The organism is Endothiovibrio diazotrophicus (assembly GCF_054657215.1).
This window is the reverse complement of sequence record NZ_BAAHXB010000009.1, coordinates 1-56,282: the sequence shown is the minus strand read 5'-3', so window position 1 is coordinate 56,282 and position 56,282 is coordinate 1. Positions and strand designations below refer to the sequence as shown.

56 protein-coding genes (1 of these 56 running past the window's edge) are annotated in these 56,282 nt (G+C 64.9%); 33 read left to right on the top strand and 23 right to left on the bottom strand.

What is annotated here, in order from left to right:
• The 10 genes from ACYQ2W_RS04330 to ACYQ2W_RS04285 form a co-directional block, all read right to left on the bottom strand.
• Positions 1-341, bottom strand: the 5' portion of a protein-coding gene (locus ACYQ2W_RS04330; RefSeq protein WP_459863598.1) for a PTS sugar transporter subunit IIA. 43 nt of this gene lie to the left of the window's left edge; 341 of the gene's 384 nt are visible here — the first part of the coding sequence; it begins with the start codon at positions 339-341; its stop codon lies off the left edge, out of view.
• Positions 338-1,195 carry an RNase adapter RapZ gene (gene rapZ / locus ACYQ2W_RS04325; protein WP_459863596.1) on the bottom strand — a complete coding sequence of 286 codons (858 nt, stop codon included), beginning with the start codon at positions 1,193-1,195 and terminating at the stop codon, positions 338-340. The genes ACYQ2W_RS04330 and rapZ overlap by 4 nt, the downstream gene beginning before the upstream one ends.
• Entirely contained in the window at positions 1,192-2,157 is a 966-nt protein-coding gene (gene hprK / locus ACYQ2W_RS04320) for an HPr(Ser) kinase/phosphatase (RefSeq protein ID WP_459863594.1), read from the bottom strand. Before hprK ends, rapZ begins: the two co-directional genes overlap by 4 nt.
• On the bottom strand, positions 2,154-2,627 hold the full coding sequence (gene ptsN / locus ACYQ2W_RS04315; protein WP_459863591.1) for a PTS IIA-like nitrogen regulatory protein PtsN: 474 nt from the start codon (positions 2,625-2,627) through the stop codon (positions 2,154-2,156). The genes hprK and ptsN overlap by 4 nt, the downstream gene beginning before the upstream one ends.
• Positions 2,628-2,685: 58 nt before the next feature.
• Positions 2,686-2,979, bottom strand: a complete 294-nt coding sequence (gene hpf / locus ACYQ2W_RS04310; protein WP_459863589.1) for a ribosome hibernation promoting factor — start codon at positions 2,977-2,979, stop codon at positions 2,686-2,688.
• An 80-nt stretch (positions 2,980-3,059) separates the two neighbouring features.
• Positions 3,060-4,559, bottom strand: a complete 1,500-nt coding sequence (locus ACYQ2W_RS04305) for an RNA polymerase factor sigma-54 (RefSeq protein WP_459863587.1) — start codon at positions 4,557-4,559, stop codon at positions 3,060-3,062.
• A gap of 158 nt (positions 4,560-4,717) precedes the next feature.
• Positions 4,718-5,077 carry a hypothetical protein gene (locus tag ACYQ2W_RS04300; RefSeq protein WP_459863585.1) on the bottom strand — a complete coding sequence of 120 codons (360 nt, stop codon included), beginning with the start codon at positions 5,075-5,077 and terminating at the stop codon, positions 4,718-4,720.
• Between the two features lie 334 nt (positions 5,078-5,411).
• The gene (locus ACYQ2W_RS04295) at positions 5,412-6,962 is read right to left on the bottom strand and encodes a GAF domain-containing protein (protein ID WP_459863583.1); all 1,551 of its coding nucleotides are present in this window, start codon (positions 6,960-6,962) and stop codon (positions 5,412-5,414) included.
• Positions 6,950-10,966, bottom strand: a complete 4,017-nt coding sequence (locus tag ACYQ2W_RS04290; protein ID WP_459863581.1) for a response regulator — start codon at positions 10,964-10,966, stop codon at positions 6,950-6,952. The genes ACYQ2W_RS04295 and ACYQ2W_RS04290 overlap by 13 nt, the downstream gene beginning before the upstream one ends.
• 228 nt (positions 10,967-11,194) lie before the next feature.
• Positions 11,195-14,233 (bottom strand): HD domain-containing phosphohydrolase, encoded by a 3,039-nt coding sequence (locus ACYQ2W_RS04285; RefSeq protein WP_459863579.1) that lies wholly within the window; start codon positions 14,231-14,233, stop codon positions 11,195-11,197.
• Positions 14,234-14,474: 241 nt separating this feature from the next.
• Between ACYQ2W_RS04285 and ACYQ2W_RS04280 the strand changes: the two genes are divergently transcribed.
• The 7 genes from ACYQ2W_RS04280 to ACYQ2W_RS04250 all read left to right on the top strand — a co-directional run bounded on the left by ACYQ2W_RS04280 (position 14,475) and on the right by ACYQ2W_RS04250 (position 21,521).
• On the top strand, positions 14,475-15,290 hold the full coding sequence (locus ACYQ2W_RS04280; protein ID WP_459863577.1) for a response regulator transcription factor: 816 nt from the start codon (positions 14,475-14,477) through the stop codon (positions 15,288-15,290).
• A gap of 14 nt (positions 15,291-15,304) precedes the next feature.
• Positions 15,305-16,318, top strand: coding sequence for a SpoIIE family protein phosphatase (locus tag ACYQ2W_RS04275; RefSeq protein ID WP_459863575.1), 1,014 nt, complete (start codon positions 15,305-15,307; stop codon positions 16,316-16,318).
• Between the two features lie 580 nt (positions 16,319-16,898).
• Entirely contained in the window at positions 16,899-17,771 is an 873-nt protein-coding gene (locus ACYQ2W_RS04270) for a substrate-binding periplasmic protein (protein ID WP_459863573.1), read from the top strand.
• Positions 17,772-17,800: 29 nt separating this feature from the next.
• Positions 17,801-18,646 carry an ABC transporter permease subunit gene (locus ACYQ2W_RS04265; protein WP_459863571.1) on the top strand — a complete coding sequence of 282 codons (846 nt, stop codon included), beginning with the start codon at positions 17,801-17,803 and terminating at the stop codon, positions 18,644-18,646.
• 4 nt (positions 18,647-18,650) lie between these two features.
• A complete protein-coding gene (locus ACYQ2W_RS04260) occupies positions 18,651-19,298 on the top strand; it encodes an ATP-binding cassette domain-containing protein (RefSeq protein WP_459863569.1) in 648 nt (215 codons plus the stop codon).
• Between the two features lie 174 nt (positions 19,299-19,472).
• Positions 19,473-20,768 (top strand): type 2 periplasmic-binding domain-containing protein, encoded by a 1,296-nt coding sequence (locus ACYQ2W_RS04255; RefSeq protein WP_459863567.1) that lies wholly within the window; start codon positions 19,473-19,475, stop codon positions 20,766-20,768.
• A gap of 147 nt (positions 20,769-20,915) precedes the next feature.
• Positions 20,916-21,521 (top strand): hypothetical protein, encoded by a 606-nt coding sequence (locus tag ACYQ2W_RS04250; protein ID WP_459863565.1) that lies wholly within the window; start codon positions 20,916-20,918, stop codon positions 21,519-21,521.
• Positions 21,522-22,214: 693 nt separating this feature from the next.
• On the opposite strand, the gene ACYQ2W_RS04245 is transcribed toward ACYQ2W_RS04250, so the two are convergent.
• The 3 genes from ACYQ2W_RS04245 to ACYQ2W_RS04235 form a co-directional block, all read right to left on the bottom strand.
• Positions 22,215-23,189: a transposase gene (locus ACYQ2W_RS04245; RefSeq protein ID WP_459863563.1), complete on the bottom strand. Its 975-nt coding sequence runs from the start codon at positions 23,187-23,189 to the stop codon at positions 22,215-22,217.
• A 137-nt stretch (positions 23,190-23,326) separates the two neighbouring features.
• A complete protein-coding gene (vapC, locus tag ACYQ2W_RS04240; protein ID WP_459863561.1) occupies positions 23,327-23,725 on the bottom strand; it encodes a type II toxin-antitoxin system tRNA(fMet)-specific endonuclease VapC in 399 nt (132 codons plus the stop codon).
• On the bottom strand, positions 23,725-23,955 hold the full coding sequence (locus tag ACYQ2W_RS04235) for an AbrB/MazE/SpoVT family DNA-binding domain-containing protein (RefSeq protein ID WP_459863559.1): 231 nt from the start codon (positions 23,953-23,955) through the stop codon (positions 23,725-23,727). Before ACYQ2W_RS04235 ends, vapC begins: the two co-directional genes overlap by 1 nt.
• A gap of 234 nt (positions 23,956-24,189) precedes the next feature.
• Between ACYQ2W_RS04235 and ACYQ2W_RS04230 the strand changes: the two genes are divergently transcribed.
• The 6 genes from ACYQ2W_RS04230 to ACYQ2W_RS04205 all read left to right on the top strand — a co-directional run bounded on the left by ACYQ2W_RS04230 (position 24,190) and on the right by ACYQ2W_RS04205 (position 27,075).
• Positions 24,190-24,426, top strand: a complete 237-nt coding sequence (locus tag ACYQ2W_RS04230) for a type II toxin-antitoxin system Phd/YefM family antitoxin (protein ID WP_459863557.1) — start codon at positions 24,190-24,192, stop codon at positions 24,424-24,426.
• On the top strand, positions 24,426-24,815 hold the full coding sequence (locus tag ACYQ2W_RS04225) for a type II toxin-antitoxin system VapC family toxin (protein ID WP_459863555.1): 390 nt from the start codon (positions 24,426-24,428) through the stop codon (positions 24,813-24,815). The genes ACYQ2W_RS04230 and ACYQ2W_RS04225 overlap by 1 nt, the downstream gene beginning before the upstream one ends.
• A 690-nt stretch (positions 24,816-25,505) precedes the next feature.
• Positions 25,506-25,733: a type II toxin-antitoxin system Phd/YefM family antitoxin gene (locus tag ACYQ2W_RS04220; RefSeq protein ID WP_459863553.1), complete on the top strand. Its 228-nt coding sequence runs from the start codon at positions 25,506-25,508 to the stop codon at positions 25,731-25,733.
• Positions 25,730-26,113 (top strand): type II toxin-antitoxin system VapC family toxin, encoded by a 384-nt coding sequence (locus ACYQ2W_RS04215; RefSeq protein WP_459863551.1) that lies wholly within the window; start codon positions 25,730-25,732, stop codon positions 26,111-26,113. Before ACYQ2W_RS04220 ends, ACYQ2W_RS04215 begins: the two co-directional genes overlap by 4 nt.
• Positions 26,114-26,317: 204 nt before the next feature.
• Positions 26,318-26,602: a type II toxin-antitoxin system TacA family antitoxin gene (locus tag ACYQ2W_RS04210; protein ID WP_459863549.1), complete on the top strand. Its 285-nt coding sequence runs from the start codon at positions 26,318-26,320 to the stop codon at positions 26,600-26,602.
• Entirely contained in the window at positions 26,590-27,075 is a 486-nt protein-coding gene (locus ACYQ2W_RS04205) for a GNAT family N-acetyltransferase (protein ID WP_459863547.1), read from the top strand. The genes ACYQ2W_RS04210 and ACYQ2W_RS04205 overlap by 13 nt, the downstream gene beginning before the upstream one ends.
• Positions 27,076-27,164: 89 nt before the next feature.
• Here ACYQ2W_RS04205 and ACYQ2W_RS04200 read toward each other — a convergent pair whose 3' ends face one another.
• Complete coding sequence (locus ACYQ2W_RS04200; RefSeq protein WP_459863545.1) at positions 27,165-27,356, bottom strand: hypothetical protein; 192 nt, start codon at positions 27,354-27,356, stop codon at positions 27,165-27,167.
• Between the two features lie 353 nt (positions 27,357-27,709).
• Positions 27,710-28,144 carry a helix-turn-helix domain-containing protein gene (locus ACYQ2W_RS04195; protein WP_459863543.1) on the bottom strand — a complete coding sequence of 145 codons (435 nt, stop codon included), beginning with the start codon at positions 28,142-28,144 and terminating at the stop codon, positions 27,710-27,712.
• A gap of 166 nt (positions 28,145-28,310) precedes the next feature.
• On the opposite strand from ACYQ2W_RS04195, the gene ACYQ2W_RS04190 reads away from it, so the two are divergent.
• The 3 genes from ACYQ2W_RS04190 (at position 28,311) to ACYQ2W_RS04180 (ending at position 30,569) form a co-directional block, all read left to right on the top strand.
• Positions 28,311-28,793 carry a hypothetical protein gene (locus ACYQ2W_RS04190; protein ID WP_459863541.1) on the top strand — a complete coding sequence of 161 codons (483 nt, stop codon included), beginning with the start codon at positions 28,311-28,313 and terminating at the stop codon, positions 28,791-28,793.
• Between the two features lie 717 nt (positions 28,794-29,510).
• Positions 29,511-30,053: an excalibur calcium-binding domain-containing protein gene (locus ACYQ2W_RS04185; protein WP_459863539.1), complete on the top strand. Its 543-nt coding sequence runs from the start codon at positions 29,511-29,513 to the stop codon at positions 30,051-30,053.
• Positions 30,054-30,332: 279 nt separating this feature from the next.
• A complete protein-coding gene (locus ACYQ2W_RS04180) occupies positions 30,333-30,569 on the top strand; it encodes a type II toxin-antitoxin system Phd/YefM family antitoxin (RefSeq protein ID WP_459863537.1) in 237 nt (78 codons plus the stop codon).
• An 847-nt stretch (positions 30,570-31,416) separates the two neighbouring features.
• On the opposite strand, the gene ACYQ2W_RS04175 is transcribed toward ACYQ2W_RS04180, so the two are convergent.
• The 8 genes from ACYQ2W_RS04175 to ACYQ2W_RS04140 all read right to left on the bottom strand — a co-directional run bounded on the left by ACYQ2W_RS04175 (position 31,417) and on the right by ACYQ2W_RS04140 (position 37,648).
• A complete protein-coding gene (locus ACYQ2W_RS04175) occupies positions 31,417-32,109 on the bottom strand; it encodes an ERCC4 domain-containing protein (protein WP_459863535.1) in 693 nt (230 codons plus the stop codon).
• Positions 32,110-32,315: 206 nt separating this feature from the next.
• Positions 32,316-32,660, bottom strand: coding sequence for a Mor transcription activator family protein (locus tag ACYQ2W_RS04170; protein WP_459863533.1), 345 nt, complete (start codon positions 32,658-32,660; stop codon positions 32,316-32,318).
• Between the two features lie 99 nt (positions 32,661-32,759).
• Entirely contained in the window at positions 32,760-32,978 is a 219-nt protein-coding gene (locus ACYQ2W_RS04165; protein ID WP_459863531.1) for a hypothetical protein, read from the bottom strand.
• Position 32,979: 1 nt separating this feature from the next.
• Positions 32,980-34,266: an ExeA family protein gene (locus ACYQ2W_RS04160; RefSeq protein ID WP_459863529.1), complete on the bottom strand. Its 1,287-nt coding sequence runs from the start codon at positions 34,264-34,266 to the stop codon at positions 32,980-32,982.
• A 31-nt stretch (positions 34,267-34,297) separates the two neighbouring features.
• Positions 34,298-36,073 carry a hypothetical protein gene (locus tag ACYQ2W_RS04155; RefSeq protein ID WP_459863525.1) on the bottom strand — a complete coding sequence of 592 codons (1,776 nt, stop codon included), beginning with the start codon at positions 36,071-36,073 and terminating at the stop codon, positions 34,298-34,300.
• A 3-nt stretch (positions 36,074-36,076) separates the two neighbouring features.
• The gene (locus ACYQ2W_RS04150) at positions 36,077-37,084 is read right to left on the bottom strand and encodes a hypothetical protein (RefSeq protein ID WP_459863523.1); all 1,008 of its coding nucleotides are present in this window, start codon (positions 37,082-37,084) and stop codon (positions 36,077-36,079) included.
• Positions 37,071-37,409, bottom strand: a complete 339-nt coding sequence (locus tag ACYQ2W_RS04145) for a helix-turn-helix domain-containing protein (protein WP_459863521.1) — start codon at positions 37,407-37,409, stop codon at positions 37,071-37,073. Before ACYQ2W_RS04145 ends, ACYQ2W_RS04150 begins: the two co-directional genes overlap by 14 nt.
• Positions 37,406-37,648, bottom strand: coding sequence for a helix-turn-helix domain-containing protein (locus tag ACYQ2W_RS04140; RefSeq protein ID WP_459863519.1), 243 nt, complete (start codon positions 37,646-37,648; stop codon positions 37,406-37,408). Before ACYQ2W_RS04140 ends, ACYQ2W_RS04145 begins: the two co-directional genes overlap by 4 nt.
• A gap of 122 nt (positions 37,649-37,770) precedes the next feature.
• Here ACYQ2W_RS04140 and ACYQ2W_RS04135 point away from each other — a divergent pair, with 122 nt between their 5' ends.
• The 17 genes from ACYQ2W_RS04135 to ACYQ2W_RS04055 form a co-directional block, all read left to right on the top strand.
• Positions 37,771-38,136: a helix-turn-helix domain-containing protein gene (locus ACYQ2W_RS04135; protein WP_459863517.1), complete on the top strand. Its 366-nt coding sequence runs from the start codon at positions 37,771-37,773 to the stop codon at positions 38,134-38,136.
• A 625-nt stretch (positions 38,137-38,761) separates the two neighbouring features.
• On the top strand, positions 38,762-39,253 hold the full coding sequence (locus tag ACYQ2W_RS04130) for an N-acetylmuramoyl-L-alanine amidase (RefSeq protein WP_459863514.1): 492 nt from the start codon (positions 38,762-38,764) through the stop codon (positions 39,251-39,253).
• A 179-nt stretch (positions 39,254-39,432) separates the two neighbouring features.
• On the top strand, positions 39,433-39,654 hold the full coding sequence (locus ACYQ2W_RS04125) for a hypothetical protein (protein WP_459863512.1): 222 nt from the start codon (positions 39,433-39,435) through the stop codon (positions 39,652-39,654).
• A 25-nt stretch (positions 39,655-39,679) separates the two neighbouring features.
• Entirely contained in the window at positions 39,680-39,919 is a 240-nt protein-coding gene (locus tag ACYQ2W_RS04120) for a hypothetical protein (RefSeq protein WP_459863510.1), read from the top strand.
• Positions 39,916-40,257 (top strand): DUF2730 family protein, encoded by a 342-nt coding sequence (locus ACYQ2W_RS04115; protein WP_459863508.1) that lies wholly within the window; start codon positions 39,916-39,918, stop codon positions 40,255-40,257. Before ACYQ2W_RS04120 ends, ACYQ2W_RS04115 begins: the two co-directional genes overlap by 4 nt.
• Positions 40,258-40,761: 504 nt before the next feature.
• Entirely contained in the window at positions 40,762-41,682 is a 921-nt protein-coding gene (locus ACYQ2W_RS04110) for a phage tail tube protein (protein ID WP_459863506.1), read from the top strand.
• A 32-nt stretch (positions 41,683-41,714) separates the two neighbouring features.
• The gene (locus ACYQ2W_RS04105; protein WP_459863504.1) at positions 41,715-42,257 is read left to right on the top strand and encodes a hypothetical protein; all 543 of its coding nucleotides are present in this window, start codon (positions 41,715-41,717) and stop codon (positions 42,255-42,257) included.
• Between the two features lie 77 nt (positions 42,258-42,334).
• Complete coding sequence (locus ACYQ2W_RS04100; protein ID WP_459863502.1) at positions 42,335-42,565, top strand: hypothetical protein; 231 nt, start codon at positions 42,335-42,337, stop codon at positions 42,563-42,565.
• On the top strand, positions 42,555-48,773 hold the full coding sequence (locus tag ACYQ2W_RS04095; RefSeq protein ID WP_459863501.1) for a tape measure protein: 6,219 nt from the start codon (positions 42,555-42,557) through the stop codon (positions 48,771-48,773). Before ACYQ2W_RS04100 ends, ACYQ2W_RS04095 begins: the two co-directional genes overlap by 11 nt.
• Positions 48,770-50,269: a hypothetical protein gene (locus tag ACYQ2W_RS04090; protein ID WP_459863499.1), complete on the top strand. Its 1,500-nt coding sequence runs from the start codon at positions 48,770-48,772 to the stop codon at positions 50,267-50,269. The genes ACYQ2W_RS04095 and ACYQ2W_RS04090 overlap by 4 nt, the downstream gene beginning before the upstream one ends.
• A gap of 92 nt (positions 50,270-50,361) precedes the next feature.
• Positions 50,362-51,207, top strand: coding sequence for a hypothetical protein (locus tag ACYQ2W_RS04085; RefSeq protein WP_459863497.1), 846 nt, complete (start codon positions 50,362-50,364; stop codon positions 51,205-51,207).
• Between the two features lie 8 nt (positions 51,208-51,215).
• A complete protein-coding gene (locus ACYQ2W_RS04080; protein WP_459863495.1) occupies positions 51,216-51,434 on the top strand; it encodes a hypothetical protein in 219 nt (72 codons plus the stop codon).
• Entirely contained in the window at positions 51,435-52,193 is a 759-nt protein-coding gene (locus ACYQ2W_RS04075) for a glycine-rich domain-containing protein (protein WP_459863493.1), read from the top strand. It abuts the gene before it with no gap.
• Between the two features lie 13 nt (positions 52,194-52,206).
• Positions 52,207-52,428, top strand: a complete 222-nt coding sequence (locus ACYQ2W_RS04070) for a hypothetical protein (RefSeq protein ID WP_459863491.1) — start codon at positions 52,207-52,209, stop codon at positions 52,426-52,428.
• Positions 52,429-52,464: 36 nt separating this feature from the next.
• Positions 52,465-54,483 carry a hypothetical protein gene (locus tag ACYQ2W_RS04065; protein WP_459863489.1) on the top strand — a complete coding sequence of 673 codons (2,019 nt, stop codon included), beginning with the start codon at positions 52,465-52,467 and terminating at the stop codon, positions 54,481-54,483.
• Position 54,484: 1 nt separating this feature from the next.
• A complete protein-coding gene (locus tag ACYQ2W_RS04060) occupies positions 54,485-55,276 on the top strand; it encodes a glycine-rich domain-containing protein (RefSeq protein ID WP_459863487.1) in 792 nt (263 codons plus the stop codon).
• A gap of 721 nt (positions 55,277-55,997) precedes the next feature.
• On the top strand, positions 55,998-56,282 hold a 285-nt coding region (locus ACYQ2W_RS04055), incomplete at its 3' end, for a hypothetical protein (protein ID WP_459863485.1).

Here is a 56,282-nt window from a genome sequence, read left to right as displayed (position 1 = left end):
TCGGCCAGGGCGTCGAGGTCGAGGGCGGCGTAGTTGAGCACCCGCACCAGCATCGGCAGGTTGATGCCGTAGACCACCCGCCGACGCTCGCCGGCGGCCAGCCGGTTGGCGATGTTGCTCGGCGTGGAACCGTACATGTCGGTGAGCAGCAGCACGCCGTCGCCCTCGTCGAGGCCGGAGACCAACGCCTCGGCCCGCGCCTGGACCTGCTCCGGCGGGTCGTTCCTGGCCACCGCCAGGGTGACCGCGGTCAGCGGCATGCGCAGAAACATCGCCCGGACGGTGTCGAGCAACTCGTCACCGAGCCGGTTATGGGTGATCAACAACAGACCTACGCTCACGACAGCTCCCTATGGCGGGCCAGCACCTGGCCGCGATCGCAGCGGAAGTGGGCGGCCAGACGCTCCACCAGATAGACCGAGCGGTGCTGACCGCCGGTGCAACCCACCGCGATGGTGATGTAACTGCGGTTCTCCCGCGCGAAGCGCGGCAGCATCGATTCGAGAAAGCCGACCAGGTCGGTGAACAGGCCGTCCACCTCCGGTTCACCGTCGAGGAAACGGCGGACCGGCTCGTCGCGGCCGGTCTGCCCGCGCAGCTCCGGCTGCCAATAGGGGTTGGGCAGACAGCGCGCGTCGAAGACGAAGTCGGCATCGGAGGGGATGCCGCGCTTGTAGCCGAAAGACTGGAACTGGAGGGTGGGACCGGCGCGCACCGTCCCCTCGGCCCAGCGGCTGACCAGTTCACGCAGCTCGTGCAGGGTGGTGTGGGAGGTGTCGATGCAGTGGTCGGCGGCGCAGGCGATGGGCGCCAGCAGCCGCTGCTCCCGCTCCAGCGCCTCGGCCAGCGGCAGCTCCGCGCCGCGGGTCAACGGGTGGCGGCGGCGGGTCTCGCTGAAGCGGCGGATCAGGGTCTTCGGATCGCTCTGCAGAAACAGCAGGCGCAGCTCCAGACCCATCCCCTTGAGTCGCTCCACGGTCTCCGGGAAACGGGCCAGCTCCTCGGCACGGTTGCGGGCGTCGATGCCCACTGCACTGAGTTCGAGTGCCCCTTCGCCGGCCGCCATCCGGCCGGCGAAGGCCTCCAGCAGGGCCACCGGCAGGTTGTCGACGCAGTGGTAGCCGAGATCCTCCAGGGTGTGCATGGCGATGTGCTTGCCCGCCCCCGAGAAGCCGCTGACGATGACCAGCTTCACGTCCGCTCCCTGCCGCCCTCCGCACCCCGCTCGATCTCGCGGCGCTGGCGCTCGATGAAGTCACCGGCGGCATCGTAGCCGTTGTGGGAGAGGATATGGTTGCGCACGGCGCTCTCCACCAGCACCGCCAGGTTGCGTCCGGCGGCCACCGGCAGGGTCACCTCGGGGATCGGCTGGTCGAGCACCCGGCGGGTGCGGTGACTGCCGCGCAGGCGGTCGATGGCGAGCAGCCGCTCCTCGTCCATCGCCTCCAGGCTGACCACCAGGCCGAGGCTCTTGGTGCGGCGGATGGCGCTGTCGCCGAACATCTCACGGACGTTGAGCACCCCCAGCCCGCGCACCTCCATGAAGTCCTGCAACAGCTCCGGGCAGGAGCCGGTGATCATCTCCGGATTGGTGCGGGTGAACTCGGCGACGTCGTCGGCGATCAGCCGATGGCCGCGGGTGATCAGCTCCAGGGCCAGCTCGCTCTTGCCGCTGCCGTTGTCGCCGGCGATCAGCACGCCGACCCCCAGCACCTCCATGAACACCCCGTGGAGGGTGACCCGGTCGGCCAGCTCGCGGGAGAGATAGAACTGGGTGAGCGCGATCACCTGATGACCGCGGGACTCGGCACACAGCAGCGGCGTGGCGGTGGACTCGGCGCGCCGGCGGAAGTCCTCCGGCACCTCGCAGCCGCCGGCGACGATCACCATCCCCACCCGCGAGGAGAAGACCATGTCGAGGCTGTCGTCGCGGGAGTTGTCGCCGAGGGAGTCGAGGTGCTGCAACTCCTGGCGGTCGAGGACCTGGATACGGCAGGGGTGGATCAGGTTGAGGTGGCCCACCAGACAGCGGCCGGTCTCCAGCTCGGTGCAGTCGCCGACGATGCACGCCTCCCGCTGCCCGCCCTCCTCCCAGGAGAGCCCCAGCCGCCCGCGGAGGGCACGGTAGAGCTGCTCGGCGGTGACGGTGCGTTTCATTGCAGGGCGCTGGAGGCGGGCTGCCAGTCGACGATCAGGCGATAGAGCGAGGCGTCGTCGGCCGCCGCCCGCAGGGTGGCGCAGAACGGCTCGTCGCTGAACATCTCGGCCAGGGTGGAGAGGATCTGCAGATGTTCGTCGGTGTAGTGCTCGGGCACCAGGAGGAAAAACAGCAGGTCCACCGGCTGGCGGTCGATGGCATCGAAGTCCACCGCCTGCTCCAGGCGGACGAAGGCGCCGATGGCCCGGGCGATGCCCTTGACGCGGCCGTGGGGGATGGCCACTCCGTGGCCCATGCCGGTGGAGCCGAGCCGCTCGCGGCCGATCAGGCTATCGAAGATCTCCGCCTGGGTGAGGGCGTCGAGGTGGTTGGCGATCATCTCGCTGACCAGTTCCAACGCCCGCTTCTTGCTCCCTGCCTGAAGGGTCCGGGTGCTGCACTCCCGGCAGAGTAGTTCGCTCAGTTGCATGGTCTATGGCCCCTGGGAAGGGGACCCCGAGGCACGCCGCCACGGGGCCGAACCGTGGTTACTTGCGATGGTCGGTGAGCTTCTCTTTGTGCTTCTTGATCTGCCGGTCCAGCTTGTCGGCGAGGGCATCGATGGCGGCGTACATGTCCTCGTGCTCGGCGTCGGCGAAGAGATCGGCGCCGTTGACGTGGATGGTCGCCTCGGCCTTGTTGCGCAGCTTCTCCACGCTGAGCACCACATGCACGTTGGTCATCTGGTCGAAGTGACGCTCCAGCCGCTCGGTCTTCTCGTTGACGTAGTTGCGCATGGCATCGGTGATGTCCACGTGGTGGCCGGTCAGGTTCAGTTGCATCGGTCGAGACTCCTCAAGAATCGTTTTCGTATCGGTTGCGCCGAAAGAGGCGGCGATCCGTCCCCCGGCGGGAGGGCCGGCTATTGTAGCCGTTTCCGCTCGTTGGAGGCGGGGATATTCATCGCCTCGCGGTATTTGGCCACGGTGCGCCGCGCCACGTTGATCCCCTCGCCCTCGAGCATCTTGGCCAATTTGTTGTCGCTCAACGGCTTACGCGGCTCCTCGGCGGCGATCAGCTTCCTGATCCGGGCACGGATGGCGGTCGAGGAGGCCTCCCCGCCGTCGGCGGTGCCGACGTGGCTGGAGAAGAAATACTTGAATTCGAAGATGCCGCGGGGGGTGTGCATGAACTTCTGGGTGGTGATCCGCGAGATGGTCGACTCGTGCATCTCGACCGTCTCGGCCACATCACGCAGCACCAGCGGGCGCATCGCCTCCTCACCCTGCTCGAGGAACGCCTGCTGACGCTCGACGATGGCGGTGGCCACCTTGAGCAGGGTCTCGCTGCGGCTCTGCAGGCTCTTGATCAGCCAGCGCGCCTCCTGCAACTGCCCCTTCAGCTCGCCGCCGCCGGCCCGCCCGAGGAGGCTGGCGTAGTAGCTGTTGACGCGGATCTTGGGGGCCGCCTCGGGGTTCAGCTCGACCACCCAGCGCCCCTTCAGCTTGCGCACGAAGACGTCGGGGACGATGTATTGGGGGGCGGCCTGCTCGATCGCCGAGCCGGGGCGCGGGTTGAGGGTGCGCACCAGGTCGAGCACCTCGGAGAGCTGCTCCTCGGCCAGCTTCATCCGCCGCATCAGGGTCTTGAAGTCGCGGTTGCCGAGCAGCTCGATGTGCTCGCCGACCAGCGCCATCGCCTCGGTCCGCCACGGGGTGTCGGCGGGCAGCTGGCGCAGTTGCAACACCAGGCACTCGCCGAGGTCGCGGGCGGCGACGCCGGCGGGGTCCATCGCCTGGATCCGGCGCAGCACCGCCGCCACCTCGTCAGGTTCCACCTCCAGCCCCTGGTCGGCGAGCCCCTCGTGGAGCTCGTCGAGGGACTGCTTGAGATAGCCGTCCTCGTCGATGGCGTCGATGATCGCCTCGGCGATCGCCTCGTCGGTCTCGCTGAAGCGCGACAGCTCCATCTGCCACACCAGGTGGTCGCGCAGCGAACGGCCGGAGGTGTCGGCGTACTCGAAGACCCGCTCCTCCCCCTCGTCGTTGCGCGAGTAGGCGGTGGCGCCGTCGTAGACGTCCTCCCACACACTGTCCACCGGCAGGTCGTCGGGCATCGTGGCGTCGGACTCGAAGTCGCGCTCGCGCTCCTCGGCCGCGACCGGCGCCTCGAAGTCGTCGCCCGAGGAGGAGGACTCCTCCGCCGGCGCCTCCCGCTCCTGGCGGTTGCTCTCCGCCTCCGCCCCGGCGTAGCCCTCGATCTCGTCGTCCTCCCCCGATTCCAGCATCGGATTGCTCTCCAATGCCTGCTGCACCTCCATCTGCAGTTCCAGGGTCGAGAGCTGCAGCAGACGGATCGCCTGCTGCAGTTGGGGAGTCATGGTCAGGTACTGACCGAGCCGGAGTTGAAGCGACTGCTTCATGATACGAACCGAATATGCGTCATCGCCGCGGGGCCACCCTTACAAGAATCGGGCCCATTGTATGCCAAATCGTCGGATTTGGTTACGGCTACGCTACGCGGGTGGCGATGCCCCCCCCCCCGGGCATGGCCACAAGGTGCCACCTCCTTCGCACTGGGTCAGAGCCAGCGCACCGGCACCGGCAGGGGGGCCAACCAGCGCTCCGGCTTGGCGCAGAACTCCATGCCGAGACGGGCGTCGCAGGCGCAGCCGCCGCCGTGGCAGGCGAACAGCTCGGCCTCCTCGCCGCGGGAATCGAGCATCAGGTGGAGCTGTCCCTCCTCCTCCAGCGTGAGGATGCAGTGGATGCGCCCCGGCTCCTCGACGTCCTCCTCCAGGCGCAGCTCCCACTCGCCGAAACGGTGGGTCTCGCCGAAGGTCAGCGCCCGCGGATCGGTCAGCGCGTCGGCCAGGTCGTAGCGGACGAATCCGGGCAGGGTGGCGAGCAGTTCGTTGGGCAGCAAGCGGGGCATCATCATGGTCCTGGTCCTCCATCGGGGCCCGCAATGGCTGCGGGAGTGGAGGCAAGATTACCGACGCGCAACGCCCCGTCGTTGGGCGCCGGACAACATCGATTGGGCGCGATCCAACGGTTGGCGGCGGCCGGTCACTGGGGCCCAATTGCCGTTTGTTTGCGCCAAACCGTGGCGCGCCGGGGGGCACTTCGCCGGCAGGCCGGCGGGCATCGTCGGGGACGGGGCTTCGGTCACCACGGCGCGCGCGGCGCGCCCTATAGGGCGGCCTGCGGCCGCCGTGGCGAACGAAGGCAGTTCGCCGGCGGGTTGGCGCCCACCGACAAGGACGGAACCGCAATCACGCTGCGCTGGAGGCGCGCAGCGCCGCCAGGCGCAGCTCCAGGCTCATCGCCAGCACCGGCAGCAGCTCCTCCACCGCCTGGCGCTCGCGGCCCAGCTCGTCGCTCAGGGAGGAGAGCTCCAGCACCCCGAGCAGTTCGTCGTTGCGCAGGATCGGCAGCAGCAGCAACACCCGCGGCGGGAACGTCCCGGCCCCGGTGGGGACCCGCCAGAACCCCTCCGGCGGGTGCTGGAAGATCAGCGGCCGGCGGTCCCGCGCGCACTGGCCGAGCAGCCCCTCGCCGAGGGCGACGCGCTCCGGCGCCCCCTCGGTGACGTAGCTGCCGGCCAGCTCCAGCCGCGTCTCGCCGCCCTCCCCCGCCACGGCGTAGTAGAGGCACCCCTGGTGCAGACGCACCCGCTCGGCGAGCCCGCCGAACAGCGCCGAGACGAAGGCGGGAAACCCCTTCGCGCGCTGCACCTGGAGGACGAAATCGGCCTGGCGGCTCTTCGCCTCCGCCTCGGCGGCGAGCAGTTCGGCCGCCGCCTGCGCCTCGGCCACCGCCTGGCGCCGCTGCTCCGCCTCCCGCCGCAGCCGCAGGAAGGTGACCAGCAGCACGAACAGCGCGCCGCCGACGCTACCGCCAACCCCCGCCCAGCGCCACCACGAGGCGGCCTCCTGCAGGTCGCCGAGGACGACCAGCGACCACACCCCGTTGGGGTCGTTCCACTCCACCGGGGCGCTCGCCGCGGCGAAACGGCGGCCGTCGATCTGCGCCTCCGCACCGCTCGGGTCGAAGGGCAGCGAGCCGCTCACCCGCCCCTCGGCGAACGCCTTGCCGAACTGGCGCAAACGGCCGATGTCGGCCACCCGCTCGGCGCTCACCGGTCCCACCAGGTGGAAGCGCCAGTCCGCATCGGTGGCGGCGAAGACCACCCCCTGGGGCGAGGCGAGCAGCGCCGGCCGGCCGACCGCGGCGAGCTGGCGGTCGAGCCCGTCGGCCAGACTCTTGACCAGCACCACGCCGATCACCGGATCATCGACCGAGTCGCCGGCGCGGATCGGCGCGGCGGTGTAGAGCCCGCGCTTGCCGGAGCGCGAACCGACCGCCGCGTAGACGTTGGCCTTGCCGGCGATCGCCTGGCGCCAGTAGGGGCGGAAGGTGACGTCGGTGCCGGTGCTGCGCTTGTGGTCGGTCTCGTGGGCGACGATGATCCCCTTGGCGTCGATGGCGTAGACGCCATCGGCATCGAGCAGCCGGCGCGCCGGGCGCAGCGCCGCCAGCACCTCGGGGTCGTCGGCGCTGCGCTCGCCGCGCACCAGCGCCTTGACCAGCGGCTCGCCGAGTCCCAGCAGCGAGGCCACCCCCATGATCCGCCCGCGGGCGGTCTCCAGCTCCAGGCTGGCGGCCTCGCGCTCCGCCCGCTCGGCCAGCGCCGTGCGGAAACCGCGCTCGGTAGTGATGCGGTCCACCTCGCCGGCGCCGACCCCGACCAGCAGAGCGAGCAGCGCCGCCATCAGCCGCGGCCGGCGCACCCGGGCGAACGACCAGCGGGTCACGCCGCCCACGGGGCTACCCCATGCGCCTCGGCCGCCGCTTCGAGCCGCGCCAGCGCCTCCTCGAAGTCGAAGCCGCGCAGGGCCTCCTCGATCCCCTGCCACTCGTCCGGGAAGGCGGCGCGGAAGAGCGCCGCCTGCCCCTGCCACAGGCCGCCCACCGCGGCGTTGTTCTGGCGCAGCCCGTCGGCCAGCCGGGCGACGGCGGGGAGCAGCACCTCGCGCGCCACCGCCACCGGCTCCGACGGCGCCTCATCCGCCTCGCCCGCCGCCGCCGCCAGCCACTCGTCCAGCGCCTCGACCAGGGCCTTCAGCCGCGCACCGCAGGCGGCGTTGTGCTCGGCGACGCGCTCGGCCGGCACCCCCTCCTTGATCGCCGCCTCCAGCCGCGCCGCCTCCGCCACCACCTCGCCGGCACCGATGTTGCCGGCGCTCCCCTTGAGGGTGTGGGCGAGCAGTTCGGCGGTGGCGCGGTCGCCGGCCGCCAGCGCCGCGTCGATCTGGGCCGGCGCCCCGCGCTGGCCGGCGACGAAGCGTTGCAGCAGCGAGCGGTACATGGCGTGCCGCCCGCCGAGCCGCTTGAGGCTCGCCGCCACCTCCAGTCCGGCGATGTGGCGGGGAAGGTCGTCCCCCCCCTCCTCCGCCGCCGGAGGAGAGGCCGGCGCCGGCAGTGGCGCCGCCGCCGGCGTCCGCGGCCGCACCCAGCGCAGCAGCGCGGCCCACATCTCGTCGGGATCGATCGGCTTGGCGACGTGGTCGTTCATCCCCGCCTTGGCGCACAGCTCGCGGTCCCGCGGCATGGCGTTGGCGGTCATCGCGATGATCGGCAGTTCGGCCAGCCCCGGCAGCCGGCGGATCTCGACGGTGGCGGTGACCCCGTCCATCACCGGCATCTGCATGTCCATCAGCACCGCGTCGTAGTCGTGTTCCTGCACCATGTCGACGGCGAGCTGCCCGTTCTCCGCCACCTCCACCTCCACCTCGGCGTCGGCGAGCAGGCCGATCGCCACCTCGCGGTTGAGGTCGTTGTCCTCCACCAGCAGCAGTCGCGCACCGGCCAGCGGGGCGAGGTCGAACGGCACCCCCTCGGGTCCCGCCTCCGAGCGCTCGCTGCCGCTGCCGCCGCTGCGAATCACGCTCTCGAACAGGGTCGAGGCGCTCACCGGCTTGATCAGGATGTCGTCGATCCCCGCCGCCTCGGCGGAGCGCAGCACCTCCTCGCGCCCGTAGGCGGTGACCATCAGCATGCGCGGGGTCGGTTGCAGGTGGAGGCGGCGGATCGCCTCGGCGGTCTCGCTGCCGTCCATCCCCGGCATCTGCCAGTCGAGGAACAGCATGTCGTAGGGGCGGTGGCGCTCGGCGGCGCGGCGCGTCTCGCGCACCGCCGCGCCGCCGTCCTCCACCGCGTCGACCACGAAGCCCATGGTGCCGAGCATGTCGGCGAGCACCGCGCGGGCGCTCTCGTTGTCGTCGACCACCAGCACCCGCTGACCGCGCAGCACCGAACCGGCCGGCAGCATGCGCCGCCGCTGCTCCGCCGCCACGCCGAGGCGGGCGGTGAACCAGAAGGTGGAGCCCTCCCCCGGCACCGACTCGACCCCCACCTCGCCGCCCATCAGCTCGGCGAGGTTCTTGGAGATGGCCAGCCCCAGGCCGGTGCCGCCGTACTTGCGGGTGGTCGAGGTGTCGGCCTGGTTGAAGCTCTGGAACAGCCGCTCGCGCTGCGCCTCGCTGAGGCCGGGGCCGGTGTCGCGCACGCCGAAGTGGAGCAGCACCTCGCCGTCGCACTCCTCGCGCACGCGCACGCGGATGGCGATCTCCCCCCGTTCGGTGAACTTGACCGCGTTGTTGGCGTAGTTGATCAGGATCTGGCCGAGGCGCAGGGGGTCGCCGAGCAGGGTGTGGGGCACCTCGGCGGCGACGTCGAAGAGCAGCTCCAGCCCCTTCGCCGCGACCTTCTCGCCGATCAGGTCGGCGACGTTGCCGAGCACCCGGTCGAGTTCGAAGGGGGTGCGCTCGATATCGAGCTTGCCCGCCTCGATCTTGGAGAAGTCGAGGATGTCGTTGATGATTCCCAGCAGGTGCTGGCCCGACTGGTGGATCTTGCGCAGGTAGTCGCGCTGATGGGGGGTCAGCTCGCTCTTCAACACCAGGTGGGCGAGACCGATGATGGCGTTCATCGGGGTGCGGATCTCGTGGCTCATGTTGGCCAGGAAGTCGCTCTTCACCCGTGCCGCGTCCTCGGCCAGCTCCTTCGCCCGGCGCATCGCCTCGGCGGCGGCGCGCTCGTCGCTGATGTCCTCGAGGGTCCAGACCACGCCGCGGGTGGTGTCGCGCACGTCGATCGCCCGCCCGCTCAGCCGCCCCCAGAAGGGCTCGCCGCCGCTGCGCACCATCGGCACCTCGACGCGCACCGTCTCGCCGGCGGCCAGCGCCTCGTCACAGCGCTCCACCTCGGCGTAGCTCGCCGCGTCGGGGTACCACTGGCGGGTCACCGAACCGGCGATCGCCCCGGCGGCCACGCCGAAGAGCGTCTCCAACTGGCGGTTGCCCTTCTGCACCACCCCGTCGAAAACCACCGCCACGCCGCTGGTGACCGCCTCGAAGATGGCGTTCTGCTCCTCCAGCAGGGCAGTGATGGAGCGTTTCTGGGCATCCAGTTCGTCGGTCTGCTGCGCCAGCTGGTGGGCCTGGTGCTCCATATGCTGGGCCTGCTCGCGGCTCTCCTCGAGCAGCCGCCGGGTGCGCGCATTGCGTTCGATGATCTCCAGGTTCATCGCCAGGAACGGCAGCAGACCGTCGAGCAGCGCCTGCTCGCGCTCGGTGAAGGGGCGGAACGAGGCCACCTCCACCACCCCGAGCAGCCGCCCGCCGTTGATCACCGGCAGGGCGAGGATCGCCACCGGCACGCCGTCGCCCAGCCCGCTGCCGATGCGCACGTAGTCCTCCGGCGGGCGGCTGATCAGGATCGGCTCGCGCTCCAGGGCGCACTGGCCGACCAGCCCCTCGCCGTGGGCGAAGCGGTTGGCCAGCTGCTTGCGCTGGTTGTAGGCGTAGTGGGCGGTGAGCTGGAGCCGGCGGGCCTCCTGGTCGTTGCTGAAGTAGACGCCGTGGCCCACCTCGATCAGCGGCGCCACCTCGGCGAGGAAGCGCCGGGCCAGCTCGGCGACGTCCTCGGCCCCCTGCAGCTCGCCGGCGATGCGCGCCTGGTGGGCCTTCACCCACTGCTCGTCGGCGGCCTGGCGGGCGGTCTGGCGGTAGACCGAGAAGGAGCGGGCCAGCTCGTCGATCTCGGTGGCCGCGCCGGAGAAGGAGACCGTGCAGTCGGCCGACTCGCGCCCGGCCAGCATGTCCTGCACCTGCTGGTTCATCCGTGCCAGCGGCGCGATCACCCGCCGGCGGTAGAGCACGCCGAGGATGCCGACGATCAGCAGCGCGTTGAGCAGCGCCAGGGCGAGGCCGATGTTCCAGCCCAGCTGGACCAGCCGCTCGGCCTCCGCCACCTCCCGCTCCATGCGCCGGTCGACGCGCTTGCGGAACTGGTCGATGGGGGTGTGGATGTCGCGCAGGGCCTTGCGGTAGGCGTCGCCGAAGACCAGCTCCACCGCCTTCTCCCGCTCCCTGGCGCGGCCCGCCTTGAAGGCCTGCTCCTCGATCCGGATCAGCTCGTCGGAGGCGCGCTTGGCGCGCTCGATCAGCTCCACCTCGCCGTCGTTCAGCCCCATCCCGCGCAGCGCCGACTCGGCCCGGTCGCGGCTGCGCAGCACCTCCACCTCGTCCCAGTAGGCCTTCTCGTAGGCGGGGTCGCCGGTGGCGGCAAAGGCGCGGACGCTGCCGGTGAGGCTCTTCGAGCCGGCGAGCAGCCGGTTGGCCTCGGCCATCGCCCGCTGGCGCCGCTCGGTGAGTTCGTACTGGCGGTCGCGCAGCAGATCGAACTGGATGAAGCCGGCGACGTTGAGGACGGTCAGCGCCAGGTAGACGGCGACGACGATGCGGTTGGTCTTTTCGATTTGCATAGGGTTACGCGGCGGCCTCGGCGCTCCGTGCGTGTTGATGATTCAGAAAGCCGTTCCGTAGGGTGGATAAGCGACAGCGCATCCACCAATACGGGGGCAACGGCCATCTCCGCCCAGTGATCAATCGGGGCACCGCTCCCGTAGGGTGGATAAGCGATAGCGCATCCACCAAAACGGGGGCTACGGTCAGCCGGCGGGGGTCACCCCATCCGGCGCCCGGTGGATGCGCTATCGCTTATCCACCCTACGGGGAGTCTGAGCGGCCGCTCCCTCGGGCCCTCCCAGGTAACGGCCGACATCCACCTCGTCGATCTGCTCTGGCGCCAGATAGCGCCGCGCGTATTCGAGATGGATGCCGCGGCGCAGGAAGAGTTCGAAGAGATCGGCGTCGAGATGCTGATCCTTGCACATGAAGCTGAGGATGCGCACCGCCTCGCTCAGGCTCTTCGGCTTCTTGTAGGGCCGGTCGGTGGCGGTGAGCGCCTCGAAGACGTCGGCGATGGCCATGATCCGCGCCCCCAGCGACATCTCCTCCTTGCGCAGCCGGCGCGGGTAGCCGGTGCCGATCATGGTCTCGTGGTGGGCGCCGGCGTACTCCGGGATGCGCACCATGTTCTTCGGCAACGGCAGATTCTCCAACATGTGGATGGTCTGTACCACATGGTCGTTGATCTTGAACCGCTCCTCGGCGGTGAGGGTGCCGCGGGGGATCAGCAGATTGTAGAGCTCGCCGTGGTTGTAGAGGTACTCGGGCACCGTCATCTTGAACTCGCCGCCGGGCGCGACCTGCCGCGGGTCGCGGCGGACGATCTGCTCGGGCTTGTCGTCGAGCAGCCGCTCCTCCGCCGGCAGGGCTGCCGCGGGACGCCCGTCGCGCCGCTCCAGCTCGCCGCGGGAGAGGCCCAGGGTGTCGTCGAAGTGGCGCAGCCAGCGCCGTTCGGCGATCTGCCGCAACCTCTCCTGGCGCCCCTCGTCCATGAACTCGCCGCCGATGTTGCACTCGGCGACGAAGGCGAACTCCTCCTGCAGACGAGCGAGGTCGGCGTCCCGTTCCGCCGCCAGCCGAGGGAGGTCCGCCCCCGGCGCGGCCAGCGCCTCCAGGTGGGCGATGAGCCGGTCGCGGTGGAGCACCTCGAAGCGGGTACGGATCTCGTGGATGCGATTGTAGATGGTCTCCAGCTTGGTCGCCTTGTCCACCACGTACTCGGGGGTGGTGATCTTGCCGCAGTCGTGGAGCCACGCCGCGGTGCGGAACTCGCGCCACTCGTCGTCGCTGGAGAAGTGGAAGTCGGCGAACGGCGGCGCGTCGCTCGCCGAGGCCTCCCGTGCCAGCATCACCGCCAGCTCCGGCACCCGCGCACAGTGGGCGCCGGTGTAGGGGGACTTGGCGTCGATCGACTCGGCGATCAGGCGGATGAAGGAGTCCAGCATCTCCTTCTGGGCGACGTAGAGCAGGTCGTTGTCCAGGGCCACCGCCGCCTGCGCCGCCAGCGAGCCGATGATCTCCTGGTCGGTGAGGGTGAAGGGCTCGACCCGGCCCAGCTCGGCGAAACGGGCGTTGAGCAGTTGCAGCACCCCCACCACCTCGCCGGTGCGGGTGATCAGCGGCACCACCAGCATGGAGTGGACGGCGTAGTCGTGGTGCTCGCGCAGCCAGGCGCTCACCGCGTCCTCCGCCGGGCACAGCGCCTCGCCCTCCAGACGCAGGGCGCGCCGCCCCTCGACGCAGGCGGCCAGCGGCCGCTCCCGCTCCGCCGCGGCGCCGTCCATCCCCTCGGCACCGCCCAACGGCAGCTCCGGCAGCAGACCGGAGGCGTCGAACTTGAGGGTCAGGGAGTCGACGTCCACCATGTCGGCGCGCAGCACCTCCCCCGCCCGCAGGTAGAGGATCGCCCCGTCGGCGCCGGTCAGCTCCTGGGCGGCGTCGGTGACCTGGCCGAGCAGCCGCTTGGTGTCGCGCTCGGCGGCGATCGAGATGCCCAGCTCATTGAGCTTCTCCAGCTCCTGGGTGCGGCGGCGCACGGTGGCGCGCATCAGGGAGAAGGCGTCCTCCAGCCGCTGGGTCTCGAGGAACACCGAATGGCGCCGGCCGGGCTCGCTGAAGTCGAGCTCGCGGATGCGCTGCGCGTCACCGGCGAGCAGGGTCAGCGAACCGGTCATGCGCCGCGCCAACACCACCGCCAAAGGGAGGATCAGCGCCAGCAGCACCACGGTGGTGAGCAGCACCCGCTCGATCATGCGGGTGATGTGGCCGGAGAAGTCGCTGACCGGCGCGGCCAGGAAGAGCGACATCGGCGAGCCCAGCCGCGGGCTGACGTCGGTCTGCAGGGTGAGGTAGCCGCGGCCGGTCACCATCCGGTCGGAGAGGCCGAGGGGTGCCTCGCCGATGGCACTGACCAGCGCCGAGCCCACCTCGCTCATCGCCATCAGCGGCTCGATCGGCCCCTCGCCGCGCCCCTCTCCCCCGAGGCCGGAGTAGGCGAGCAGCCGGCGCTGGCGCTCGGCGAGCAGCACCACCCCGTGGGGCGAGAGCCGCTGGCGGGCGATGAAGGCCTGCAGGTCGCCGAGGGCGAGATCGGCGCCGATCACCCCGCCGCCGCCGCTGAGGGCGTGGGTGACGGTCACCCCCGGCTGCTGCAGGGAGCTGAACAGGTACGGAGGGGTGATCACCGCGTCGCGGGAGAGGGTCGCGCCGTGATACCAGGGGCGGGCGGTGGGGTCGTACTCGGGGTCGGGCTCGTCGCGGCTACCGAGCCGATGGTGCGCCCCGTCGAGGAATATCCAACGGGCGAGGCGACCGCCGCCGGCGGTGGCGACGATGCCGCGGACGATGAAGGCGGTCTCCGCCGGCGCACCGTGGCGCTTGGCGATCGCCCCGTCGCCGCGCACCGCGATCGCCTGCAGGAAACGCCGGTCGTCATAGCCGACGTAGACCGAATAGAGATTGCCGCGCTGCTCCAGGGCGCGGAGCAGGAACGGCAGCGCCGGGTGGTCGGCCACCGCGACCGGCGAGACGGCGAGGGAGGCGACGCTGGCGGCGTCGGCGGTCCACGCGCGCACCGCTTCGAGCTGCTGCTCGACGTGGCCGACGATGCGCCCGGCCACCTCCTGGAACAGCCCCCGCGCCGCGACGTCGGCGGCCTGCCGGCCGACCCGGTCGAGGTTCCACATCACCGCCGCGGCAAACGCCGCGATGGCCATAATCAGCACACCGGAAAGCGCGATGGAGAGCCGCAGCCGCCCGCGGGAGGGTCTTATTGGAGTCATCTATGGAGTCCATATTGTTGTTTGGCGATCGACACCGGGAGTCGATTCGGGGGAGTACCGCAGCAACCGGTCGTGCGATACTCCCCTCCTTCCGTTAAGGATAATTCTGAGAGTGCCCGGGCAGTTGGGCCGGCGCAAGTGGTTGTTGGGCGAACGTCAACCACACCCCGCCCGGCGCTTGCAACGGACCCGTCCTGCGGCGATTCTGTCACGACCGGGCGATCATCGGGGAGAGATGACGATGACGGAGGCGAACACCACCCTGCTGCTGGTGGACGACCAGGAGGACAACCTCTGGATCCTGGAGGAGTATCTGCGCGAGTATGGCTTCGACCTGCTCACCGCGCAGAGCGGCGAGGCGTGCCTGACCCGCGCCCGCGAGGGGCGCCCCGACCTGATCCTGCTCGACGTGCGGATGCCCGGCATGGACGGCTTCGAGGCGTGCCGGCGGCTCAAGGAGGGGGCCGACACCCGCGCCATCCCGGTGGTCTTCGTCACCGCCGCCGACGAACTGGTGGACAAGGTGACCGGCTTCCAGTGCGGCGCGGTGGACTACCTGACCAAGCCGGTGGCCGAGGCGGAGCTGGTGGCGCGCATCGGCATCCACCTCGACCAATCCAAGCTGCAGCGCCGCCTGGAGCAGCGGCTGGAGGCCTACGAGGACCGCTACGGCTCACTCCAGGAGGGCGAAGCCGCGGCCGCGGCGCTCGGCGAGGAGCGCGACAGCCACCCGCGCATCGCCCGGCTCTACCGGGCGCGCGAGGTGATCATGGAGAACCTGCTCGAACCGCCGCCGCTGGCCGAGATCGCCCGCCAGGTGGGCACCAACCCCACCACGCTCTCCAAGGAGTTCCAGGCGCTGTTCGGCTTCAGCGTCATCGCCTACGCCCGCGAACAGCGGCTGCAACGGGCGCGGCGGGCGCTGGAACGGAGCGAAAAGCCGGTCAACGTGATCGCCCACGAGGTGGGCTACCGCCACGACAGCGACTTCGTCACCGCCTTCCGCAAACGGTTCGGGGTGACGCCGAAGAACTATCGAATTCAGGGTCTGGGATAGAGGACGGTAGGGACATGAGTGAAGAGAAGCAGACCATCCTGGTGGTGGACGACACCCCGGAGAACATCGACCTACTCAACCAGGCGCTGGGCGACCGCTACACGGTGCGCGCGGCGATCAGCGGCGAACGGGCGCTGAAGATCGTCGCCACCCCGCCCCACCCGGAGCTGATCCTGCTGGATGTGATGATGCCCGGCATGGACGGCTACGAGGTGTGCCGCCGGCTGAAGGCGGACGAGGCGACCCGCGACCTGCCGGTGGTCTTCGTCACCGCCCGCGGCGAGATCGAGGACGAGGTGAAGGGCTTCTCCCTGGGCGCGGTGGACTACGTGACCAAGCCGATCCAGCCGGAGATCGTGCGCACCCGGGTGGCCACCCACCTGGCGCTGCACCGGGCACGGCGGGAGCTGGCGGAGAAGAACGAGGCGCTGCGCAACGAGCGCGAGCTGGTCGAGGAGATCGTCACCCGCATGCGCAGCACCGCGCAGCTCGACCAGGATCGGCTGAGGTATCTGATCTCGCCGCTGGAGCGGACCAACGGGGACCTGCTGCTGGCGGCGCGACGGCCCGACGGCGGGCGGCACGTGCTGCTCGGGGACTTCACCGGGCACGGGCTGCCGGCGGCGATCGGCGGGCCGATGGCCGCCTACATCTTCTCCCGCTTCACCGCGGCCGGGGAGCCGATGGCGGAGATCTTGCGGGAGCTGAATCGGGTGTTGTACCGTCAACTGCCGGCGCACCTTTATATGGCGGCCTGCGCGCTGGAGATCTCACCGGGGGGGGATCGGGTGAGCCTGTGGAACGCCGGGGTGCCCGATGCGCTGCTGATCCGGGATGGGGAGGTGACGACGCGGTTTCCCTCCACCGCGCCGCCGCTGGGGATCATCGAGGCGATGGACCCGGCGGCGGATGCGGCGCACCATCCTTTATTGGCGGGGGATCGGCTGTATGCCTACTCGGATGGGGTGACCGAGGCAGCCGGGGAGGATGGGGAGCAGTTCGGGGAGGGGCGGTTGGAGATTTCCTGAAGGGGCTGGGGGAGGGGGCGTTGGATGGGCTGCTGGAGGCGCTGAGGGGGCATACGGGGAGTGCGGTGCAGAGGGATGATATTACGGTGGTGGAGGTGGGGTGTTGAATAAGCCGGCCTGCGAGAATAATTATCATATGACCTAACCTCACTCAGGACAAAACACGCCATTTGACGGCGTATTGACCGTCAGTCAATCACATTCTGCCAATAAAGCATAGCAACACTCCCCAGTGCGCCACCATTCAGATGCATCAATTTGCCACCAAAACCAATACACAGAACACACCCCCAATGATCACGAAGCCAGTGCACGTAAGATATTTCAGATATTTCTTACAGACATCGGCATGTCATTGTAAGTATGGTGAACGGAATAGGTTATGAAGCGCGCTCAGCCCAGGCAGGCAATAACACCGCCAAATATATCGATAACTATTAATTATGGCTTATATTCGTGAAAGAACGCTAGTTAACCGCCCCCCACCAGAGAACATAGCGCGACCAATAACCCAAACAAAATAGAACCCGATTTCGCAACCTGCTTCACATAGCACACATATCAACACAGGAGGAGCGCAGTGAGCATTACAATCAAATCAATGCCAAAAATAGTATTGTTTACCTTTTTCATATGGGCACTGGCTGGGTGCTACGAAAAAAACCCGGCATCCATATCAGAAAACAAAAGCAAATCGCTACTAGATCAAATCATTGAGCGCGGAGAAATCCGAGCAGGATACATTTCATACCCTCCCAGTTTCATCAAAGACGCAAACACCGGAAAATATAGCGGGATATTTTACGATGCACTGGAAGAGGCTGCTCAGAACATGGGGCTAAAAGTAAAATACACAGAGGAAGTCGACTGGGCGACAATGACGGAAGCCGTAGCCGACGGAAGAGTTGATCTGGTTGTTTCGGGAATATGGCCCACTAGCGCAAGAGCACTAAGAGCAGACTTCACATCCCCCCTATACTATAGCTCTGTTCGGGCATACGTTCGCGCAGACGACAAGCGTTTTGACGAAAAAATAGACCTACTGAATAACAACAATATAACCATAGCAGCCATAGATGGAGAAATGTCGTCAATTATAGCAAAAACCGATTACACGAAGGCGAAACTTGATTCACTTCCTCAAACAACCCAAATCTCTCAACTTTTGCTTGAGGTGTCTTCAGGAAAAGCTGATGCCACATTCGTAGAATTGGCTGTTGCAAACGAGTACATCGAAAAAAATCCGGGCCAAATTCGACCGATATCAGGAGTCAATCCAGTACGAGTATTTCCCAATGTAATGCTTCTAGCAAAAGACAAAATTTCATTTCGAAGCGCATTAAATACCGCGATCTCAGAGCTTCAAAACAATGGATCGATAGAAAGAATACTTAGAAAATACGAGAAGAATGAAATGTCATTTCAACGAGTTGCGATACCATACGAGAAGTAACTAGGAGCCAGCGTTTTACAGAAAGACCTGTGCAACACATCCATGCCACAGAAGCGCTAACGCACCACGACACGAGCAGAATCCAGACCAAGCGGAACACCATTGGCTGGCAACACCCACCACAAATCGGTGTGTTAGCGCTCATACAAACTTCCGCACAACAAAACAATTCGATAGCAGAAAATAACAAACAACTTAAATCATCAAAATATAATATGCTGGACATCATTTTATCATATAAAGACGCATTCATTTCAGGAGTCTTAGTCACGATCAAACTCGTTGGAATTGTATGGTCTGTTGGAATCCTATTAGGATTTATTCTTGGAGTTATTGCTGCAAAATATAGCCCCTTGCTGTCCAACATAGGTCGCGGAATTTCTTTCGTCTTATCTGGCATTCCAGTGATTGTATTTTTATTCTGGCTTCACTACCCAGCTCAAGCAATGCTAGGAATTGTAGTTGATCCATTCTACACAACCGCCATCGCTCTCACCGCAGTAAATGTGTTTTCAGTATTCGAAATAGTCAGGTCTGCAATAATAAACTTTCCAAAGCAATACACCGATGCAGCAAAGGTTTGCGGCGTAAAACCAATTATTCAAATAATTCGAATAGAAATACCCATTGTTTTCAGACATATAATTCCTCATTTACTAACCGCGCAAGTCGTCGTTCTTCACATGACACTATTTGGAAGCCTAATATCAGTAGACGAATTATTTAGAATGGCACAACGAGTAAATTCTCAAGCATACAAACCAGTCGAGATATATTCTGCCATAGGACTGTTTTTCCTTATGCTTTCGCTGCCTATAAATGGGATTGCCCTTTACCTTAAGTCCAAATATGGGCGAGACTTTTCTGAGAAATAGCCAAATGCCTTACAGCGCCAGCGGAATAAAGAAATCATATAATGGGCAGCAAATACTTAACAATATTGATATAGACATTACAGAAGGAAAAGCCACACTACTTACTGGCGCGAGCGGCTCCGGTAAGTCAACATTAATTAGAGCACTTTCACTACTAGACACGCCTGATTCTGGCGTTATCCACCGAAACAATACCGTTATTTGGTCGGCCGCGAATAACACCAATCCCCGTCGCGAAGACCTATACCCAGATATCACATGTGTATTCCAACAGGTGTACTTATGGCCCAACATGACAAACAAAAAGAATGTCATGTTTTCCGTTAACGGGAGGTCTAGCGAGAACGAGTACCATAAATACATAGAAAGAATGAACATTGAACATGTAATGAACAGACACCCAAACGAGATATCTCTCGGACAGAGACAGCGAGTTGGGTTAGTGCGAGCGCTAATGCTAAAGCCTAAGTATCTTTTTCTGGATGAAATATCATCTGCGCTAGACAGGTCTAGTACAAACGCGGTAATTGATGTTCTTTTTGAAAAATTAGGCCAAGGAGTAGGAATGCTAGCAATAACCCATGACCCCCGCTTGATGGAGTGCGAGATTGGCGATGCGATAGAAATGGATCAGGGCCGACTAGTCAGGTAAGGGACGCAGAAAGAATAAATTACCCCAAATTGATGGTCTCGAGGCCCGTCTTCGGCGTTGCGGCAAGGGTTTCATAACCGGGCTATGCGCCTTGAAGACGAACCGCGATCCGGCGCAATTTGGGGTAATTTATTCTTTCCGCGTCCCTAAGACGTGTCGCAGAGGAAAAATGAAATGGCACGAACATATAGCAAACGATCCAATGACATAAAGCAATTAAGCATGAATATTATTGGCGGAGTATTGGCAACAATTATTCTCTATGCCGCCATATTCATATATGACAACGTGGCAAATACTGTAGAATTTAGAGATATCCTCGTCATATCGATTGCGATAACCATGCTATTGGGATGCATGATATTATCTAAGCGAAGAGTAACACTTCTTAAAAATGAGATTGAGGAAGTAGAGTCTGAATTAAAATGCTGGGGATCCTCACTGTTCGAGCAGGAAAGCGGCCGCCACTTCGACGCAATTGACAAGATATCTTGTGCTGTAATGCGATATCCTCCGCTAACCGATGATATCGGCGGGAGCGCGGGAAGCCGTGGAATAGCCTTTCCGCTATTAAAAGATCTTATATTCAATTATCCAGGAAAACCTGGAGAGCCTATTGAGGTAGCAACAGTTAGGGAGGTATCTGATTGGTCCGAAGCTTTTGAGGCGCTAAAAGTAACAGACGACAGCAGGGTTGACATGTTACTTACTCCGGCGATGAGCACAAGAAGACGTATGCAGGGAATATATTTTTCTGTTCCGATATTCTACGTCGAAGTAGGTTTATTTATGAGAAGGGATACCGCTGTATTTCTAGGAATACATGAAAAATCTCCCCTTTCTTATGTTATTGAACGGGTTTCCGCTTCAAATAAGCAGCGCCTGAGAACAATTGGCTACGACGGTGAAATATCTCATGAATTAGCAGAACGGCATTTTGGCGACGTTCAGCAAGAGGAAGTCGAAGGCATGTCTGCCTCTAATTTCGAAACAAAAATATTAAAGAAAATTTCTGGAAACGAATACAACAAGTACATTTCATTCTTAGAAGTCCCAAAAGTAAAATACCTGATTTCATCAGATAGCGGCGGCATCCCCTCCGTTTATAATTCACTTTCTGAAGGAAGAGATGATTGCGACATTGTAAATGTAATGAAGGAAAATGCTCTCGTCTACCCCGTTTGCTTTGCTGTGAGGCACGGAAGGAAAGATATAGTAGATTATATCAATCTTAGAATCATGAATATGCACTGCGGCCGGTCCATGAATCGCGAACTGTCAACGAAAGCCGATCAAGTACCTCATACTAACTACGGGGGACTTATTGATTATCTTATTTCATGGGGAATGGACCGAAAAGCAATATGTGATCCGTTAATGTCACCACCGCAAAATCTACCCCACGAAGAGATTCTATATCTTCGAAATATTGGGAAGGCCATGCCTAATCTTACAGAGATACTTCGCTAAGATTGCAACTCATTAAAAATAATATTTTGTTGCCACATTCGGAGAACAAATGTGCTGAATTCATCGCTAGTTAAACACCGCAGCCCAAGATCTCACCCCATATCAGGAGGGGATGACGTTTTCCATGTCCACATCAATGTACATGGCATGGGAGATGAGACATCGAATCACTTAGTTGATATAGGCTTTGTCAATGATCCTTTTCTCGCTTGCGAAGACTCCTATGCTCCACCAATTCATTTTTCCTACGAGACAACAAATGTTAAGGCCAGAGATGCATCTTGGGAACAAGCAATAGATATCCTAAAGAATGATGCCCATTTTCTAGGGTATATAGAGATGGAGAGCTTGACACCTAGATACTCTCGCGAATATCAGCCCAAGTTTTTACCTGATCAAGTATGCTGCCATCTTCCTAACATTAAAACACATTTTATTGAAGTCGGACTCGACAATCACAAAAAGGCTGATCTTCATGTAAAAAGAGGTATTAATGAAAAATTTGATAAGCTTGATTTTCTCTTACTAGAATATGGATTTTATAAAGTTCTAACGCCGAGAAACCGAATATACACATTACAGCTCGCGTCGGTCTCCGACGCAAGAACACTATTTGATTATCTAAACAATTTTTTTAGTATTTACGGAGGAGCAAAACAATTAAACTTCGAAGTTGTCGGTCGCCTTCGACGCTTTCCAGAAGATTTTCCTATAGTTGATATGGTTCCAAAGGGAGGTGTTATTATTGAATAGCACCACAAAAGATTTCCGAAAGCCCAAGTTTTAGGGACGCGGAAAAAATAGATTATCCCAAATTTATGATGCGTAACGTCATGAATTTCATTAAAATTCAACCATGTTGGAAAAATAAATAGGACACCCACTCCAACGCCCTCCATCAATCCATCAGATTTTTCGCACACACCTTCCACGCCTGGGCTTCCCTCGCGGGGGCGCGAATTCGCCAAGAAACCGGAGTCGCGGCCCACAGACTCCTGAGAATTCCGCCCGCCGGCGGCTCCCCCCAGAATGGAAGACGAGCGCCGTCCTCGGCGCCTGCACCGATCAGCGAAAAACCGAAAGGAAATGGAGGGAAAGTCAGCTCAGATAGGCTTGGCAGGCCGCCAAGCCCGGCGTTCGTCGGAAGCCCAGTTCCTTGCACGTCGCCTTCACCGCGTCGGCGATGCCACCCACCCTTTGAAGCGACGCTCGAAGAATAAATAGGACACCCACTCCAATGCCTCCAACCGATCCATCAGATTTTTCGCACACACCGTCCATGCCTCGCCCCCTCCTCAGGGCGTCAAATTCGCCGATAAACTGGTGTCGCCGCCGTCACATCCCTGGAAGCACCGTCCGCCGGCGTCTCCTTTCTGAATGGAAGACGAACGCCGCCCTCAGGACTTGCCCCGCCGATCAGCAAAACCGAAAGGAAAATGGGAAAAATCAGCTCAGATAGGCGTGGCAGGCCGCCAAACCCGGTGTTCGTCGAAAACCCAGCTCTTTGCAGGTCGCCTTCACCGCGTCGGCGACCCCCACCCACCCTTTGAAGCGGCGCTCGAAGTGCTGCGCCGCTTGCAGCCAGCCCTTGCCGTCGAACTGGAGCCGCTCCAGGATCGGTGGCAGGCTCTCCGGGATCGATCCGCGTTTTCCGGGCACCATCGCCCGGCCGGTCCACTCCACCAGCTCCAGGTACTCCGTGAGGTGAAACGGAATTCCTTTGGGCATCGACTCGCGTAGATCGCCCACCAGCGGCAGCAGCTTCACGGCGCCGCTCCCTTTGACCATCTCCTCCCTGCCCAGCGCCCGGGCGATGCGCTGCTGGATGGAGGCGTAGTCCGAGGTCTCCGGGGTCTTGGTGATGTCCGCCCGGATCGGGTTGAGATCCACGTAGGCCATGCAGGCCAGCAAGGCCTTTTCGTCGAGTAGCGCCTGGGAACGGAAACGCCCTTCCCAGAAACGCCCGGTGCAGTGATCTTCCGCATTGGCCTTGCGGGCGATGTGTTCGTTGAGGCAGCGCATGAACCAGCTAATGCTCATCAGGTTCCCGCGCCACTGTTCCGCCAGCCGATCGAGCTGATCGCGCTCCGCGCCACCCAGCGGTTCTCCGTTGAGAAACCGCTGGGCGATCAACGGCCCCTTGAACAGCCGGAGCCACCGTTCCACCACTTCGTCGACGCTCCACCCCTTCGCCTGCTCGACGTCGACGTGCAGCGCCGTATGGGTGTGGTTATGCATGATCGAGAATGCGCAGACGTCGATGGCGAACACCCGCTCCAGTTCGGCGAGGCGGTCCTCGACCCACCGGCGGCGGTGTTCGTACTGTTCGCCGATCAGGAAGGCGCGGCGCACGCAGCGGGAGACGCAGTGGTAGTACGGCGTGCTCTCCAGGGAGATCAGGCTCTTTCGTGGCTTGGGCACAATAGCACTCCTTCGAGGGGGCACCGTTAGCCTGGACAACCCCTCTCCCGGATTCAACCCGTCGGCCTCAAAAGACAGGGAAATCTGAATATCTGTAGTCGATTTCTGAATCGCTCAGGCGATTGCTTATTTTTTGCCTATACCCAGTTTTCGACAAGCAGGCCGTCGACACGCTCGAACTCACGAAGGTTGTTGCTGACGAGGGTGAGGTTTCGGCGACGGGCTTGCCCGGCGATTTGAAGGTCGTAAGGACCGATCGTCCTGCCTGACCGGGTCAAGTGTGCTCGTATCAAGCCGGCTTCGATAGCATCCTCCTCGTCAAACGGGAGGATCGATAGCGGCGCGAGGAAGTGGCTGAGGGCGGCTCGGCTTTTCTCCACGCTGTTGCTCTTGCCGGCTCCGTAGGCCAGCTCGTAGACCGTGACCGAAGAGATCGCGATGTCACCGACCTTGGTGGAGGTGAAATGTTCGAGCACCGATGCCGGCCGGCGCTTGATGAGATAGATGCAGATATTGGTATCCAGCAGGTAGCGCATCAGAACAGTGGCTCCCGTTCCGGCATGTCGGGTTGCTCCCGACCATCGGCCATGAAGTCTGGCGGAAATTCCTCCAACGAAGAGATCAACGTTGAGAAGTCACGGCCTTTTGCCTCCACCTCGTCTTCGAGGATCGTGATCAATGCGCGGGTCGGCTTGGTCAAGCTGACCGACTCCAGGGCGCGAATCTGTCCGTCGGTTTCAATAATGGCTTCTATGGTGGTGTGCATTGCTGGAGGCTCTTGACTTGCGTGCGGATTTTGGGGAGAGGGCCGTCGTCCGTTTATTCTGCATTCGAGGAGTTCAAGGAGCAACGAGGAGCAAATAGGACACCCATTCCAACGCCATCCATCAATCCATCAGATTTTTCGCACACGCTCGCCGCCATCCCTCCATACACTTCAAACTTGCGCCCACACCCACGCCTAGCTAGACTTAGCCCGCACTTAAGATGGGAGATACAGATGACGACAGCCAACATGCACGATGCAAAGAGCAGACTGTCCGAGTTGGTCCGCAAGGCCGAAGCGGGAGAGGAGGTAATCTTGGCCCGCGGGGGGCAACCGGTGGTGAAGCTCGTTCCTGTTTCTCTTCATCCGAACCGCCGATTGGGACTCTGGCGCGACGCGCTCGATCAGCAGCCTGAGGGATGGGACGAAAAGCTTCCTGTCGACGCAGCGATGCCGGAACTGGACGACTGATGCGCTATATCCTTGATACCCATACTCTTTTATGGGCCTTGATGTGTCCGGAAAAGATTCCGGAACCCACCACGACGATCCTTCTGGAGCCGTCCAACACCCTTTTCGTGAGCGTGGTGAGCCATTGGGAGATCGCCATCAAAGAGAGCCTGGGCCGGCTGGTGCCACCGCGTAATCTCGACGAGACGATTATCGAATCGGGCTTCACTCCCCTATCACTGACCGCAGCCCATTGTCTCGCCTACGGGAAACTCCCGCTCTACCCAGAGCACCGCGACCCATTCGACCGGATGCTGGCGGTTCAGTCTCGCATGGAACAGGCAACGCTGATCAGTCGGGATGAAAAACTCGATCTGTACGACATTGATCGCGCCTGGCAGAGCAAATAGGACACCCACCCCAAGGCCCCCAACCAATCCATCAGATTTTTCGCACACACTCGCCACCGCCTCGCCCGCAAGAGGAACCAAAAAGCCCGAATAACCGGCGTCACGACCTCCAGATCGCCCAATACCACGCCCGCCGGGGGCTCTCTCCCGAACGGAAGACAAGCGCCGCCCTCGGGGCTGGGCCCGATCAGCGGAAATTGAAGGGAATTGGAGTGAGAGTCAGCTCAGATAGGCCTGGCAGGCCGCCAGGCCCGGTGTTCGTCGGAAACCCAGTTCCTTGCATATCGCCTTCACCGCATCGGCGATGCCCACCCACCCTTTGAAGCGGCGTTCGAAGTGCTGAGCCGCTTGCAGCCATCCCCGGCCGTCGAACTGGAGCCGCTCCAGAATATCTTATTGGGTCTTCCACCGGCATCCGGGGTCGCCGTTGCGGCGACCCCCATGTAATTCGAGGAAAGGGGTCGCCCGTCAAGAAAAGTTGGTTTCCAAAACCAGAGTGAGCTAACCTTTTAGCTAAGGCTCGCGAAAGAATAACTTCCTGTTTTGGAACGTTGATCCGCTCCGCCCGGCGGCGTTGCTCAAAGGGTTACATACAGCAAGTATGCCCCCTTTGCGCGCCCTGCCGGGCGGGCGTCTCGACGCCCCAAAACAGGAGGTTATTCTTTCGCGAGCCCTAACTGGAGGTTCTCAATGCAGATCAACACCCACGACGCAAAATCCCAACTCTCCCGTCTGATCGACCTCGCGCTGGCGGGGGAAGAGGTGATCATCGCCCGCAACAACCGGCCGCTGATCCGCCTCACCCCCATCGGCGAAGGGCACCGTTCACTGGAGTTCGGAACGGAACCCGACCTTATCCGGCGCATGGACGACGACTTCGACGAGCCGCTGGAGGACTTCCGGGAGTACATGGAGTGAGCCGACTGTTGCTTGATACCCACACCCTGCTGTGGGCCATGAGCGGGTCCAAACGGTTGAGTGCGACGGCCACGGAAGCCCTGCTGCACGGCGAAAACCACGTGAGTATCGCCACCTTCTGGGAGCTGGGAATCAAGATCAGCCTCGGGAAACTCGAACTCGCCCCCCAGTGGCGGCAGCGCACCACCCGGTACATGGAGAGCTACGGAATCCACCTCCTCCCCATCGAACCCCACCACTGCGAACACCTCTCCACACTACCCTTTCACCACCGCGATCCTTTCGACCGGATGTTGGTGGCCCAAACCCAAATCGAGGGGTTGTCGATGGTCAGCGCAGACCAACACATGGCGGCCTACGGGATCGAAATAATTTGGTGACCCTTCGCCCCGGCCGGTGCATTCGTTTACGAGACACGCCTACCGAACAAGTAGGACACCCGCCCCAATGACCTTGGCCTCCCCATCGGATTTTTCGGAGGTAAATAGGACACCCACCCCAGCGGCCCCGCCGCGTGCAGATAAAAGCTACACGCCCCACTATCCTTTCTCCACGCTCACGCTCCAACCGTAGGATTCCGGTCAATGGCCCATCCCGCCCCCGCCCAGCGCACCGCGGCAAACCACTTGCGCGCCCTACCCGTCCAGCGGGAACTGATCGACCGAGCCTGCGCGGCGGTGCACAAAAAGCTCACCGACTTCGTGCTCGATGCCGCTTGCCGTGAGGCGGAACATGTGCTGTGCGACCGACGCCAGTTTCTGCTGGATGAACAGGCTTATGCCGCCTTTGAGGTCGCCCTGGACCAACCGCTGCCCGACAACCATGCCGTCCAGCGACTGCTGGCCCATAAGGCCCCATGGGAAGACTGAGCCCGCCGGAACCGCTGACCGCCGAGCACCACACCGCCGGCTTCGACTCCGAAAGCGATTCGCTGGACGAATGGCTGGTGCGCCGCGCCCTGAAGAACGAGACCAGCGGCGGCTCTCGGACCTACGTGGTCTGCGACGGGCTGGAGGTGGTGGGTTACTACGCCATCGCGGCAGGTAGTGTCGCCCGGGCGGAGACTCCCGGCCGGATCAGCCGCAACCAGCCGGCCCCGGTGCCGGCGGTGATCCTGGGCCGCCTAGCGGTGGACCGGAATTGGAAAGGCCGAGGGATCGGTCGGGGCCTGCTAAAGGATGCAACCCTTCGCTCCCTCAACGTCTCCCGCCAGATCGGCGCCAGGGCACTGCTCGTTCACGCCCTCGACGAGCAGGCTGCGGCTTTTTACCGCCACCATGGCTTCATCGACAACCCCCTGGCACCGGCCACCTTGATGTTGGGACTGCTGGATCAGGGGTAGAACTCCCGCGCATGCTCGTCCTTGGCATCGACGAGCACGGCCATGATGCCGATCTCCCGCGCGGCCCTCGGCGATGCGCTCCAGGGCGTTCATGAGGAGGTATTCACATGGCCTGCGCGCTGGTGGCGGCGATCGACGGCCAGGAGTCCGAGGCGGACGCCGGGGATGCGGTGGGGGAGGCGCTTGGCGAATTTCGGCGGTAGACCGGTGGTCTCGACCTCGCACACGGTGAGGGTGTAGTAGCCGATGATCTCGCGGGGATTGGCATCGTCGACGCACACGAAGGTACGGGAGACGCCCTTCTCCTGATAATGGAATCCCCTTGGGCATCGGTTCGCGCAGATCGCCCACCAGTGGAAGCAGCGTCACGGCACCGCGCCCTCCGCTCGCCTCCTCCTTCCCGAGCGCCCGGGCGATGCGCTGCTGGATGGAGGTATAGTCCGATGTCTCCGGTGTCTTGGTGATGGCCGCCCGGATCGGGCTGAGTCCCGGCCGGCAGGGCAAAAAAGCCACTATCCGACCCTCCCCAATCAGACCTCCGGGACCGGCTACGCCCGCAACCGAGCATCGGGAGCGTGCCGACGACGGGAGGCGCACCGCTCAAAAAGCGGTGCCCCCCGTCTCCATCCACCCGCTACCGAACCTTCCCCTTCTTCCGTCGCTCGGGAAACACCAGCGACTCCAGCAGCCCGAGCAGATGCTCCCGCTGCTCCCCCGACTCCAGCGCCCGCCACAGCGCCAACAGCGCCGCCTCCTCCTCGTCCGCCGCCCCCGGCTTCCAATTGCGCGGATCGGACTTCAGCAACAACCGCTGCCGTTCCAGCTCATCGTCGTCCTCCGGTACCCCCTGGAGGAAGAAGGAGACCGGCAGGGCGTAGGCGCGGGCTAGGCGGTAGAGTTGTTCCACCGAGACCTTGTACTGGCCCAGCTCCAGACGGGACATGTGCTTGTCGGTAACGTCCGCCGCTTCGCCGGCCACTCTCATGTCGACCCCCTCCCGTTGCGTGCGGACCATGCGCAGGCGAGCACCGACGTGGGCGTAGAAAGAGGTAGGGGATTTTTTGGGCACGGTAGTGGCGTACAGAAAGACGGCGATCCATCAGAAGCTCAAAGGGTGTTGCAGTCCGCCGCCAAAAACATCCCGCTATTAGCGATTAGCAATACTAACCTCGTGCATTGCGCCCCAATACGTTAAAATTGTTTTCCTCCTGTTAGTCCTGATATCTTTACTCTTCATGAGCACGAATCCTGAGGCCACTCCCGATCTACCTCCCCTATGTGGTTTCGTGATCGCCTCCGAGTGCCGAATTCCGGCGTCGCTGGCCAACCACATCCCCCCCGAAGAGCTCCCCAAGCTCTTCCACCGCCCCACCGCCACCCTCCCCGATCCAGACGCCCCTCCCGCCGACCACCGCTACCGCACCCTGGCCCTCCTCAACGGCATCCCCGTCGTCGCCACCCATACCGAACAGGACAGCGATGCGTGCCTACTGGCCATCCGCCCGGCCGGTAGAGCCGAGGCGGAGACCCTGCTGAGCCGTCTGCTGGAAAAGCTGGCGTGGATCACCAAGGAGGTCGTCGACGAGAGCCAGGTCCCCGAAAATCCCCTCCCCTGGGAAACGGCCCAGCTCAGAATCGGTGGAGAGTCGCTGGACGGAGTACGACTGGAGCTGACCGTTGCCGGGGGTACGCCCCCATCGCACCGCCCGGCGGAGTGACGCGGGCCAACGCCTCGAATCGAAAGTTTCCCGACATCCGAGGGGGCGGCCGGAACAACACCCTCTCAAATAGCGATTACCCCCGCCCCCCTTGCCTCCCGTGCCCGTGCCCCGCGAGCTGCACGTCGCCCTCTACTGGCGCCGATGTCTTGCTTTCGCCGTTTGGCGTAAAGCACAACGCGACGGATAATTTCAGATTATTCCTACAGACACATAGGGGCCAAGCGCGCTAATGTTCCTGGTATCAGGAGAAGCGGGACGCGCCAGTTAATGCCGCCGTCCCGGCGGCATTTGCGTTTCCAATATTTTGAGCCGTTGGTGGATTATTGGCCGTTGAGTCAGATGGATAGGGGCGAAAATTCGGATAGGGAGATGGGGTGTTATGCGGCTGAACAGCCTGATATCCGGGTGCTATGCCGCTGAATTGCAGCACAACCAACTGTACGCGAATCGACAAATATCGCGTAACCGATTGTTTCAAAGGGAAAATACTGATTTGCCGGCAAGGGCGGTTGAGATGTTATACGACGATGATCCGCCGAATTGGGACTTATGCTGCCAAGCGGCCTTGTAACACACCTGAGCCGACCTCTTGGAAGGTTTTTTAGTTCGTTGTTTTATATGACAAAAAACCTATCTTTGAGGTGTCGGCGGAGGGTGTTATGTGGAAATTGGTCTGCCGAATAACAAAGTTAGGCTCAATTACATCAAACTTATATGGATACAAATTTTTACCAAGGTAATCTAAAACGCTGGGATGATGACAAAGGTTTGGGATTTATCGAACAAAATAATGGAAAAGGTGATATTTTTCTTCATATCTCCGCACTCAAAAAAATGAGCCGTCGTCCTGTTGCAGGAGACATAATACATTACCAAATTCATACCGAAAATAACGGTAAAAAAAGAGCTGTCAATGCCAAAATAGAAGGGGTTTCAGAACTTCAGCCACGACCAAAGAGGAAAACAAAAAATAAAACTGGCAATGGATGGTTATCTACATTTTTTGTTGTTATATTTTTTGTGTTAGCTGGTTCAGTTATTTATAACAAGTTCTTTGGTCATATTTCCGCAAACAATCCTATAGAAACGCTATCTTCTCCAGAAAAGCATGTAAATTATACTTGCAGTGGAAAAGTTTATTGTTCGGAAATGACATCATGTGAAGAAGCAAAATTCTATCAAAACAACTGTCCCGGAACTAAAATGGACGGCGACGGTGATGGCATTCCATGTGAAAGTCAATGGTGTAGCTGGTAAAGTCAAAAGCCTAACGAATCGCTCAAGGCCGACCACCCGCCGTCGGGCTTTTTCGGTTTTGTTTTGGGCTTTGTGGCGGCGGGTGTCGGCTTAGCTCAGGCGTTATAACCCGACTTTGACAGCATCTAGTAACTGATCGGACCTCCAGCTCGAACACCCTCTCAAAAAAAGTCCCCGACAGCTCCCCTTCTCAAAGAGCGCACACGCATGCACTTCAGATTTGCGTCCAGCCCTATCCCCCCCAGCCAGGACTAGTCCACACACAATACGGGAATGCAAATGACGACGGCCAACATGCACGACGCCAAAACCAGACTGTCCGCGTTGGTCCGCAAGGCCGAAGCGGGAGAGGAGGTGACCCTGGCCCGCGGGGGGCAGCCGGTGGTGAAACTCGTTCCGGTTTCGCCTCACCCGCCCCGGAAACCGGGACTCTGGCGCGACGCGCTCGAGTGGCAGCCCGAAGGGTGGGACGAGAAACCATCTGCCAACGAAGTGATGCCGGAGCTGGACGACTGATGCGCTTTCTCCTCGATACCCATACGCTGTTATGGGCCTTGATGTGTCCGGAAAAGATTCCGGAACCCACCACGGCAATCCTTCTGGAACCTAGTGGGCCATGCGGACCGAAGAAGGCGGCAGGGGTGATCACACCCTCTCCGTCGACTCGAAATCGTCAATTGCGTGTATTATGAATGCACGAATATTCAAACTCGAAGGGGATCTCGTCCATGCCAGGAAATCGCTTCTCCCCTGTTGCCCTATTCATACTCGCGTACACACTCTCTCATCCATCACTCGCCGCCGAGGATTTGACCGGTCTGTGGTCCGGAAACCTCCTGCCGATTTCAGAGGAGGAGACAGCGTCGGAGCTTGTCGACTTTTTCGACTCGCTGGTTATTCGAAAGATTTATTGAACCATCATTCAACACGCCGCAGAGGCGAAAACGCCTACCCCTCGGGGCAGGCATCCGCGCTTCATGATACATGGATAAAATGCGACGGTCGCATTGATCTCGAAATCGACGATGGGCGAACTCGTGGCGTACCCAGCGCTGCTTCAGCGTTTCCGATACCGTCAAGCCATAGGTATTGAATTTCACCACACCGAAATCGGCTCCGGTACTCGTGCAGTTTCCGGTAGTTCCTCCGGCAGGACTGACACACGGCTGACCCAGATCGTTGAAGGCGACACCGACCGCGGATCCGCTACTGAACTCCGGCAACACGCCGTATTCCGCTTCGATGAATGCGACATTACCGGAATACGGCGGAGATAGATCCATCGGTCCGGCCAAAAAGTAAAAGTTCGTATTGTCTACATAGTCCCGGGCGGCCGGCCCGTAGGCACTGATGGAACGACGAATTAATCAACGTCTCCTTGAAGCACGTCGGTCGAGACGCAATAGCCCGCCGCCGCCTCTCGTACCGCCCAGCGGATCCTGCGGGCGGTCTCCTCGCCGATCCCGTCGGTCTCCGTAAGCAAAGCAGACTCCGCGGCGAACACCGCCTCGACGCTGCCGAAGCGCTCCAACAGGCGAGCGGCGCGGGTGGGACCGATGCCGGGGAGTCCCTGGAGAAGATGCAGTTGCAGGGCGCGCCGGTTCTTCGGCCGCTTGCCCTGGCGCGGCACCGCCCCCTCGGCGAAGGCGCGGCCCTGGCGGGCGAGCAGCCCAAGCAGGCGGGCGCTCTCGGCGGCGTCGCGGGCGCGCAGCAGGGGGAGACCGAAGAATACGGTCAGGGTGATCAGGGCGCCCTGGATCGCCTCACGTGACATGGCGGAACGGGCGAGATCCCCGCCAGTGCCCTCCAGCAAAACGACGCCTCGCGGTTCGGCCTCGATCAGCCGTAGCGCCTGCCGAAAGAGGCGTCCGTCCTTGATCGATTGGGTCAGGTCGGGAAGCGTCTTGCGTTCGACCAGGAAGCGCTCGTCGATCAGGTAGTCGCCGAGGGGGAGGTGGGCAAGGGTGGTCTCGAACGCGGGATCGCGGCGCAGGATCTGCGGCAACGGCCCGGCCCGTTCGCGGTGATCGATGACGATGGGGAAGGAGGCGCCCATGGGGCGACGCTAACGCGCTGGAGCACAGGGCGGCAATTGGGAGATTTCTGATCGGTCGAGGAGGGGGAAGAGGGGGCGGTCGCTATGCCGCTGTGCAGACCCACGATAAGCGGGAGGGGATCGGGACGATAATTCGCTCCTGGCCGGGCACGCGGGCGGTTGCGCGAGGTGCCGTTTTGTAACGGCGTTGCACGATCCCGCGGGGCTTACTCGTCGCCGTCGAACAGCGGACTCTGCCGGAGCGCGCGCTGGGCGGCGCCGGTGCGGCGGAGGATGGCGTAGATCTGCTGCACCGAGAGTTCGAACTCGCGGGCGAGCTGGTCCTGGTTCTGACCGGTGAACGCCTTCCAGATCTTCAGGTCTCGCGCGCTGATGTCGAGGATCACCCCCTTCGGGATGTAGGTCATCTGGCCGCCGTAGTTGGCGCGTACCTGCTCGACGATCTTCCAGGCGAGGGCGTGGGCGTCGCGGCGATCGAGGCCGGCACCGGTGAGTACGGTGGAGCCGTACAGGGCCAGGTCCCGCAGGAATTCAGGGGCGCTGGTGGTCATGACACTTTCTCCTCGGTCGGTGTGGTCGGCGTGTCCATCGTGGCGCGCGCGGGCGTCGCGGCGTTCTTCGCCGGGCGGCGCCGGCGGCGGGTGCGGCGGTCACTCATGGAACCCCCTCCCCGCCTCGTAGCCCAGCGGCTCTTCGGCTTCGGCGTGGTATTCGTCGTAGATCCGTTGCGCCTGGTCGCGCAGCGGCTGCAGGCGGCCGAGGGCCTGCTCCATCGCCTCGGTGCGCGGGGTGGTGCGGGCGATCTCGATGCAGGCGTCGCGGGCGGTGAGGTAGAGCGCGGCGAGGCGGCGTTCGATGGCGTCGCTCATCTCACACCCCCCGGCCCAGGTTGTGGATCAGCTCGGCGCTGACCCGCGGCTCGCCGATCTCGGCGGCGTGATTGAGGGCGAGGCGGATCAGGTTGTTGATGCGCAGCGGGTAGCACCAGCTCTCGCGGTGCGCCCCCATGCCGCTGCCGCGGCGCACCGTCAGCGCGCGCTCCACCGCCGCCGGCACGTCGTCGCCGAAGAGGTCGCCGAAACGCTTGCCGAGGCGGCGGAACTTGGTCTCCAGATAGCCCCGCACCTCTTCGCTGCGCAGCGCCGGCAGGGTGGTGCGGTGGGTGCGGGCGATCACTTCGCGGGCATCGAAGTGAATACGCTCGTCGAGCAGCCGGCTCAGTTCCGGTTGGCCCACCAGCACGATGCCGAGGCCGGCGCCGAGCCCCTCCTTCATCTCCATCAGCCGCTTGAGGTATTTCAGGGTCTCGACGCTCAGATCGTGGGCCTCTTCGATGAACAGCCCGACCCGGTGCCCTTCGCGGGCGTGGCGGGCGAGCAGGCCGCGGACCTGGCGCGCCTTGGCCTCCAGGGTGCGCCGCGGCGGCTGGCCGGGGGCGAGGTCGTAGAGGATCGCGTCGAGCATGCCGGAGGCCTTGAGGCGGCTCTTGTCGACGGTCTCGGGCTTGACCACGTGCATCCGCTCGTCGTCCAGCAGGCGGTGGAAGAGCAGTTCGCGCAGCACCGTCTTGCCGCTGCCGGATTCGCCGACCACGGCGACGATGCCGCCGTTGCGGATGGTCTGGCGCATCGCCTCGAGGACGTAGTGCTGCTCATCGGCGAGCCACACGTCGGCAGGCTCCTGGATGTCGTCGGTAAAGGGGTCGCCGAATAGGCCGAAGGCCCGGCGGGCGGTTTCGCTGATCATGACTGCCTCCGGTAGGTCGTCGAGGATGGGTGAGGTGGATGGGGCGGCGCGGGGTGCCGCGGGGGCCGGCGGCGGCGGGCCGCCGGCGGGTTGCCAGAAGCGGCGGATGTCCGCCTCGCCGACGCCGCGGCCGGCGAGCCAGGCGGCCGCCTGGCGTTCGATCTCGCGGCGCGGGGTGGTGCGCGGCCAGCGCTCCTCGTGGCCGAGGAGCATCGAATTGAGGACCGTCGGGTGGAGCGGGTTGCCGGCAGCGCGGCCGCCGCTCTGGATGATCGCCTCGGCCATCGCCGTCTGGTCGATGCCCAGCCGCTGCAGAAGGTAGTAGCCATGGGTCGGCCGGGCGGGTGCGGGATCATGGCCGGCCGGGCGCCGCGGCGGCGCCGAACGGGGTTGGCGGCAGGGGAGCGTCATCGATCGTTCTCCTTCTCGGGTGGATTAAGCGCTAGCGCACCGCGCGCAGGCCGCCGGCGGCCGGTGGCGAGGTGGTGGCGCGGCCGGGCATCCCGTCGCGCAGCCAGTGGACGACCTGGTCGAGCTCCTCTTCGCGGACGCCCTCGGGGTGGGCCTGGCGGATCGCGCGGTTCTCCTCCGGCTCAAGGTGCCTCCCGAGCCGTTGCGAGATCCGCCCGAGGGCCTCCACCGGCGGCAGCGGCCGGCACTCCACGCGGGGGGTGCCGGGGATCTCCAGTTCGCTGCCCGGGCGGCGCACGTAGGCGGCGGTGGTCTGCTCGCCGAGATAGCCGATCGGATCGACCCCTCCGCCGAAGGCGGGCTCGCGCCGCTTGCGCGCCCGCTCCACCTCCCGTTCGGTGTCGGCGCCGTAGGCGACCTTCGCCATGCGCTTGCGCTGGCCGTCCACGTCGGTGTCGGGGGGCGCCCGGTAGGCCTCGCCGATCACCGGCGCGTCGAGGCGGAAACCGGCGCCGTCGCGCTCCAGGGGCTCGCAGGGGTAGAGGGTCTCCCGCCCCTCGCCGTCGCTCACCACCACGTCGATCCACGGTGCCCGGTAAGGGTTGACGCAGACCGTCAAGGTCTCGCCCACGCGCACGCCGGGGACGTGGGCGACGCTGTACTGGTTGGCGCCGTAGCCCTTCACCGTGTAACGCACCGCCAGGTCGCCGTGCACCGTCACCGCCTGCGGGCGGCTGCGCAGCAGCGTCTCGAGCACCGCACGGGGCGGCGCGACGCGCAGCTGTTCGGGGCGGATGGTCTGCCACAGGGCGAAACGGGCGTGGCCGTGGCGGGTGTGGCGCTGGGTGCCGTTGAACCAGCGGCGGAAGGTGGCGGCGGCCTCGTTGAGGTGGTCGGCGTCGCGGATCCGCATCAGGTAGAGCCGCCCCTCGAAGCGCCGCTCGATCAGATCGTGGGTGCGCTCCACCTGCCCCTTGGCGCGGGGGTTGCCGGGGGTGTGGACCTGCTGGCGCACGCCGAGGCGGTCGAGCAGGTTGCGTATCAGGTGCGAGGTGTTGGCGCTGCCGGCGTCCCACAGGATGCCGAAAGGCACGCCGTGGAACGGCTCCTGGGGGTGCCCCTTCGGCGCGAAGGCCTCGGCGAGGAAGCGGAACAGCGTCTCCTGGTCCTCGCCGGCGGCGAGGTAGTAGCGGAAGAAGAAGGCGCCGGTGTAGTGGTCGGTGACCAGGTAGCGCAACACCCGTTTGCGGCTGATCCGCTGGAGGTTGTGGGGCTTGTTCTTGTAGAAGCGTTTCTCGTCCATCACCGCCATGCCGCCGTCGTCGAGGTAGAACAGCACGCACACCGAGACGTCGAACTGCCACCAGTGGTTGGGGTGGCGTGAGCGCAGCGCCTGGTAGGGCGTGGGGCGGGCGATCTGGTCCGGATGGAGGCCGCGCTCGCGCAGCAGACGGAGCACCCGCGAGGCGGAGAGGGCGGTGTCGATCAGCCGATTGCCGAGGGCGATCGCCAGGGCATCGGCCACCGGCAGCAGCCGCTTGCCGTTGGCCCGCGCGGACTCCACCATCAGCGTGGCGACGATGCGCAGCTCGTCGTCGCTCATCGCGGTATCGCCGCGGTCGGCGCGCGCCTTGCGCCCGCTGCGGTAGCCGGCCCGCTCGCTCAGCATGCGGTAGAGCGTGGCCTTGTCGCAGCCGAGGAAGCGGCACGCCTCGGCGATGATCGCGCCCTTCTCGCCATGGCGCGCGGCGGCGTGGCGCCCGGCCAGGGCGCGCAGATAGTCCAGTTCAGCGAGTTCCGCGCCCATCGCTCAGTGCTCCACCCCGGCGGTGGCGGGAACCTGCTGCATCCAGGCGTCGTCCCCCCCCTCCAGCTCGCTGGTCAGCAGCGCGAAGTCGGCCTGCACCTCCCGCGCCGCGGCGATGATCCGCGCCACCGCCTGCCCCGCCTCCAGGCGCAGGTGCAGCGGACAGTCGGGCCGCTCGACGACCCCCGCCACCTCGGCGCGCAGTTGCAGCAGCGTGCCGAGGACGTCGCGGGCGCGCCGCTCCAGGGCGGTCGACAGCTCCTCGCCGAGGGCCTCGGCGCCGAGCTGCTCGCGGCGCGCCGAGGCGTGGTGCAGCTGCTCGATGGTGCGACTCTTCTCCTCGATCACCCGGTCCTTGGCGGTGGCGCTGGCGGCGGCCTCCTGCAGCCGCCCCTCCAGCTCGGCTCGCTCGCCGGCGTGGCGGGCGGCGAGGTCCTCGATCAGCGAGACCACCGCCTCGCGATCGCCGGTATCCACCTCCAGCTCGCCGATCACCGCCACCCGACCCTCTTCCGGCAGCTTGCGCAGCTTGCGCAGCTCGCGGTAGCCGAGGCCGATGCGGTTCATCGAGGCGAGCGCCTCCTCGCCGAACTCGCGCAGGTTCAACAGGTCCTCATCGACCTTGCTCGCGGACATCCCGAGGGCGGCGCAGAACCCCTGCCAAGTGCCGACGTCGGCCATCTTGCCCTCCTCGTCGACGATCACCGTCTGCCCCTTGAGCGCCTTGTAGGCCTTGCTCCGCTTGATCCGGTCGAGCTTCGACAAAGAGACGACGTCGGCCATTTTGCGGAAGGTCGTGGCCATCTGGACCTGGCCGATCATCTGGTTGAGCAGATCCCGCTCCTCGGTGTAGGCGGTCACCGTGGCGGCCAGCGTGCGCGCCTCGCGGACGGTCTCCGCCGGGGTCGCCGCAACGCCCTCGACCAGCGGCTCCAAGCACTTGCCTGCGCGGCGGCCGCCGCGCGGCGAGGCACTCCTCGCAGTGAGGGGGGGGGTCTCAGGATTCGACATCGACAGGCTCCTGCGGTGTACGGGTATAGCGCTGCTCGAGCTCCTCGACCCGCCTGCGGACGGCGTCGAGGTGGCGCTGATAGGCGAGCGCGACCTGCACCATGCGGGGACCGAGGCGGACCTTCTCCGGGTCCGTCGGCAGACGCTCCACCAGGCCCTCGTCGATGAGGGTCTTCAGATCGCGCGTGATGTTGGGGGCACTGGTCTCGAGGGCGCGCGCCAGCTCCGCGTTGCGCACCCCGTCGAACTCGCGCCCGGCGAGCAGCAGCAGGATGCGCACCGCCCGACGCTGGCCGTTGATCCGCTCCATCGCCGCGCCGCTCACGCGATGGCACCGAAGTCGGGTCCGTAGCGCTTCGGCCACAGGGTGTGCAGTGGTATCTTGGTGTGGCGGGAGATGGCCTTCTCGATGCGCGCCGAACTGCAGCGGCCGGCGATCACGTTGCCCACCGAGGTGGGGCTGACGCCGAGCTCCTCGGCGATACGCTGCTGACTGAGATAGCGCTCGGGCGATTCACTCAGTTTGACCTTGCGGATGGCTGCCTGGATGTCGCGTCGATGCATGGGATGGGGCCTCTCTTTTTTTTGACAGATGAAGCTCAGGGATTGGCTAGGTCGTTGAGCTTCAGTGAGCAGGAGTATAGGAACGAGCGTTCCTATTCGTCAACCGAAAGATGGGAAATAAATTGCCTATCGGCGAACGGCTGCGCGAGGAGCGTGAGCGGTTGGGTTTCAGCCAGTCGGATCTCGGGGCGATCGGCGGCGTCACCCTGCGCAGCCAGGGCAACTACGAGCGTGGCGACCGTGCGCCCGACGCCCTCTATCTGGCGGCGGTCGCCGCCCATGGGGTGGATGTCTGTTACATCGTGACCGGCAGCCGGCCAGGGAACGCCGCGACGCCGGCCGGCACGGCGGCACCGGCGGCCGACCCCGACGAGCAACAGATGTTGGAGCTGTACCGGCAGTTGAAGCCCAGGTGGCGCGAGACGGTACGCGAGCTGGCGGCGGATTTCGTCGACGCCGGCGCGGAGCAGGCGCGCAGCAGCGGCTGAAACCTCGACCCCTTCCCCGATAGCCTGCGGGCTATGGATGAATCGGCCACGGGAGCGGGAGCGGGAGGGCGCCCATCGAAACCGCACGGCCGCCGATTTTTCGGATTATTCCACCGACCGAAGATTGCGGACCCTGGCAGCTTCAAGCAGCAGAGCCAGCAGCGCCTGCTCCATCGCGTATAGACGATTCGCGTCGGCTCCCACCTGGGCACCCAACGCGTGGAACCTACGGAAGAGGATATTCACCTCCACGCGGATCTCATCATGGTCAATCGGTCTAAGGTCCACTATTTCCCGAGCGGGAGCCTTCGGGAGGGCGTTACCCGTCTCCGCATTCGCGATGCCCCCGCGTCCCGCTGTTGTATTTTTGACGACACGTTTGGTAAGCAAGAAGTGGCGCATCAGTTTTTTCTTACTCGTTTGTAGGAAATCACTTATAAATAAAGGAAAATGCTGATATGTGATCAGCAAAAAGATGAGAGAAAAGTCATTTTTCCGACCTATGCGAAGCGCCTGTTCCGAGGCTTTCGCGCCCTCTTTTGCCGCTCCGCGCCATTTTTCTTCCTCTTCCGTTTCTTAAAGCCGGTTAATCGATCGCCTCCTGCCACCGTTCTACCTTGGCACCATGGCAACCCAACCCACCCATCCGCCGGCCGGTGGCCGGACGATCGAGCGGATCGTCATCCACTGCGCGGCCACGCCGAACGGCCGGCATCACGACGCCGCGGAAATCGACGCGTGGCACGCACAGCGCGGATTCGATCGCGGGCCACTGGATCGGCTCCCCTCCCGCCGGGACCTTCCGCACATCGGCTATCACCGCGTGATCCTGCTCTCGGGGCAGGTGCAACACGGCCGCTCGGACGCCGAGCGCGGGGCCCACGCACGGGGCTACAACCGCACCTCGATCGGGATCTGCCTGATCGGCACCGACGCCTTCACCACGGCGCAGTGGGATGCGCTGTTGTGGCTGGTGCGCTCGCTGAAAGAGCGCTACCCGGACGCGCAGGTGGTGGGACACCGGGACTTGCCGGGAGTGACCAAGCGCTGTCCGGGCTTCGACGTCCGGGCGTGGTGGACGGCCCAGCAGCCGCCATCCGGTCACGTGTTGAACTGATACCCCGCACCGCGATCGATGGGCCATCCGGCGCCATCGACCGCGGAGCGGCTCGTTTTCCGGGTCCATCGATGCGGTCTCCCCGCTCCTTCCTCCGGGCGTCCTCTCACGCCCGGCGGGTCTCGCCAACCCTGGGGGAGACCGCATCGATGGGCCTGGCCCCCTGGAGATCCACCGCAATGACAACGCTTCTTTCGCTGGATGCCGCCGACAAACCGTGGTGGCAATCGAAGACCCTGATCGGCATCGCCGTGGCCGCACTGGCCCATTTCGCCCCCGATCTGGGCCTTGAAATCGACCCGCAGGGTGCGGAGTACGTGGTACAGCAGGGAGTGGCTGGAATCGGCGCACTGCTCGCTGCCTGGGGGCGGCTGAGCGCGAAGGGTGCGCTGACCCGCTGAGGGTCCCTTCGAGGTCGGTGGCGATATGGGCGAATGGGGTGATCTGGTCGATCAGGCATCGGCAGGAGAAGAGCGCGAACGGCGCGCGGCGTTGGCCGCGCAGCGCGCGCGCGCTGCCGCCGCGAAGGCGGTGGCGGTGCGGATCGAAGGCGTCGCCTGCTGCGCCGACTGCGAAGAGCCGTTGAACCACCACCGCAGGCCCCGCGGGCTCTGCGTGGAGTGCGCGGAACGGCGCGAGCGACGTGCGCGGGTGACGCGCCGATGAACTACGAAGCGGCACGATTCTGGTTCGAGCTGACCCAGCTCGGATTGACCACCCTCCTCGGCGTCTACGTCTACATCACCAGCCGCGAGCGGGTGACCACCAACCGCATCCAGCAGTTGGAGAGCGAAGTGGATACCCGGCTCGACGAGCACGCGGAACGTCTCTCGCGGGTGGAGGAGGCGGTGCGCCAGGGACCGAGCCACGACGACATCGGACGGGTCCACCACCGTCTCGACCTGCTCTCCGGCGAGCTGAAACAGCTCATCGGCGAGTTCAAGGGGACCCACGAGACGCTACGCCAGATCCAGGCCTACCTGCTGCAGGACGCGCGACGATGACCGATTGGTAAGGGTGTTTTTCGACAGATTATGGCGGGCTTGTCCCGCCATTTTTTTTGTCCGCGCCCCACCGGCAGCCGCCCCGCCACAATCTCCTCTCCCCTTCTCCGCCTCTCCCCTTCTCCCCTTCTCCCACACACCGAGCCACGCCACCCAGCCGTGCCCACGGCTACCGTCTGCCGGAAACGGCGCCGCAAAGCGCTTTGCAAAGCGCTCCCGCCGTCCGCGTATCCCATGTCCGCCCACGTCCGCCCACGCTTGCGCACGCCACCGCGCAGCGCATCGACGGCCGGCGATTCATTAACCGGGATTAATCGAGTCCCCCCGCCCCGCTGACTAATCTGGCCCCCGACGAGACGGAGAGAAACCAAGCGGGGGCCGCCGGTCCCCGAACCAGCCAGGGCCGAATCGGCCAACCGCGAGGTCTCCCGGCAACCGCCGGGGGCTCGAACCACAACGGAGGGGCGCATGGGGCGCCGACCTCCAACGAGGAGAAACTAAACGATGTTGATGTTTACCAAGAAGCTGCTGATGGCCGGGTTGGAGGACGTCTCCTACAACACCGAGGCCTCCTCCACCGCCGCGGTGCGCACCTCCAATCTGGTGATCCAGCCCCTGGAGGGCTCGACCGTCAAGATGAACTACGACCGGCCCTACATGGGTTCGGAGAAGGAGATCCACGTCGGTACCCACGTCGGCAGCACCTTCGACGTGGCGGTTGCCGGCAGCGGCACCGCGGGAATCGCCCCGGCCTACGGCACGCTGCTGCGCGCCTGCGGCATGGAAGAGACCGTCACCGATTCGGTCGATGCCGTCTACAAACCGCGCTCCAACGGCCACGAGTCGATGACCCAGTTCATGTACTTCGACGGCCAGAAGCACTCCACCACCGGCTGCCGCGGCAGCGTCAAGATGAGCTTCACCGCCGGAGCCACCCCCACCTTCAGCTTCACCATGAAGGGGCTCTGGAAAGGCCCGCTGAGCGAAGGCGAGCCTGCCACCGACTTCTCCCCCTGGATCGACCCGCTCCCGGTGGAAAAGGACAACACCACCACGTTCCGGCTGTTCGGCCAGGACCTCAACATGCATGAGCTGGAGATCGACCTGGGCAATCAGGTGGCCCACCGCAACGTGGTCAACAGCGAGGGCGTGATCATCAACGAGCGGCTGGTGACCGGCCGGGTGGTCTTCGACGCCGAAGCGCTCTCCACCTTCAACCCCTTCACCCAGGCCAAGAACAACGCCAGCGGCACCCTGGAGCTCGTCCACGGCACCACCGGCGGCAACATCGTCCAGGTCGACGCCCCCATCGTGCAGCTGCTGCAGCCGAAGTACGGCGAGAAGGACGGCGTGCGCACCATCGAGGCGAACCTGACGTTCATCCCCACCACCGGCGACGACGAGCTGACCGTCACCATTCTCTAAGGCGACCCCCCCAAAAAAGGAAGGAGCACACCATGAATCTCACGTTGAATCTGATCGACCGCATCAAACTTCCGGTCGTTTGGGACGAAGACAGCGGCGCCGGCTTCACCGCCCATTTCCGCACCCCGAGCACCGCCGAGCGCGACACCTTCGTCGCCTACGCCGACCGCATCGGCGCCCAGCTGATCGAGCTCTCCGAGCTCTACCAGCAGGTGGTCGCCGGCACCGGCGACAAGGAGGCGGCGGCCACCCTCACCCAGCGCACCCAGGCGCTCGGCGTGGTCAACCAGGTGGTCGAGCACGACCGCCGCAAGTGGGTCGCCGAGCGCATGCCGTCCATGCTGATCGGCGCCGAGGGGCTGGTCGATGAGAAAGGCGGGGAGCTCGCCTGGTCCGACGAGCTGGGCGCTCAGCTGCTCGCCAACGGCGACATCCGCGACCTGCTGGTCAACGCCCTCTACGGCCACTTCATGGGGCGCAAGCAGGCCGCCCTGGGAAACTCCGCGAGTTCGGCCGCCGCTGGGGCCAAGCCCGCGGCCAAGCCCGCGGCAAAGTCCAAGGGCGCGACGAGCTAGCGGATGACCTGGAGGCGTGGGGGGCGCCGCCGGAGGCGCACGACGCGCTGAAGGCGGCACGAGAGGAGGAGGGGCAGTTGCCCCGCCTCTACCCGGAGAACGTCGATGCCGCCCTGCTCTGGGTGCGCCTCTCGCGTTACCTGGTGCGCGGTGGGATGACGGCCGCCGAGCTCTACCTCGACCCCGTGTGGGTCCGCAACACGATGGAATCCATGGGCCGTTGGCCCGACGACGGGCTGCTCCAGCAGCTCCAACTCATCGAGGGCGAAGCCCTCCAGGCGATCCACAGTAGCGACCATGGCCGATAACCTCTACACCCTTGCGATCCAGTTCACCCCCTCGGGCGCCGAGGTGGTGAATACCATTCGCCGCATTGCCAGCGAACTCGAGCGTGCCGATGAGACGGCACGCAAAGCCACCCTCAGCCAAAGCAAGATGATCGGCGCGGTCAAGGCCAGTCTGGCCAATGCCGCGAAGAACATGGTGGGCGCTGCGGTCAAGGATGCCGCCGAACTCGTCACCGTGGGCCAAGAGCTGGAGACGCGACTGCGCGGCCTGACCGGCAGCGCGGCGGGGCTGGCGGAGGCCCAGCAGTGGCTGCACACCACGGCGCGCGCCCTGCACACCAACATCGACGATCTGAGCAACGGCTACGCCAAACTGCTCCCGCTGCAGAATGCGGGCGCCGTGAGCGCCAGCGAGGCGCGCCGGATCCTGGTCGGGCTGACCGAAGCGTCGAAGGCCAACGCCATCTCCACCACCGACATGGCGGCGGTGATGGGTGGCCTGAATCGCACACTCGGCACCGGCACGGTGAATTGGAGGGCCTTCGACCAGGCGGTGGGACCGGTTCCTGGGCTGCTCCAGCGTCTCGACGATGCGGCGGGGTTACCCGCCGGCGGCTTCCGCAAACTGGTCACTGAGGGCAAGGTGACCAGTGAGTTCTTCAAGAGCACACTGATCCAAGCCCTCCAAGGGTACGAAGGAGCCGCCGCGCGCGGCGCCGACAACCTCACCTCCGTCTACAACGACATCTCCACAGAGTACACGCTGCTGGTACGGGCACTCGGCGAACCGATCGCCGACAGCACCGGTGAGTGGGGACAGGAACTGGCCAACGGTCTCCAATCGGTACGTGAAAATCTCGATACCGTGAGCACCGTTGCGACGGTCGCCGGGAGCTCCCTTGGCGCCCTGGGGGCAGTCAAATTGGCGACGTCCGCTAACACCAGTCAACTGATCTCGGGACTGGCAGCCGAATACGCCTCCCACTTGCAGGTGGTGACCGGAGCCCAACAAAACCTATTCGCGACGAATGCGGTCGCCGCCGCGATGTCGCGCGCGACGCTCGCCGAACGGACTCGCGCAGCCGGACTCACCCTACTCTCCGGAGCGAGTCGCCTCGCATCCGGAGCACTTGCTGTCCTCGGCGGCCCCGTCGGCCTCGCTCTCACAGTAGCGAGCGGCGTGGCGGCCTATGCGCTCTCTACGAACGAGGCCGCAGAATCCACCCAGGACTGGGATCGGAAGCTCGCCTCACTAAAGGGCAACATGCAGGAGGTCCGCGCGCTCGATCTGGAGTCCGACATTCGTGCCCTGCGAAAAGAGATCGCCGAAGGCGCCGCCGAACTCGGTGATCTCAAGACCCGCGCCGAGTCAAAGGATCTGCGACGCGCCGGAAACAGAAGCCGGGCGGAGAAGCTGGATCAGGAGATCGAGCAACTCTCCAAGCAATTGAAACACAAAGATGAGCTCCTCTCCGAGCTGGAGGCGCAGCAGAAGGAACTGACTAATACAGGAGGCGACGGCGGCCCGACCGATAGGCAAAAGGCCGCTTACGATCAATTGATCGGAAAGCTCCGTGAAATGAACGAAACGCTTGGGCTGAATAGCCAAGAGCTGGAACGACGCCGCCTCTATGTCGAGGCCGATAAACTCGGCAACGAAGAACTCACGAAATCCGCAAAAGAACGGATTGATGCCGCCCTGGAAGAGGCGGACGCCTGGCGTCAACTGGAGGCGGCCGAACAGGAAGAACTCGAACTCAAAAAAGCCTACGGCCGGTCGATGGGGGAGATTCTCGACGAACTTGACCGAGAACGCGAACTGATCGGCATGACCACTCGCGAACGTGAGATCGAGACCCGCACCCGTCAACTTGCCGCAGGGAAGAGCCGAGAAGAGACTGAAGCGATTCGCGAGCGAGTGGCTGCGCTATATGATGAAACGGAGGCAAAGAAACTTGCACAACAGGCGACTGAAGCTTACGAATCGATTTTCACGAATTGGGCCGGGTCGTTCACCGACGGTTTCACTTCCCTGTTCGACGGATTACTAAGCGGCAATGCCGACGCGGCCGACGATTTCTTCGACAACATGCTCTCCGGTTTCCGGAAGATGCTCGCCGAGATGGCGACCTTGGCGATCGCACAGCCAATCATCGTCCCCGTCGTGCAAACGGTGGGGACCGCCATGGGCGTATCTCAGGGGACAATCGGCAATACGCTGGCGTCGATGGGGATGACGGCAGGATCGTCTTACGCAGCAAACGCATATTTTGCCGCCACGACGGGGCCGGTGACGGCGATCCCTGCCGCCACGGCGTCGTTGACGACGATCCCGGCGGCGAGCACGGCGGCGGCAACGGGCACCGTGACGGCAATCCCCGCAGCCACTACGGCGGCGGCGACTACGACGGCGGCGACGACGGCGGCGGCCGGCACCGCAGCCACAGGCACTGCATCTGCGGGTATCGGCGGGGAGATCGCAGCGCTCGCCGCGAACCCTGCGACCTGGGCAGTGGCCGCCGCAGTGCTGCTTATCGGCAGCGGGATATTTGAGGATAAGGACGTCTGGTCTTATGCCGGACTCGACCCCTCCGGCCGGATCGACTTCAGCGACCCTTCGAGCGGATGGACCACCGGTGGCCAGCTCGACTCCGGCATGACCGTCGGGGTCTACAGCGACGGTGACCTCGAAGTCGGTGCCCAGATGCTGGCCGCGCTCCAGTCGATCGACAGCGCGCTGACCGCCAGCTTCGGTGCCCAGGACTTCTCCAGTTGGGACCCAGGCACGCTGTTCTTCGGCGACACGCCAGGAGGCGACCGTCAGTCGTCGTCGATCGACCGGTTCCTCGAGGAGTGGCTTGGTGCGGTGGTCAACAACGCCACCGACGGCGCGATCGCTGCGGCCGAGACCGCCGAGGAGCGGCTGGCGGTAATCCGCGATGCGCTGGACAATGGAGAGGGGGTGCTGGTCGGCACCGAGCGGCTGGCAGCCGAAGGCGTGCTCGCCATCAACCAACTGCGCGAGGCATCCGAAAGCGGGGAGATTTCCAGCGAAGCGCTGCAGGCGCTCACCGGTGCGCTCACCGGTTCCGGCACACCGGCGAATGAGCTGGTGACCGCCCTCGTCGCGGTCGACAAGCAGGTGGAGCAGTGGCGTAACACGCTGACCTCGGCCGGACTCGATCTGGAAGAATACACCGAGCTGGAGAACGGCTTGGCGATGGCGCGCGGCCAAGCGGCGGCGGCGGTGCTGTTCAGCGACATCCAACCCGAACAGGTGGGCCAGCAGCTGTTCGATGCGGTCTTCTCCGCGGAAAACGCCCAGGACGCCGGACTGCGCTTCGCCAACTGGTTCACCGAATCGTTCTACCAGGACATCTACGGCGCCGTCTTCTCGGTGATCGGCGACACCATCTACCAGGGGGTGATCCAGCCCCTGCTCGCCTCCACCGCCGCCGCCGCCACCGACCTGGCCACCGGCGGCACCGTCGCCGAGGTGGCGATGGTCACCGGTGGGCAGCTCGCCGCCGAGCAGTTGGCGAGCATCGTCAACGGCGTGGAGGCCACCCTCGAAACCCTCGGCGCGGTACTCTCCGACCCGGAGGTGCAGAGCGCCATGGCAGGGGTGCAATCCACCCTCCAGAAGATCGGCAGCAGCGCCTACAACCAGGTCTCGCCCATCGTCTCGTTCCCCAGCGCTTCGCTGTCGGGCACCGGCAGCAATGGCAGCGATGACAGCGACCCGCTCGGCGACTGGATAAAGGATCTGGACCGCCAGGTCGATCGTCTCAACTACACCGATGTCCAGCTCCGCCTGGCGGAGGTCAGCGACAAATTCGAGGAGATGAGCGCCAGAGCCGAGGGGCTGGGTGACACCAGCGCCGAAACGGCAGCCAAGATCCTCAAGCTCCAGGAGGCCGAGGAGCAGCGGGTAAAGGACGACTACATCGACAGCCTCGTCTCCGCACTCGGCGGCGTACCCGACCCGAAGCCGATCGACGTCGCCCGGCTGTTCCAGCTGGACCACCTGCCGAACCGCGATGAGTTGACGGGTATTCGGGACTGGTTACTCGAACCGGGAAGCTTCGAGCGAGTCAAACAGAAGCTCGGAGACCTGACCCTCTCAGCAGACGACCTCGCCGGCTACCTCGGCATCCTGTGGAAGGCCATGGAGGAGGGAGAGGAGGCTGCCAGGAACGCCGCGCAGGCCACCCACGACAGCATCATCGACACCTTCGACCTGCTCGCCGGCGAACTGGGCAATCTGCACGATACCCTCGATGACCGGATCGCCGAGCTGTCGTCGACCCCCGAAACCGACTTGGCCACCCTCCGGACCCAGGTCTGGGAGCAGCTCAATCTCACCCCGGACAACGCCGGCGCGGAGATGCTCCAGGAGCGGATCGACCTGGCCAACCGGTACGTCGATGCGGTGATGGAGGAAAACGAGGCGCGCATCGCCACCATCGAAGCGACCCGCGAAAGCGTCCGCACCCTGTTCGACATGGTCGCCGAGCTGAACACCGGCGACAACAGCTACCTATCCAACCGCGAGAAGCTCGACAAGCTGGAGACCGCCTGGGACGACCAGCTCACGGCCGCCAAGGACGAAGCGCTGAGCGGCGACCTGAGCACCGAGACCGCCGACAGTCTCGCCGCGGCGGGCCAGGAGTACGCCCAATTCGCCCGCGAGTACTGGGCCTCCTCCACCTCCGGGAAGGACATCTGGAGCGAAGTCACCCGCGAGCTCAACGACCTCGGTGCCGAACTCGGCGGCAACAGGGACGCCCCCCTCGACGAATCGAACTTCGACACCGAGGTCGAAAACACCCGGCGAGCGAACCTCGAGGAACTCAAGCGCCTCAACAATACCCTCGGCGACGTCGCCGACGCCCTCGCCACGCTGACCTTCGAGGCGCTGGGGGGCGGCGGGGAAGTCTCGCAGGAGGATGCCCAGCACGTCGCCAGCGGACGGGGAGAGATCACCGACGACGCCCCCACCCAGCTCGCCTACTACCTCACCGACACCGGCGCCATCTACTACGACCCGACGACCCAGCAGGCGAGGAGCTACGACCTGCTGGGGCGGGAAGTGGCGGGCCAGAACGGCGACTGGATCGTCGGCTGGAACGGCCTGTCCAGCGCTTTCGGACTGGATGCTTCCCTCGGCACCTCGACGATCGAGGCCGCCGCGGGCAACCAGTTGTTGCGTTACAACGAACTGCTGGCCCAAGCCGCCTACAGCGACCACGACCGCTATCAGGCGCTGAGTGTCGCCGCAGACTCCATCGGCCTCTCGATGGCCGACGTGGCGGGGATCTTCGATCTCACCGAACAGAACGTCATCGACGCCCTCAACGGAAACGACCTGCCCCTGTTCGGCAACCCTACGACGACCGGCAGCGGCACAACGGCCGGCAGCGGCACAACGGCCGGCAGCAACACGACGACCCGCAGCAACACGACGACCGGCAGCGGCACGACGGCCGGCAGCGCCCCGACCACCTCGGCGTGGTCGGTGAACAACATCGGCAACCCCTCCGATTTCGCCTTCTACTACGCCGGTAGCGGGGCCGTCTCCTACGACCCGGCGACCCAGGTGGCGAAGTGGTACGACCTGACGGGCGCCCTCACCTACGGCGCGAACAACGACTGGGTGGTCGACTGGCGGACCCTTGCCACGGGCTGGCAACTGACCGAGGACGCCGGCACCCAAACGCTGGGAGAGGCTGCGGGCAACGACCTGTACCGCTACGCCGAAGCGCTGTACAAAGCCGACTACGACGACGCCAAGCGGGTGTCGCTGCTCGCCTTCGCGGCCGATTCCGCCGGCAAGAGCATGGCCGAGGTGAGCGCCCTCTTCAACATCACCGAAGAGCAACTGGTCGGCCTGCTCAACCAATACGGGATTCCCCAGTTCGCCACCGGCACCGCCTCGGTCCCCCACGACATGCTGGCGATGGTCCACCAGGGCGAGATCATCATCGATCCCACCTCCAGCGACGTCCTGCGCCGCTACGGCATCGGCGTCGACCTGCGCGGCGCGGCCAACGACAACGGCGGCGTGGTCATTGAACTGCGCAGCCTGCTGGAGGAGACCCGCCGCCAGGCAGAGCTGGAGCGCCAGCAGCACGCCCAGGGCGTCGTCGCCCTGCAGGGCGAGCTGGCCGGGGTGCGCGGGGAGATGCGTGAACTACGGCGCCAGATGCGCGTGGAGGCACGACTGTGATCGGCTATCTCATCGAACTGGCCGCCGTCGACACCAACGACGTCGTCCACACCCTCTACTTTTCCGACGGCTCGGTCCACCGCCCCTTCCCGCCGAGCGATCCCGACCGGCCGCGTCAGGTCTACCTGCCGCGGATCGTCGATGTCGCCATCGGCCAGGGCGGGCGCGACGGCACCGGCGGCGAGGTGGTGCTGACCAACGCCGACGGCGCGCTGAGCCATCTCTACGACTGGGCCTTCGACGGCCGCCGCATCGAGGTGCGCCGCGGCGAATGGGGGACCCCCTGGGCGGGCTGGGAGGTGGTGCTGGTCGGCATCATGGAGATGCCCCGCATCGCCTACTCCAAGGCCAACCCGGCGACCATCACCCTGCCGGTGAAGGATCGCCGCGGGGAGTTGGAGGTGGCGCTCCAGGACAACCTCTATTCGGGCGACAACGTCTATTTGGGCGACAACGTCGGTCCCATCGGCGACGAGGGGACCGCCGACGACCTCAAGGACCAGCCCAAGCCGATCGTCATCGGCAGTCCGCTGAACGTCCCCGGCCGCCACTGCAACACCATCGCGCACCGCATCCAACTGCACGACGGCGTGCTGACCGGACTCAACGCCGCGCGTGACGAGGAGATTCCGCTCACCTACACCAGCGGCACCCCGACGGGCGGCGAATATTCGGTGGACCTCGCCAGCGGCATCGTCACCCTCGGCACCGACCCCGTCGGCACCGCCACCTTCGACCCGGTCGACGCCACCACGCAGACCGCCGCCGGCGCCATCCGCGCCGTCACCTCGCGGGTGTGGGGCAGCGAGACCGCCGCCAGCCTGGACCAGGACGCCCTCGACACGCTCGACCTCCTCACCCCCTACACCCTCGGTCTCTACCTCGACAGCGAGGTGACCGTCACCGCGGTGATCGACCGGATCATGGACTCGCTCCACGGCTGGTGGGACTTCGACGCCGACGGGCGCCTCACCTGCGGCCTGCGCTACGTCCCCGAGTCCCCCGCCGGCACGGTGTGGCAGGCCCACCACATCGAAGAGCTGGAGCGGATCGTGCCCAACGGCATGCTCGGCCAGCTGGTCTACCGGGTGGAGGTGCGCTACGCCCGCAACCACACCCCGCGCCGCGCCATGGACAACGGCGCCACCGCCGAGCGGCGGGCGTGGGCCGAGCAGGAGTGGCGCACCGCGGTCTGGGAGGACACCTCCATTCGCGACCGCCACCCCTCCGCCGAGGTGATGACCATCGACACCGCCCTGGTGACCCGCGGAGATGCCGACATGCTGGCCGGCCGCCTGCGCATGCTCTACAGCGTGCAGCGCACCACCCACCGCGTCACCGTGCCGCGCGAGCTGACCGGCGGGCTGCGCCGCGGCTCCATGGTCGAGATCCACCACCCCCAGCTCGGCAGCCGCAGCGGCGGCACCTGGCGGGTCGAGGCACTGCTCCCCGACGACCCCCAGCGCGGACTGACCACCGTGACGGTGTGGGGGTAACCGATGGACCGTTCATCCAACCGCACGCCCCGCTCCGCGGGAAATGACCATCGCAACCGTTCGAGGGTGGCATGACAACGACACAACACAAAATGGTAATCGCCTCGGAGAACCTCGCCGACCAAGGCACGCTCTCCGGCGGCGACTGGGCCCTGCCGCTCGCCAACCTGCAGGACCGCTCCCTGGCGGTGGCCGCGCAGTCCAGCGACGCGACCCCCGCCAGCACGCGGCTCACCGTCGCCTGGGACCGGGTGATCTACTGGCGGGTGCTCGCCATCCCGCGCAGCAACCTCAGCCGCGAAGCGACCATCCGCGTGGTCAGCTACCGCGACGAGGCGCAGACCGAACAGGCCTACGACTCCGGCGAGGTGTACGTCTTCCCGCGCATGTACACCTCCACCGCCCCGCTGCTGTGGGGCGCGCTCAACTGGTGGGACGGACGCCCGCTGGAGAAGACCATCGCACTCTACCGCCGCCCCTACTATCTGGTGCTGCCCGCCGTCTCCGGCGCGCGCGCCATCACCATCGAGATCGCCGACCCGGACAACCCCGACGGCCACGTCGAGCTCTCCCGGCTCTTCGTCTCCTCCGGCTGGGCGGCCGAGTGGAACATCTCCTGGGGCGCCAGCCCCAAACCGCAGAGCCGCTCGCTGATGGTGGAAGGGGCCGGGGGGGCGCGCTTCTACGACCGCCGCGACCCCCGCCGCACCTTCGCCGCCCAGCACCGCTTCCTCACCCAGCAGGAGGCATGGGAGCGGGTCTACGACCTCCAGATGGCAGTGGACGTGGTCGACGACCTGGTCGTCATCCCCGACCCCGCCGACACCCCCAACCTGATGCGCCGGTCCATGTACTGCACCCTGGCCAAGCTCGACGGCGTCGAGCCCTACGCCTACGGCCTGAACGGTACATCCTGGCAGTTCGAAGAGATCCTTTGACATGCCCGATGAAGTCACCATCACGGTCCTGGCGGACCGCCACACCGACCGAAACCTGGACCAGCAGTGCCGACGACGACGGCGGCACCTGGGGCAGCAACGCGGTGACGGTGGCACGCAACGGCACGCCGATCATGGGACTCGCCGAAGACCTGGTGCGGAACATCGCCAATCAAACCGTCGAACGCTGTTACGTGGACATCTCCCAAGACTGGAGGATCGTTTAAATGATCATGCTGAGTGATCTCGTACCGAGCGGAGGGACCGTCAAGGTCCAGGAGTTCTTCTCCTCCGGGACCTGGGTCCACCCCAGGCCGGGAAGAGCGATCGCCGTGCAGGTGTTTCTCGTCGCCGGCGGCGGCGGCGGCGGCGGGTGCAACAGTGCCGGGAGCCCCGCCTACAAATGCGGCGGCGGCGGCGGCGGCGGGGCCGTAATCGAGACCGTCGCATCGACCACCGCGGACCTCACGGTATCGATCGGCGCCGGCGGTGCCGGAGGGACTTCCACCTCTAGCGGGGCCAACGGCGGCAACTCAACCATCGGCGGCGGCTTTTCGCGTACCGCCCTGGGCGGCGGCGGCGGCGGATCAGTGACAGACGGTGGCAGCACCTACCCCCCGTCAAGCGGCGGGTGCGGAGGAGGAAGCGTTGGCAATATGGCGGCCGGTGGCAGCGGCGGTGGCGCCGGAGAGAGTGCGCGCGGGGGCTTGGTCACCGTCGGAACACAAGGTGGAGGAGGCTCGTGGGGAGGCGCCACCGACGACGCGCCGGGAGCCGGCGTCCGCGGATTCGGCGCCGGAGGCGCAGGCGGGGGCCGCATCGGCGCGTTCGGCGGCGGCACGGGCGGAACGTCCACGGGAGGCAACGGTGGCAGCGCAGCCGCCAATACCGGCGCCGGAGGCGGCGGCGCGGGTTCATACAACTCCGGCCCGTACTCCGGCGGCAGCGGCGGCAGCGGCTACTGCCGGCTGGTCTGGGTCGAATAAGGAGGGAGTGGAAATGTCCAGCTACGCCATCGTATCGAACGGGGTGGTAACCGACGTGATCATCGCCGAAACCGCCGCCATCGCGGCGTCGATCGCCACCCACCGCCGGGCAAACGCCATCGAGGTCGCCGCCGGCGACGTCTCCGCGGTCACCATCGGCGACACCCACGACGGGAGCGCCTTCCACCGCCCCCCGCCACCCGACACCGCGAACACCCCACCACAGGCCGGCTAGACGCCGCGCCACGGTTACCAGAGGAGATCCAACGATATGTCTGATGAAGTCACCATAACGGTCACCGGCGACAGCCCGGAGCCGACCGAGACCTGGACCAGCAGCGACGACGACAGCGACGGTGCCAAGCGCCCGCTGGGCGGCTACGGCCACGCCGAAAACCTGGTGCCGCTGTTCAGCAAGCTGATCCGCTGGGGCGACGAGCTGACCGCCGACATGGGCACCAGCCACGACGATGCCGCCGCCAGCGCGACCAAGGCGGAACACTACGCCGTCTATCCACAAGACAGCGTGATCCCCGACTCCGCCAGCGACTACTCCGCCCTCCACTGGGCGGCCAAGGCGCAGACCAGCGGGCAGGCCGCCTCCGACAGCGCCGACCTGGCCGCCGCCTACGCCACCCTCGCCGAGGACGGCGTGGTCCCCGGCACCGCGGACGACCACTCGGCCCTCCACTGGGCGAGCAAGGCCGGCGCCAGCGCCACCACGGCCGAGGACTATGCGACCCACGCGGTGGACCAGACGGTCCCCGGCACCGCCGACTACTCCGCCCTCCACTGGGCGAGCAAGGCGGGCGACAGCCAAACGGCGGCCGCCGCCAGCGCCACCACGGCCCAGAACTACGCGACCCATGCGCTGGACCAGACGGTCCCCGGCACCGCCGACTACTCCGCCCTCCACTGGGCGAGCAAGGCGGGCGACAGCCAGACGGCCGCCGCCGCCAGCGCCACCACGGCCCAGAACTACGCGACCCATGCGCTGGACCAGACGGTCCCCGGCACCGCCGACTACTCCGCCCTCCACTGGGCGAGCAAGGCGAGCGACAGCCAGACGGCCGCCGCCGCCAGCGCGGCCACGGCGCAGGACTACGCGACCCGCGCCGCGGGCAGCGAGATCCCCGGCGCCCCCGGCGACTACTCCGCCCTCCACTGGGCCGCCCGGGCGCAGACCAGCGAACAGGCCGCCTCCGGCAGCGCCTCGGACGCCTCCGACAGCGCCGACCTGGCCGCCGCCTACGCCACCCTCGCCGAGGACGGCGTGGTCCCCGGCACCGCGGACGACCACTCGGCCCTCCACTGGTCGAACAAGGCCGCCGCCAGCGCCGCCGTGGCCGGCAGCGCGGAGACCGAAGCCGCCAACAGCGCCGAGTCCGCCCAGCACTACGCCAACTACCCCGAGAACACGCCGATCCCCGGCACCAGCGACTACTCCGCCCTGCACTGGGCGGCCAAGGCGCAGGCCACGGTCCTCGGCGGACTGATCTACCAAGGGGCCTGGGACGCCTCCGGCGGCAGCTACCCCGCCGCGCCGGCCCTCGGCCACTACTACCGCATCGCGGTGGCCGGCACCCTGCCCGGCGGCGCGGTCGGCATCAACGACAGCATCATCTACAACGGCAGCGGCTGGGACCACCTCGACAACACCGACGCGGTGGCCAGCGTCGCCGGCAAGGTCGGCGCGGTCACCCTGGTCGCCGCCGACGTCGGCGGTCTCGGCAACGCCGCCACCCTCGACGTCGGCAGCGCCGCCGGCACCGTCGCCGCCGGTGACCACGGCCACAGCGCCGCCGCCATCAGCGGCCTCGGCAACGCCGCCACCCTCGACGTCGGCAGCGCCGCCGGCACCGTCGCCGCCGGTGACCACGGCCACAGCGCCGCCGCCATCAGCGGCCTCGGCAACGCCGCCGCCCTCGACGTCGGCAGCGCCGCCGGCACCGTCGCCGCCGGCGACCACGGCCACGCCGGGGTCTACCAGCGGCTGGCCATCCTCGACCAGGCCGGGCAGGCCACCAGCGACTTCACCGGCGTGGCGGGCTGGACCTACTTCTGCAAAACCAGCGGCGGCCCCTTCACCGCCACCCTGCCCGCCTCACCCGCCGGCGGCACGCGGATCCGCTTCGCCGACCACGCCGGCACCTGGGCCGCCAACCCGGTGACGGTGGCCCGCAACGGCGCCCCGATCCACGGCCTCGCCGAGGACCTGATCCTGGACGTCGACAACCAATCCATTGAACTGTGCTACGTCGATGGCACCCAAGGCTGGAGGATTATCTGAAATGAACCTGTCTCAACTCGGACCGCGCGGAAAGCGTCTGCGCACGGCGAAATACACCACCTCGGGCACCTGGACCCACCCCAAGCCCGGCACCACCGTCACCCTGGAGGTGTTCGCCGTCGGCGGCGGCGGTGGCGGCGGCGGCAACAACAGCGGCGGCGGCGGCGGCGGCGGCGGCGGCGGCGAGGTGGTGATCACCCGTCTCGAGGCCACCGCCGACCTGCCGATCGTCGTCGGTGCCGGAGGCGGCGGCGGCAGCGGCGACGATTGGGGCCACAACGGCTCCACGGGTGCGGACACCACCGTCGGATCGGTCACCGCCCATGGTGGTGGCGGCGGCGGTAGCTATGAGACGCCACAGACGTCGGCCGGCCCCGCAGGGGGCGGGGGACTCAGCAGCACCGGCTCCGGCGGCGGTGGCGCCGGCGCCGGCGGTCCGGGGGGCAGCGCAATAGCGACGCTAGCGAATCCCAGCGATCAGATTCGTGGTGGCCTTTCGACCCACTGCAGCGGCGGCGGGGGCGCCACGGATTACCCAGTGCTCTCCGGCGACGGCGGCATCGGCATCCACGGATTCGGCGGCGGCGGGGGCGGAGGAACGTCTGCGGGAACGATTGGAGGCGGAGCGGGTGGGCCGGGCGGCGGATGCGGCGCGAGCAACAACCGGAGCCCGACTGACGGAGCAGCAAACCGTGGCGGCGGTGGCGGTGGCGGTTCCAGCAGCTGGGAGGACGGCTCGGGGGGCAACGGCGGCAGCGGCTACGTCGAGCTGACGTGGTGGGAAGACGAGTAGCGAACCGACCATCGCCTGCCCCCGCCCCGCAGGCGTGACCCGGAGCGACGGCAGGGCGGGGACCTCCCCCCTGCCCGGCTCCACCCCGCCCTTTTCGCCCCCCTTCCACGCGCCGCACCGCCCCTTCCGCCGGGCGTCACTCCCTTGCACCCGGCGCAACGTCGCCACCGGCCACCTATCGCACCATCCCCGTTCGCTTATCGCGCCGCTCCACAGCCGCAACCGGCAATCCCGGTCACCACGCGGCGGGCGGCTCGCTCCGCTTCGCCGGCCGCCGCGACAGGGCTGTCCGCCGAACCCTGGAGCCGGACTCCAAGCCATATCTACAACGCCCCGTCATGCGATTCGTTACAATCCGGCGACCTCAGACACAACCGCTATTTAACCAAGGAATTTCCTGGAGAAAGGATATCGGCACAATCCCTGAGTCGCGACGATTTATCCATATAAAATAACCCATTAAGACAATCAATCCGGCAACAGGGAGATTCCGGCAAGCCCGGCGGATTGATTGATTTTCCATATAGAGGGATCGCGCCTCCTTGACAGGCTTTTCACATCTGCGAAGAATGAATAGCATCAGATTTTTCCTACAACGGATTAGGAAAAATCGCCACATCGAACGCACTTTCAAAGGATTCGACGACACCGGCCACAGACACCGGCTGGCGGCGGCGGCCCCGTTTCACTCACCGAACCCAATGTTTTCGAGGAGCCCATAATGCAGAAGCCCCCCCTCTTCTCCCCCCTGCTCATCGGCGGACTGGCGCTCGGCCTGGGGCTGGCCGCCGGCCCGGCCAGCGCCGCCACCAGCGCCGACCTGGTCGGCAAGGACAGCAGCGACAACGATCAGAAGGCCGATTCGGTGGGTCCGTTCAACTATGGCACCATGAAGGCGGACCTGGGGCCGCTGACCCTCGCCTCGGCCACCCTCACCGCCGCCGGCGGGCGCACCGTCGGCTTCTCCGACAGCGCCGGGATCACCTCGGGCGCCACCGTCACCGTC

Excerpts from the sequence above, each read along its gene's own strand:
- ACYQ2W_RS04095 (WP_459863501.1), top strand. The coding sequence starts at position 42,555 with ATGGCCGATAACCTCTACACCCTTGCGATCCAGTTCACCCCCTCGGGC.
- ACYQ2W_RS04255 (WP_459863567.1), top strand. The coding sequence starts at position 19,473 with ATGGCACGAACATATAGCAAACGATCCAATGACATAAAGCAATTAAGC.
- ACYQ2W_RS04210 (WP_459863549.1), top strand. The coding sequence starts at position 26,318 with ATGGCCCATCCCGCCCCCGCCCAGCGCACCGCGGCAAACCACTTGCGC.
- ACYQ2W_RS04180 (WP_459863537.1), top strand. The coding sequence starts at position 30,333 with ATGACGACGGCCAACATGCACGACGCCAAAACCAGACTGTCCGCGTTG.
- ACYQ2W_RS04230 (WP_459863557.1), top strand. The coding sequence starts at position 24,190 with ATGACGACAGCCAACATGCACGATGCAAAGAGCAGACTGTCCGAGTTG.
- ACYQ2W_RS04105 (WP_459863504.1), top strand. The coding sequence starts at position 41,715 with ATGAATCTCACGTTGAATCTGATCGACCGCATCAAACTTCCGGTCGTT.
- ACYQ2W_RS04065 (WP_459863489.1), top strand. The coding sequence starts at position 52,465 with ATGTCTGATGAAGTCACCATAACGGTCACCGGCGACAGCCCGGAGCCG.
- ACYQ2W_RS04190 (WP_459863541.1), top strand. The coding sequence starts at position 28,311 with ATGAGCACGAATCCTGAGGCCACTCCCGATCTACCTCCCCTATGTGGT.
- ACYQ2W_RS04250 (WP_459863565.1), top strand. The coding sequence starts at position 20,916 with ATGGGAGATGAGACATCGAATCACTTAGTTGATATAGGCTTTGTCAAT.
- ACYQ2W_RS04300 (WP_459863585.1), bottom strand. The coding sequence starts at position 5,077 with ATGATGATGCCCCGCTTGCTGCCCAACGAACTGCTCGCCACCCTGCCC.
- ACYQ2W_RS04155 (WP_459863525.1), bottom strand. The coding sequence starts at position 36,073 with ATGGGCGCGGAACTCGCTGAACTGGACTATCTGCGCGCCCTGGCCGGG.
- ACYQ2W_RS04285 (WP_459863579.1), bottom strand. The coding sequence starts at position 14,233 with ATGACTCCAATAAGACCCTCCCGCGGGCGGCTGCGGCTCTCCATCGCG.
- hpf (WP_459863589.1), bottom strand. The coding sequence starts at position 2,979 with ATGCAACTGAACCTGACCGGCCACCACGTGGACATCACCGATGCCATG.
- ACYQ2W_RS04160 (WP_459863529.1), bottom strand. The coding sequence starts at position 34,266 with ATGACGCTCCCCTGCCGCCAACCCCGTTCGGCGCCGCCGCGGCGCCCG.
- ACYQ2W_RS04115 (WP_459863508.1), top strand. The coding sequence starts at position 39,916 with ATGAACTACGAAGCGGCACGATTCTGGTTCGAGCTGACCCAGCTCGGA.
- ACYQ2W_RS04260 (WP_459863569.1), top strand. The coding sequence starts at position 18,651 with ATGCCTTACAGCGCCAGCGGAATAAAGAAATCATATAATGGGCAGCAA.
- ACYQ2W_RS04170 (WP_459863533.1), bottom strand. The coding sequence starts at position 32,660 with ATGACCACCAGCGCCCCTGAATTCCTGCGGGACCTGGCCCTGTACGGC.
- ACYQ2W_RS04075 (WP_459863493.1), top strand. The coding sequence starts at position 51,435 with ATGATCATGCTGAGTGATCTCGTACCGAGCGGAGGGACCGTCAAGGTC.
- hprK (WP_459863594.1), bottom strand. The coding sequence starts at position 2,157 with ATGAAACGCACCGTCACCGCCGAGCAGCTCTACCGTGCCCTCCGCGGG.
- ACYQ2W_RS04220 (WP_459863553.1), top strand. The coding sequence starts at position 25,506 with ATGCAGATCAACACCCACGACGCAAAATCCCAACTCTCCCGTCTGATC.
- ACYQ2W_RS04140 (WP_459863519.1), bottom strand. The coding sequence starts at position 37,648 with ATGCATCGACGCGACATCCAGGCAGCCATCCGCAAGGTCAAACTGAGT.
- ACYQ2W_RS04150 (WP_459863523.1), bottom strand. The coding sequence starts at position 37,084 with ATGTCGAATCCTGAGACCCCCCCCCTCACTGCGAGGAGTGCCTCGCCG.
- ACYQ2W_RS04205 (WP_459863547.1), top strand. The coding sequence starts at position 26,590 with ATGGGAAGACTGAGCCCGCCGGAACCGCTGACCGCCGAGCACCACACC.
- ACYQ2W_RS04275 (WP_459863575.1), top strand. The coding sequence starts at position 15,305 with ATGAGTGAAGAGAAGCAGACCATCCTGGTGGTGGACGACACCCCGGAG.
- ACYQ2W_RS04110 (WP_459863506.1), top strand. The coding sequence starts at position 40,762 with ATGTTGATGTTTACCAAGAAGCTGCTGATGGCCGGGTTGGAGGACGTC.
- ACYQ2W_RS04235 (WP_459863559.1), bottom strand. The coding sequence starts at position 23,955 with ATGCACACCACCATAGAAGCCATTATTGAAACCGACGGACAGATTCGC.
- ACYQ2W_RS04080 (WP_459863495.1), top strand. The coding sequence starts at position 51,216 with ATGAAGTCACCATCACGGTCCTGGCGGACCGCCACACCGACCGAAACC.
- ACYQ2W_RS04305 (WP_459863587.1), bottom strand. The coding sequence starts at position 4,559 with ATGAAGCAGTCGCTTCAACTCCGGCTCGGTCAGTACCTGACCATGACT.
- ACYQ2W_RS04175 (WP_459863535.1), bottom strand. The coding sequence starts at position 32,109 with ATGGGCGCCTCCTTCCCCATCGTCATCGATCACCGCGAACGGGCCGGG.
- ACYQ2W_RS04225 (WP_459863555.1), top strand. The coding sequence starts at position 24,426 with ATGCGCTATATCCTTGATACCCATACTCTTTTATGGGCCTTGATGTGT.
- ACYQ2W_RS04130 (WP_459863514.1), top strand. The coding sequence starts at position 38,762 with ATGGCAACCCAACCCACCCATCCGCCGGCCGGTGGCCGGACGATCGAG.
- ACYQ2W_RS04165 (WP_459863531.1), bottom strand. The coding sequence starts at position 32,978 with ATGAGCGACGCCATCGAACGCCGCCTCGCCGCGCTCTACCTCACCGCC.
- ACYQ2W_RS04125 (WP_459863512.1), top strand. The coding sequence starts at position 39,433 with ATGACAACGCTTCTTTCGCTGGATGCCGCCGACAAACCGTGGTGGCAA.
- ACYQ2W_RS04280 (WP_459863577.1), top strand. The coding sequence starts at position 14,475 with ATGACGGAGGCGAACACCACCCTGCTGCTGGTGGACGACCAGGAGGAC.
- ptsN (WP_459863591.1), bottom strand. The coding sequence starts at position 2,627 with ATGCAACTGAGCGAACTACTCTGCCGGGAGTGCAGCACCCGGACCCTT.
- ACYQ2W_RS04060 (WP_459863487.1), top strand. The coding sequence starts at position 54,485 with ATGAACCTGTCTCAACTCGGACCGCGCGGAAAGCGTCTGCGCACGGCG.
- vapC (WP_459863561.1), bottom strand. The coding sequence starts at position 23,725 with ATGCGCTACCTGCTGGATACCAATATCTGCATCTATCTCATCAAGCGC.
- ACYQ2W_RS04290 (WP_459863581.1), bottom strand. The coding sequence starts at position 10,966 with ATGCAAATCGAAAAGACCAACCGCATCGTCGTCGCCGTCTACCTGGCG.
- ACYQ2W_RS04085 (WP_459863497.1), top strand. The coding sequence starts at position 50,362 with ATGGTAATCGCCTCGGAGAACCTCGCCGACCAAGGCACGCTCTCCGGC.
- ACYQ2W_RS04070 (WP_459863491.1), top strand. The coding sequence starts at position 52,207 with ATGTCCAGCTACGCCATCGTATCGAACGGGGTGGTAACCGACGTGATC.
- ACYQ2W_RS04120 (WP_459863510.1), top strand. The coding sequence starts at position 39,680 with ATGGGCGAATGGGGTGATCTGGTCGATCAGGCATCGGCAGGAGAAGAG.
- ACYQ2W_RS04185 (WP_459863539.1), top strand. The coding sequence starts at position 29,511 with ATGGATACAAATTTTTACCAAGGTAATCTAAAACGCTGGGATGATGAC.